The organism is Mycobacterium sp. (assembly GCF_032159565.1).
GTDB lineage: Bacteria > Actinomycetota > Actinomycetes > Mycobacteriales > Mycobacteriaceae > Mycobacterium.
Map to the genome: position 1 here is coordinate 1 of NZ_JAVHWR010000069.1, position 56,320 is coordinate 56,320.

Annotated in this window: 57 protein-coding genes and 1 pseudogene (1 of these 58 cut by a window edge); 33 read left to right on the forward strand and 25 right to left on the reverse strand. The window is 67.0% G+C overall.

Features of this window, described 5'->3' with window-relative positions:
* The first annotated feature begins 195 nt into the window (after positions 1-195).
* Positions 196-1,208 (forward strand): annotated as a pseudogene (locus tag QOC76_RS08010) (hypothetical protein).
* A gap of 49 nt (positions 1,209-1,257) precedes the next feature.
* On the opposite strand, the gene QOC76_RS08015 reads toward QOC76_RS08010, so the two are convergent.
* Positions 1,258-2,454, reverse strand: a complete 1,197-nt coding sequence (locus tag QOC76_RS08015; RefSeq protein WP_526355977.1) for a multidrug effflux MFS transporter — start codon at positions 2,452-2,454, stop codon at positions 1,258-1,260.
* 375 nt (positions 2,455-2,829) lie between these two features.
* Between QOC76_RS08015 and QOC76_RS08020 the strand changes: the two genes are divergently transcribed.
* Entirely contained in the window at positions 2,830-3,171 is a 342-nt protein-coding gene (locus QOC76_RS08020) for a hypothetical protein (protein ID WP_526355979.1), read from the forward strand.
* A gap of 59 nt (positions 3,172-3,230) precedes the next feature.
* Here the strand turns inward: QOC76_RS08020 and QOC76_RS08025 are convergent, their stop codons facing one another.
* A complete protein-coding gene (locus QOC76_RS08025) occupies positions 3,231-4,256 on the reverse strand; it encodes a fused (3R)-hydroxyacyl-ACP dehydratase subunits HadA/HadB (protein ID WP_526355981.1) in 1,026 nt (341 codons plus the stop codon).
* Positions 4,257-4,367: 111 nt separating this feature from the next.
* Positions 4,368-5,369, reverse strand: a complete 1,002-nt coding sequence (locus QOC76_RS08030) for a glycoside hydrolase family 6 protein (RefSeq protein ID WP_526355983.1) — start codon at positions 5,367-5,369, stop codon at positions 4,368-4,370.
* 110 nt (positions 5,370-5,479) lie between these two features.
* On the opposite strand from QOC76_RS08030, the gene QOC76_RS08035 reads away from it, so the two are divergent.
* Genes QOC76_RS08035 through QOC76_RS08045 form a run of 3 tightly spaced genes read left to right on the forward strand, consistent with a single transcriptional unit; the run spans position 5,480 to position 8,684 of the window.
* Positions 5,480-6,682 carry a metallophosphoesterase gene (locus QOC76_RS08035; protein ID WP_526355985.1) on the forward strand — a complete coding sequence of 401 codons (1,203 nt, stop codon included), beginning with the start codon at positions 5,480-5,482 and terminating at the stop codon, positions 6,680-6,682.
* Between the two features lie 43 nt (positions 6,683-6,725).
* Positions 6,726-7,586, forward strand: coding sequence for an alpha/beta fold hydrolase (locus QOC76_RS08040; protein WP_526355987.1), 861 nt, complete (start codon positions 6,726-6,728; stop codon positions 7,584-7,586).
* Between the two features lie 60 nt (positions 7,587-7,646).
* On the forward strand, positions 7,647-8,684 hold the full coding sequence (locus tag QOC76_RS08045; protein ID WP_526355989.1) for a S1C family serine protease: 1,038 nt from the start codon (positions 7,647-7,649) through the stop codon (positions 8,682-8,684).
* Here the strand turns inward: QOC76_RS08045 and QOC76_RS08050 are convergent.
* The gene (locus QOC76_RS08050; RefSeq protein WP_526355991.1) at positions 8,618-10,660 is read right to left on the reverse strand and encodes an MFS transporter; all 2,043 of its coding nucleotides are present in this window, start codon (positions 10,658-10,660) and stop codon (positions 8,618-8,620) included. The genes QOC76_RS08045 and QOC76_RS08050 overlap by 67 nt on opposite strands.
* Before the next feature lie 276 nt (positions 10,661-10,936).
* Between QOC76_RS08050 and QOC76_RS08055 the strand changes: the two genes are divergently transcribed.
* From QOC76_RS08055 to QOC76_RS08090, 8 genes are all read left to right on the forward strand, one after another.
* Positions 10,937-11,797: a transglutaminase-like domain-containing protein gene (locus tag QOC76_RS08055; RefSeq protein ID WP_526355993.1), complete on the forward strand. Its 861-nt coding sequence runs from the start codon at positions 10,937-10,939 to the stop codon at positions 11,795-11,797.
* A gap of 398 nt (positions 11,798-12,195) precedes the next feature.
* On the forward strand, positions 12,196-12,528 hold the full coding sequence (locus QOC76_RS08060) for a hypothetical protein (RefSeq protein WP_526356144.1): 333 nt from the start codon (positions 12,196-12,198) through the stop codon (positions 12,526-12,528).
* 191 nt (positions 12,529-12,719) lie between these two features.
* Complete coding sequence (locus QOC76_RS08065) at positions 12,720-13,460, forward strand: STAS domain-containing protein (RefSeq protein ID WP_526355995.1); 741 nt, start codon at positions 12,720-12,722, stop codon at positions 13,458-13,460.
* Between the two features lie 176 nt (positions 13,461-13,636).
* Positions 13,637-14,044, forward strand: a complete 408-nt coding sequence (locus QOC76_RS08070) for a YciI family protein (RefSeq protein WP_526355997.1) — start codon at positions 13,637-13,639, stop codon at positions 14,042-14,044.
* Positions 14,044-15,219: an RNA polymerase sigma factor gene (locus QOC76_RS08075; protein WP_526356146.1), complete on the forward strand. Its 1,176-nt coding sequence runs from the start codon at positions 14,044-14,046 to the stop codon at positions 15,217-15,219. Before QOC76_RS08070 ends, QOC76_RS08075 begins: the two co-directional genes overlap by 1 nt.
* Positions 15,220-15,286: 67 nt before the next feature.
* Entirely contained in the window at positions 15,287-15,511 is a 225-nt protein-coding gene (locus QOC76_RS08080) for a hypothetical protein (protein WP_526355999.1), read from the forward strand.
* A gap of 10 nt (positions 15,512-15,521) precedes the next feature.
* Positions 15,522-16,145: a TenA family protein gene (locus QOC76_RS08085; RefSeq protein ID WP_526356001.1), complete on the forward strand. Its 624-nt coding sequence runs from the start codon at positions 15,522-15,524 to the stop codon at positions 16,143-16,145.
* A gap of 172 nt (positions 16,146-16,317) precedes the next feature.
* The gene (locus QOC76_RS08090) at positions 16,318-16,812 is read left to right on the forward strand and encodes a hypothetical protein (RefSeq protein WP_526356003.1); all 495 of its coding nucleotides are present in this window, start codon (positions 16,318-16,320) and stop codon (positions 16,810-16,812) included.
* A 33-nt stretch (positions 16,813-16,845) separates the two neighbouring features.
* Here QOC76_RS08090 and QOC76_RS08095 read toward each other — a convergent pair whose 3' ends face one another.
* Positions 16,846-18,147, reverse strand: a complete 1,302-nt coding sequence (locus tag QOC76_RS08095; RefSeq protein WP_526356005.1) for an alpha/beta hydrolase — start codon at positions 18,145-18,147, stop codon at positions 16,846-16,848.
* 18 nt (positions 18,148-18,165) lie between these two features.
* The gene (locus QOC76_RS08100) at positions 18,166-18,723 is read right to left on the reverse strand and encodes a type 1 glutamine amidotransferase domain-containing protein (RefSeq protein ID WP_526356007.1); all 558 of its coding nucleotides are present in this window, start codon (positions 18,721-18,723) and stop codon (positions 18,166-18,168) included.
* An 82-nt stretch (positions 18,724-18,805) separates the two neighbouring features.
* On the opposite strand from QOC76_RS08100, the gene QOC76_RS08105 reads away from it, so the two are divergent.
* Positions 18,806-19,525, forward strand: a complete 720-nt coding sequence (locus QOC76_RS08105) for an NUDIX hydrolase (RefSeq protein WP_526356009.1) — start codon at positions 18,806-18,808, stop codon at positions 19,523-19,525.
* Between the two features lie 86 nt (positions 19,526-19,611).
* Entirely contained in the window at positions 19,612-19,800 is a 189-nt protein-coding gene (locus tag QOC76_RS08110; protein WP_526356011.1) for a hypothetical protein, read from the forward strand.
* A 15-nt stretch (positions 19,801-19,815) separates the two neighbouring features.
* On the opposite strand, the gene helR is transcribed toward QOC76_RS08110, so the two are convergent.
* Positions 19,816-22,008 carry an RNA polymerase recycling motor ATPase HelR gene (gene helR / locus QOC76_RS08115; protein WP_526356013.1) on the reverse strand — a complete coding sequence of 731 codons (2,193 nt, stop codon included), beginning with the start codon at positions 22,006-22,008 and terminating at the stop codon, positions 19,816-19,818.
* 228 nt (positions 22,009-22,236) lie between these two features.
* Between helR and QOC76_RS08120 the strand changes: the two genes are divergently transcribed.
* Positions 22,237-23,412, forward strand: coding sequence for an acyl-CoA dehydrogenase family protein (locus QOC76_RS08120; protein ID WP_526356015.1), 1,176 nt, complete (start codon positions 22,237-22,239; stop codon positions 23,410-23,412).
* A gap of 7 nt (positions 23,413-23,419) precedes the next feature.
* Positions 23,420-24,526: an acyl-CoA dehydrogenase family protein gene (locus QOC76_RS08125; protein ID WP_526356017.1), complete on the forward strand. Its 1,107-nt coding sequence runs from the start codon at positions 23,420-23,422 to the stop codon at positions 24,524-24,526.
* A gap of 4 nt (positions 24,527-24,530) precedes the next feature.
* Here QOC76_RS08125 and QOC76_RS08130 read toward each other — a convergent pair whose 3' ends face one another.
* The 4 genes from QOC76_RS08130 to QOC76_RS08145 are packed head-to-tail and all read right to left on the reverse strand — an operon-like array spanning position 24,531 to position 27,813.
* Complete coding sequence (locus QOC76_RS08130; RefSeq protein ID WP_526356019.1) at positions 24,531-25,448, reverse strand: ribonuclease Z; 918 nt, start codon at positions 25,446-25,448, stop codon at positions 24,531-24,533.
* A 16-nt stretch (positions 25,449-25,464) separates the two neighbouring features.
* Entirely contained in the window at positions 25,465-26,352 is an 888-nt protein-coding gene (locus QOC76_RS08135) for a ferredoxin family protein (RefSeq protein ID WP_526356021.1), read from the reverse strand.
* A complete protein-coding gene (locus QOC76_RS08140) occupies positions 26,349-27,557 on the reverse strand; it encodes a cupin domain-containing protein (protein WP_526356148.1) in 1,209 nt (402 codons plus the stop codon). The genes QOC76_RS08135 and QOC76_RS08140 overlap by 4 nt, the downstream gene beginning before the upstream one ends.
* Before the next feature lie 10 nt (positions 27,558-27,567).
* Positions 27,568-27,813: a BatC protein gene (locus QOC76_RS08145; protein WP_526356023.1), complete on the reverse strand. Its 246-nt coding sequence runs from the start codon at positions 27,811-27,813 to the stop codon at positions 27,568-27,570.
* 214 nt (positions 27,814-28,027) lie between these two features.
* On the opposite strand from QOC76_RS08145, the gene QOC76_RS08150 reads away from it, so the two are divergent.
* Both QOC76_RS08150 and QOC76_RS08155 read left to right on the forward strand, forming a co-directional pair.
* Positions 28,028-29,218: a hypothetical protein gene (locus QOC76_RS08150; RefSeq protein ID WP_526356025.1), complete on the forward strand. Its 1,191-nt coding sequence runs from the start codon at positions 28,028-28,030 to the stop codon at positions 29,216-29,218.
* A gap of 3 nt (positions 29,219-29,221) precedes the next feature.
* Entirely contained in the window at positions 29,222-30,436 is a 1,215-nt protein-coding gene (locus tag QOC76_RS08155; protein ID WP_526356027.1) for a metallophosphoesterase, read from the forward strand.
* Between the two features lie 170 nt (positions 30,437-30,606).
* Here the strand turns inward: QOC76_RS08155 and QOC76_RS08160 are convergent, their stop codons facing one another.
* Both QOC76_RS08160 and QOC76_RS08165 read right to left on the reverse strand, forming a co-directional pair.
* Positions 30,607-31,566, reverse strand: coding sequence for a DNA polymerase domain-containing protein (locus QOC76_RS08160; protein ID WP_526356029.1), 960 nt, complete (start codon positions 31,564-31,566; stop codon positions 30,607-30,609).
* Between the two features lie 17 nt (positions 31,567-31,583).
* Positions 31,584-32,036, reverse strand: a complete 453-nt coding sequence (locus QOC76_RS08165; RefSeq protein ID WP_526356031.1) for a MarR family winged helix-turn-helix transcriptional regulator — start codon at positions 32,034-32,036, stop codon at positions 31,584-31,586.
* 56 nt (positions 32,037-32,092) lie between these two features.
* Between QOC76_RS08165 and QOC76_RS08170 the strand changes: the two genes are divergently transcribed.
* From QOC76_RS08170 to QOC76_RS08180, 3 genes are read left to right on the forward strand one after another with little or no spacing between them, the layout of a single operon-like run.
* Positions 32,093-33,319, forward strand: coding sequence for a multidrug effflux MFS transporter (locus QOC76_RS08170; protein ID WP_526356033.1), 1,227 nt, complete (start codon positions 32,093-32,095; stop codon positions 33,317-33,319).
* Positions 33,320-33,334: 15 nt separating this feature from the next.
* Positions 33,335-34,225, forward strand: a complete 891-nt coding sequence (locus QOC76_RS08175) for an EamA family transporter (RefSeq protein WP_526356035.1) — start codon at positions 33,335-33,337, stop codon at positions 34,223-34,225.
* A 34-nt stretch (positions 34,226-34,259) separates the two neighbouring features.
* Positions 34,260-34,913: a hypothetical protein gene (locus QOC76_RS08180; protein WP_526356037.1), complete on the forward strand. Its 654-nt coding sequence runs from the start codon at positions 34,260-34,262 to the stop codon at positions 34,911-34,913.
* Positions 34,914-34,930: 17 nt separating this feature from the next.
* On the opposite strand, the gene QOC76_RS08185 is transcribed toward QOC76_RS08180, so the two are convergent.
* Complete coding sequence (locus QOC76_RS08185; RefSeq protein ID WP_526356039.1) at positions 34,931-35,491, reverse strand: XRE family transcriptional regulator; 561 nt, start codon at positions 35,489-35,491, stop codon at positions 34,931-34,933.
* Positions 35,492-35,673: 182 nt separating this feature from the next.
* Between QOC76_RS08185 and QOC76_RS08190 the strand changes: the two genes are divergently transcribed.
* Entirely contained in the window at positions 35,674-36,627 is a 954-nt protein-coding gene (locus QOC76_RS08190; RefSeq protein ID WP_526356041.1) for a hypothetical protein, read from the forward strand.
* On the opposite strand, the gene QOC76_RS08195 is transcribed toward QOC76_RS08190, so the two are convergent.
* On the reverse strand, positions 36,551-37,288 hold the full coding sequence (locus QOC76_RS08195; protein ID WP_526356043.1) for a TetR/AcrR family transcriptional regulator: 738 nt from the start codon (positions 37,286-37,288) through the stop codon (positions 36,551-36,553). The genes QOC76_RS08190 and QOC76_RS08195 overlap by 77 nt on opposite strands.
* Before the next feature lie 58 nt (positions 37,289-37,346).
* Here QOC76_RS08195 and QOC76_RS08200 point away from each other — a divergent pair, with 58 nt between their 5' ends.
* Complete coding sequence (locus tag QOC76_RS08200; RefSeq protein WP_526356045.1) at positions 37,347-38,792, forward strand: carotenoid oxygenase family protein; 1,446 nt, start codon at positions 37,347-37,349, stop codon at positions 38,790-38,792.
* Positions 38,793-38,932: 140 nt separating this feature from the next.
* On the opposite strand, the gene QOC76_RS08205 is transcribed toward QOC76_RS08200, so the two are convergent.
* Both QOC76_RS08205 and QOC76_RS08210 read right to left on the reverse strand, forming a co-directional pair.
* Entirely contained in the window at positions 38,933-39,172 is a 240-nt protein-coding gene (locus tag QOC76_RS08205; RefSeq protein ID WP_526356047.1) for a hypothetical protein, read from the reverse strand.
* A gap of 5 nt (positions 39,173-39,177) precedes the next feature.
* Positions 39,178-39,663, reverse strand: coding sequence for an OsmC family protein (locus QOC76_RS08210; protein WP_526356049.1), 486 nt, complete (start codon positions 39,661-39,663; stop codon positions 39,178-39,180).
* Positions 39,664-39,839: 176 nt separating this feature from the next.
* Here QOC76_RS08210 and QOC76_RS08215 point away from each other — a divergent pair, with 176 nt between their 5' ends.
* Together QOC76_RS08215 and QOC76_RS08220 are read left to right on the forward strand one after the other, a co-directional pair.
* Positions 39,840-40,973, forward strand: a complete 1,134-nt coding sequence (locus QOC76_RS08215) for an FAD-dependent oxidoreductase (protein WP_526356051.1) — start codon at positions 39,840-39,842, stop codon at positions 40,971-40,973.
* The gene (locus QOC76_RS08220; protein WP_526356053.1) at positions 40,970-41,860 is read left to right on the forward strand and encodes an SDR family NAD(P)-dependent oxidoreductase; all 891 of its coding nucleotides are present in this window, start codon (positions 40,970-40,972) and stop codon (positions 41,858-41,860) included. Before QOC76_RS08215 ends, QOC76_RS08220 begins: the two co-directional genes overlap by 4 nt.
* Before the next feature lie 4 nt (positions 41,861-41,864).
* On the opposite strand, the gene QOC76_RS08225 is transcribed toward QOC76_RS08220, so the two are convergent.
* The gene (locus QOC76_RS08225; RefSeq protein ID WP_526356056.1) at positions 41,865-43,118 is read right to left on the reverse strand and encodes an acyl-CoA dehydrogenase family protein; all 1,254 of its coding nucleotides are present in this window, start codon (positions 43,116-43,118) and stop codon (positions 41,865-41,867) included.
* Positions 43,111-44,307 carry an acyl-CoA dehydrogenase family protein gene (locus QOC76_RS08230; RefSeq protein WP_526356058.1) on the reverse strand — a complete coding sequence of 399 codons (1,197 nt, stop codon included), beginning with the start codon at positions 44,305-44,307 and terminating at the stop codon, positions 43,111-43,113. Before QOC76_RS08230 ends, QOC76_RS08225 begins: the two co-directional genes overlap by 8 nt.
* A 214-nt stretch (positions 44,308-44,521) precedes the next feature.
* Here QOC76_RS08230 and QOC76_RS08235 point away from each other — a divergent pair, with 214 nt between their 5' ends.
* The 3 genes from QOC76_RS08235 to QOC76_RS08245 are packed head-to-tail and all read left to right on the forward strand — an operon-like array spanning position 44,522 to position 47,804.
* Positions 44,522-45,742, forward strand: coding sequence for a PP2C family protein-serine/threonine phosphatase (locus QOC76_RS08235; protein ID WP_526356060.1), 1,221 nt, complete (start codon positions 44,522-44,524; stop codon positions 45,740-45,742).
* A complete protein-coding gene (locus tag QOC76_RS08240; protein ID WP_526356062.1) occupies positions 45,739-47,367 on the forward strand; it encodes a sensor histidine kinase in 1,629 nt (542 codons plus the stop codon). The genes QOC76_RS08235 and QOC76_RS08240 overlap by 4 nt, the downstream gene beginning before the upstream one ends.
* The gene (locus QOC76_RS08245) at positions 47,364-47,804 is read left to right on the forward strand and encodes a response regulator (protein WP_526356064.1); all 441 of its coding nucleotides are present in this window, start codon (positions 47,364-47,366) and stop codon (positions 47,802-47,804) included. The genes QOC76_RS08240 and QOC76_RS08245 overlap by 4 nt, the downstream gene beginning before the upstream one ends.
* A gap of 10 nt (positions 47,805-47,814) precedes the next feature.
* Here QOC76_RS08245 and QOC76_RS08250 read toward each other — a convergent pair whose 3' ends face one another.
* The 4 genes from QOC76_RS08250 to QOC76_RS08265 form a co-directional block, all read right to left on the reverse strand.
* A complete protein-coding gene (locus tag QOC76_RS08250; RefSeq protein ID WP_526356066.1) occupies positions 47,815-48,267 on the reverse strand; it encodes an ATP-binding protein in 453 nt (150 codons plus the stop codon).
* Positions 48,268-48,299: 32 nt separating this feature from the next.
* Complete coding sequence (locus tag QOC76_RS08255) at positions 48,300-48,659, reverse strand: STAS domain-containing protein (protein WP_526356068.1); 360 nt, start codon at positions 48,657-48,659, stop codon at positions 48,300-48,302.
* 98 nt (positions 48,660-48,757) lie between these two features.
* The gene (gene lipE / locus QOC76_RS08260; RefSeq protein ID WP_526356070.1) at positions 48,758-50,020 is read right to left on the reverse strand and encodes a lipase LipE; all 1,263 of its coding nucleotides are present in this window, start codon (positions 50,018-50,020) and stop codon (positions 48,758-48,760) included.
* Positions 50,017-50,502 (reverse strand): peroxynitrite isomerase, encoded by a 486-nt coding sequence (locus tag QOC76_RS08265; protein ID WP_526356072.1) that lies wholly within the window; start codon positions 50,500-50,502, stop codon positions 50,017-50,019. The genes lipE and QOC76_RS08265 overlap by 4 nt, the downstream gene beginning before the upstream one ends.
* A gap of 44 nt (positions 50,503-50,546) precedes the next feature.
* Between QOC76_RS08265 and QOC76_RS08270 the strand changes: the two genes are divergently transcribed.
* Both QOC76_RS08270 and QOC76_RS08275 read left to right on the forward strand, forming a co-directional pair.
* The gene (locus QOC76_RS08270; RefSeq protein ID WP_526356074.1) at positions 50,547-51,296 is read left to right on the forward strand and encodes a beta-phosphoglucomutase family hydrolase; all 750 of its coding nucleotides are present in this window, start codon (positions 50,547-50,549) and stop codon (positions 51,294-51,296) included.
* Positions 51,296-53,704, forward strand: a complete 2,409-nt coding sequence (locus tag QOC76_RS08275) for a glycosyl hydrolase family 65 domain-containing protein (RefSeq protein WP_526356076.1) — start codon at positions 51,296-51,298, stop codon at positions 53,702-53,704. Before QOC76_RS08270 ends, QOC76_RS08275 begins: the two co-directional genes overlap by 1 nt.
* Before the next feature lie 312 nt (positions 53,705-54,016).
* Here the strand turns inward: QOC76_RS08275 and QOC76_RS08280 are convergent, their stop codons facing one another.
* Positions 54,017-54,418, reverse strand: a complete 402-nt coding sequence (locus QOC76_RS08280; protein ID WP_526356078.1) for a hemophore-related protein — start codon at positions 54,416-54,418, stop codon at positions 54,017-54,019.
* Between the two features lie 263 nt (positions 54,419-54,681).
* Positions 54,682-55,272 (reverse strand): TetR/AcrR family transcriptional regulator, encoded by a 591-nt coding sequence (locus QOC76_RS08285; RefSeq protein WP_526356080.1) that lies wholly within the window; start codon positions 55,270-55,272, stop codon positions 54,682-54,684.
* A 96-nt stretch (positions 55,273-55,368) separates the two neighbouring features.
* Here QOC76_RS08285 and QOC76_RS08290 point away from each other — a divergent pair, with 96 nt between their 5' ends.
* Positions 55,369-56,232, forward strand: coding sequence for a mycofactocin-coupled SDR family oxidoreductase (locus QOC76_RS08290; RefSeq protein WP_526356082.1), 864 nt, complete (start codon positions 55,369-55,371; stop codon positions 56,230-56,232).
* A 7-nt stretch (positions 56,233-56,239) separates the two neighbouring features.
* Positions 56,240-56,320: the start of a cytochrome P450 gene (locus QOC76_RS08295; RefSeq protein WP_526356084.1), read on the forward strand. 1,122 nt of this gene lie beyond the right edge of the window; only the first 81 of its 1,203 coding nucleotides appear in the window; its start codon is at positions 56,240-56,242; the stop codon falls past the right edge of the window.

Below are 56,320 nucleotides of genomic sequence, written 5' to 3' on the forward strand. Positions count from 1 at the left end.
TGCGACCTCAGCGTGGTCGATACCCGGTTCAACCTGCACGCCGCGACCCGCGCCTGGCGCTTCCTCAATCCGGTTGACTAACCACACATTAACCACCCACCCCCACCCCCACCCACCCACAAAAACCGGACTGCAGGGACGTTTCGCGGTTCGGGGGACGGGTATGCGGGGACCAATGACAGGCGCCCCTGATCAATCTTGCTAGTCGCCGATCCCGGTGTTCCGGTGGCGATCGCGGAACGTCTCTCTGATTCCCTCCCGAGTGTGCTCGCGGAAGGTGCTGCCGCGAACGGCAAGTGGGACGTGACTGTGCGACGCCACTCCTATCCGTTCGATGAGCATGCCGAGGTCGTAGAGGTGGTGCGCACCGTTGACCCCGCCGCCGAGGTTGAGGACATCGTTATCTACCTAACCGATCTGCCACGGCGTCTCGGGACGACGCCGGTGATCGCTGACATCAGCTTGCATGACCGGTTCGGCCTGATCTCCGTCCCCGGAGTGGGTGGCATGTTCATCGATCGCCGGGTGAGGAACCTGGCGCGGACTGTCGTGGCCGAGGTGACACGCCCTTCCGGGAAGCCAAACCGGTCCGTGAAACGGCTGACGCGGACAGAGGAGGACGACGTTGTCCGCTACGTCGCGCCGTCGGCCCTGTCACGGCTGCAGCTTCTGACGGGCATGGTGTACGCCAACCGGCCGTGGCGATTGGTTGCCGGTATGTCGAAGGTGATGATGGCGGCGTTCGCCACTGGGGCGGTAAGCCTTGCGTATCCGACGATTTGGCAGTTGTCCGCCACTATGGGCCCCTTGCGCTTGAGCGCGGCGACGATTCTGGCGAGCGCAGCGATGATCGCGTGGCTCATCGTTGACCACAAGTTGTGGGAACGGCCTCGGTCGGCCGGCGCACGTGACCGCGCGGTGTTGTACAACGCATCCACTGTCATCACCCTGACAATCGGCGTCGCCATTTTCACACCGGGCTGTTCATTCTGCTGCTGCTGGCCGCTTGGTGGACGCTTCCGCCGCAGATGGTCGCTCAGAACATCGGTCATCCCGTCGGATCCCCTACCTTGTTGACGATGGCGTGGTTGGTGGCGGCAGTCGCGACGTTGGGCGGCGCCCTGGGGTCGGGGATGGAGGACGACGACGCGGTCAAGGCGGCCGCATACGGGGCTCGGCAACGCCAGCGATTCGACAACTCGGACTGACGCACGCCCCCGGCGGTGAGTCGCCGCCGAACCTCGAAGCGTTGCGCGGCTATGACGACGCAGCCGACGCCCGCTTCACCGTGGTCATCAGTACCGCCACCAGCCCGACGGCTGCCGCGACGTAGAACCAGCCCAGGGGTGCCTGAGACCGCTCGGGCAGCCATGCCATCAGCGCCATGGCCACCGCGATCGATCCGTAGCAGAACGTGCTGATCAATCCGGTGATCAAACCGATGTTGCGGGAGAACACGCCCATCGCAAGGCCCTTGGTCAACGGGTCGAGGACACCGATGCTGAGCAGTGCCACCGCGGCGCCGACGGTGATCGTCAGTGCGGACAGCCCGACGAACTGCGCGGAGGCAAGCATGATCACACCGGCCAGCGCCAGCACCGCGGCTCCGCCTATGGCCAACCGCCGCGTAGTGGTCCGCTGGGCCAATGCGCCACACGTCGCCGCACCGAAGAAGTTGGCGGCGCCCACGCCGAGTGCGATGAAACCGTATGTGGCAGCGGAGAATCCGAGTCCAACCTGATACAAGAAGGGGCCGACGACACCGAATACCGTCTGCGCCGCCGCGACCAAACCGAACATCAGCGCGAACGCGACGAAGGCGCGGTGCCGCAGCGCCTCACCCAGAACGCCCGCCGCTGCGCGCAGATCAACTCGTGAACGACGTTCTGGCTTGAGGGTTTCCGGCAACAGGACGGCCACCAGGATTGCGACCGTTGCAGTCAAGGCCGTCAGCACCAGGAAAACCAGTCGCCACGAACCGAACTGCGATATGAAACCGCCGATGGCCGGCGCCACCACCGGAGCCGATCCCCACGCAGCGCCGAGCAAGCCCAGAACCGAAACCAGTTTGGCGTCGCGAAAACAGTCCGCGGCCACGGTGGCGGCTATCAGCAGACATGTCCCCGCGCCGAGGCCTTGCAGGAAACGCAGCCCGATCATCATCGGTAGGTTGATGGCCAGCGCGCAGCCGATACTCGTCAGTGTCATCAACCCAAGTCCGGCCAACAGCACGCGCTTGCGCCCGATTGCATCTGCGATCAGTCCGGCGGGCAGCACCACCAGCGCCATGCCCACTACGTAGGCAGTGACGGTGTTCTGAACAAAGGTGTTTGACGCCGCGAAATGCTCGGCGATCCTGGGCAGCGCGGGCGTGTAGATGTCGAAGGCCACCTGCTCCAGGGGACTGACCAGAACCAGGACGCCGATGATGCGCCGGGCCGCGGCAGCGCCCATCTGGGGGCTGCTTCGAAATGGCCTGGAGAGCAGTGAGATTGGCATCGGGTGCTCCGTCTTCGGTTGGCACCTGCGGTGGTGCGACTTCGCAATTACGGACGTCGAGCTATCGTGTCGTGCTTGTGCGCACTAGCCGCGCAAGCAGCGATAAGCGGCCTTGTGCGCATTGTGCTTATGCCGCGCACGGCCGGCCGGCACGCCTGGCGGCGCAGCCGAATTTTGACCGATCCGTCAAACGGGAAGCTTCGGACGAAGTTGCTAGCAGAATGCTCAATCGGGTACGTGTCCGCGGCGTGCCTGCGACTATCGGTGGTGACAGTTCGACGAATGGCGGGCGGCCGAGTTGCTGGTTCGGGCCAGATCGAGGAGCGACAGATGAGTTGGCTGATTGCGTCGGGAATCCGCTGCACATTGACAACGACAGCTGTGTCCGCAGCCTTTATCGGGGTGGCCGCGATCGATGCGACCGCCCTGGCGAACGCAACGCCCGCCGGGGAAGGCCTGCGCGGCGTACCCGTGCCTCTCGCCGTCCAGGATGATCCGGCATGCGAGATGTTGGGGTGGCGGCATCCGCTTTGCGCTGGAGGCGCGTTCGACTCGCCGCCAGACGATGGGATACCGGGAGACAACGCGGCGGTAGGTGGGATACCGGCACCGGCGATGGTGCCGAACGTCGACGGCACGCTCAGCCCTCCCGGCACGCCTGGGGCCATCTAGTCGCAGAGCATCCGCAACTGCATGTCGTCATGCGTGTGCGTCACCAGGAAGCGGTCAGGTCAGCGGAAGCGGACGTCCAACGTCGCCAGGCCGAATATCTTGCGGCCATTGGACTTCGCGCCGACCAGGACGACACCCGTGCGTAAGTCCGGGTCCAGCGACTTGATCCGGCCGCTGAACTCGATGTCCGCGCCCTCGGTGGAAGAGACGATCGCGGGTGCCGACAGCCGCACCGCGTAGCGGGAAACCGCACCGGGGTCGCCCAACCATGCCGAGGCGAATCCGGCACCCAAACCCATGGTGAGCATTCCGTGGGCGATCACGTCGGGCAGCCCTGCCAGCTTGGCGATGTCCTCGTCCCAGTGAATGGGGTTGGCGTCACCGGCGACGCCGGCATAGTTCACCAGGTCGCCGCGGGACAACCGGGCGTGGTGCACGGCCAGCTGGGCGCCGACCGTCACGTCATCGAAGGACGGCGTCCCCGGCGTACGGGTCGAGCCTCCGTCGGCCAGCCGAACCTCGCCCTCGGGGCGCACCGTCTTGTGATACTCGGATTCGCCGATTCCGAAGATGTCCACGTCGTGCATCATCATCTTCTGCACGGCCGTCTTGATCGCCGGATCGACATCCTCGGCGGTGAGGCCCACGACGGTGGTGTGCAGGGTGTGCACCCGCTCGCCGGCCGTGTCGGTGAAGGTGTTGGTCACGGTGATCAGGTCTCGACCGGCGATCCTGCGCACCGACGACAGTTCGACGTCGATGTGCAGTTCGTCGCCGGCCACGATCGGGCGGTGCTGCTCGAAAACTTCCTCGGTCTGCATATAGGTGTCGTAGCCGACGACCACCTGTTCGAACATGCGGCGATTGCAGGTCATGCCAGGGGTCGACGTGAACGTCAGCGGCGCCACCAGGTCTGAATATCCCAGCTCCGCGGCGGCGGCGACGTCCCAGTGCGCGGGGTGATAGTCCTGCACCGCACGGGCGTACTCGCGTACCTTCTCGCGCCCGACAAGGTAGGTGCCGTCCATCTGGTAGTAGTGGCCGACCCGCGCCTCGAGCGCCGACGCTTCTGCTGGTGCGGTCATCAATTCACTCAACTCTTCTATCGGCTTGTTCGCTGAGGCCGACCAAAGCACACTAACGCGCGGCCGCCGCAGCCGAAGACGCCGATACGCTTCGCGGTTGGTAGGACGTCCCTAGCGACCGGCGTTGCGGGCCAGGTCGATGGCGAACTGGCTCACGAAGCGCCCCGCGCCGGGCTCGCCGCTTCCGCACGAGCCGTCGGACTCACCGGGACGCTTGACCCACAAATAGGCGTCGGCATGAGGACCCGCGGTGTCCGTCGTCGGAGGGCTACCAAGGGCCCGTCCGCTCGGATTGCACCAGTACATCTCGCCGTCCGCCGGGCCTGCGCCGTTGCGCGAGGTGTCGATCACGTAATGCGCACCGTTGGTGAGGCCCGAAATCGCTTCGCCGTAACCGATTTCCTCGTCCGTGGTGAAGAAGTTGGAGGTGTTGAGGCTGAAGCCCCGTGCCTTGCCCACACCGACATCGTTGAGCCTTGCGGCCATGTCCTCGGCGCTCACCCAGCGCGAGTGCCCACCGTCGATGTACACGGCGGTGGCCGGATTGCGGGTGAGCGTGTCGACGGCGTAGCGCATCAGATCGAAGCGTTGCTGACGTTGATCTGCCGACAGGCAGTCGGCCATTGCGAGCGCATCGGGTTCCAGGATGATCGTCGCCGGCCCAGCGCCCACGGCGGACGCGACGCCGTCGATCCACCCCTTGTAGGCGTCGCCGGACCCGAAGCCGCCCGCGGCGAAGCTGCCGCAGTCGCGATGAGGGATTCCGTAGAGCGCCAGAATCGGCATGGTGCCTGCGGCCTGCGCATCGGCGATGTACTTCGCGTCGACAGCGGGAGTGGACGCCTGGTCCATCCAGTACGCAGTCGGTGTGTCGGCGATGGCTGTCAGCTGGGGATCGGGCGGATCGACGCCGGCCGCGGCGGTCCTGGCCTTGGACGCGGGATTGACGTAGAAGGGCATTCCGGCCAACGGGTTCGCGTCATCGGCAAGGCGCACCGTCGGGGCGGCACCGACCTGCAGCGGGTCGGCGGTCAAACCCATGCTGACGACGGCGGCCACCGCCAGGCACGGAAAGATCCATCGCGCGACTGCGCCGGCTGCTGAGGAAACCACCCCGAAAACATAGTGCAGCGGCAAGCTCAACGCGCGCTCGGCCGGTGCTCCACTGCGCGGCGTCGGTAACGTCGTCTATGGCACTGAGCCCGCAAGAAGATCGAGGCGCGATGACAGAAACCCCGGCAGATGTAGTCGAATCCGTCGGCCCGCCGCGACGGCGCCGGCGGCGTTGGCGGCGCATGGCAGTCGTGCTCGCCGTCATGCTTGTGCTGTTCGGCGTGCCGTGGTGGACGCTGCTCGCATCGGGGCAGGCCTGGCCGACGGCCGTCTTCGTCACCGGCACGCTGCTCTTCACGGCGGCCTTCGTCGCGATGCCGTGGTTGATGATGCTCGGTCACGGCCGTAGGCACCTCGACTGGGCCGCAGCGACCGGAGACGTACTGCTCGGCGCGGCCTGGGTGCTGTTCGTGTGGTCGGTGCTGGGCCAGGTCCTGCGAATCGTGTTGCTCATCGCCGGTGTCGCGGATCCGGCACGCTCGCGGGTGGTCGCAGCTGCGGTCGTGGCCGTGGTGGCCGTGCTCCTGGTGTGGGGCTATGCCGAAGCGATGCGGGTGCCGCGGGTCAAGACGATCGATGTGGCCATCGCCCGACTCGGTCGCGGGCTCGACGGCCTGCGCGTCGCGGTGATCACCGACACGCACTACGGACCGATCGATCGCGCACGGTGGTCGGCAGCCGTGGTGGCGCGGGTGAACGCACTAGAAGCCGATGTCGTGTGCCACGTCGGCGACATCGCGGACGGGACGATCGACGTCCGGGAGGCGCAAGCGAGCCCGCTGGCCGCGGTGGACGCGACGAAGGCCCGCGTGTATGTGACCGGCAACCACGAGTATTTCAGCGAGGCGCAGGGCTGGCTGGATTACATGGAGGGCATCGGCTGGACCGCCCTGCACAACCGGCACCTCATCCTGGAGAGCGGCGGCGACCGGCTCGTGGTGGCCGGGGTGGACGACGCCACTGCGAAGGCGTCGGGTGTTCGCGGACACGGTGCGAATCTCGAGGCTGCCCTTGCGGGAGCCGACTCCACGCTGCCGGTTCTTCTCCTCGCGCATCAACCAAAGCAGGTCGCGCTCGCGGCGGACCAGGGCATCGACCTCCAAATCTCGGGGCACACTCACGGTGGCCAGATCTGGCCCTTCAACTTTCTCGTTCGATTGGAGCAACCGGTCGTGCACGGTCTGAGTCGACACGGCGACCGCACACAGCTGTACACCAGCCGCGGCACAGGCTTCTGGGGCCCGCCGTTTCGGGTGTTCGCGCCCAGTGAGATCACTTTGCTGACCCTTCGCCGAAGCGTAGGCGCCGGGTGAAGTTACCCGCCGGTAGAATGGCGTCGGGAGAACGGAGGCGTTCGTGATCGAACACAAGTCCATCGACATCCACGGCGAACAACTGGCCTACTACGACGAGGGTCAAGGCGAGGCCCTCCTGCTGGTCCACGGTATGGCGGGAAGCTCTCAGACCTGGCGGGAGATCCTGCCTCGGCTCGCCAAGAATTACCGGGTGATCGCGCCCGACCTGTTGGGCCACGGTCAATCCGCCAAACCGAGGACCGACTATTCGCTCGGGGCGTTCGCGGTCGGCTTACGCGACCTGCTCGACGAACTCGAGGTGGACTCGGCGACGGTCGTCGGCCACTCTCTCGGCGGCGGAATCGCGATGCAGTTCCTCTACCAACATCCCGACTACTGCCGTCGGCTCATCCTCATCAGCAGTGGCGGGTTGGGCCAGGACGTCGGCTGGATCCTGCGCTTGCTCTCCGCGCCGGGAGCCGAGCTGGTGATGCCGATGATCGCGCCGAAACTCGTTCTGCGCGCTGGCGATTCGGTGAAATCATGGTTGTCGTCGATGGGGTTGCGCTCACCGCGCGGCGCCGAAATCTGGAACGCGTATTCGTCGTTCTCCGACGCCCAGACACGCGAATCGTTCCTGCGCACACTGCGCTCGGTCGTCGATTACCGCGGGCAGTCGGTCAGCGCCTTGAACCGATTGCAGCTCCGGGCCGATCTGCCCACATTGGCGATCTGGGGCGAGGACGACAACATCATCCCGGTCGATCACGCGTACGCGGCGTTGGAGGCGCGGCCGGACTGCCGCCTCGAGGTGCTGCCGGGCGTTGGTCATTTCGCACACGTAGAAGCCCCCACGCAGGTTGTCGATCTCATCGACGAATTCATGGCCGAGACCAGCGCAACGGTTCCTCACAGCGGCTGAACCCGCGTGACGCACCGGCGGCGACGTTAGAACGCCTATTTGGGGGGTATGGAGCGCAACATGAAGAACCTCGCCGCCGCTCGTAGCCGCCACCCGTCAAGGTCGATCCTCGTCGCGCTACTGGGCGTACTCGCCGCTGCCGTGCTGAGTATCTCCACACCACACGCGTCGGCGCTACCAGTACTGACCGCTGACACCGCCGGTGTCGAGCCGGCTGTCGTGCGCATCGACACCAAACTCGACTTCCAGAGCGCAGTCGGCGCAGGCACGGGCGTGGTTTTGAGCCCCGACGGCATCGTGCTGACCAACAATCACGTCATCCGCGGCGCCAACGACATCACTGCGACGAACGTCGGCAACGGTCAGACGTATCCGGTGGACGTGCTCGGCTACGACCGCAAGAGCGACATCGCCGTCCTGCAGCTGAGGGGCGCGCAGAACCTTCCCGTCGTCCCCACTGCCGACTCGACGGGTCTACAGGTCGGTGACGCGGTGACCGCCGTCGGGTTCCCGGAGGGCGCAGGCTTGACTCGCGCGCCGGGCACCGTCAGGGCGCTGAACCAAAGCATCGTCGCCAACGACGATCTCACCGGCAGCAGCGAGGAGCTGTCCGATCTGGTCGACTTCGCCGCGGACATCCGGCCAGGAGACTCCGGCGGCCCGTTGGTCGATGCCGGCGGGCGAGTCGTCGGTATCGTCACCGCCGCTTCGCAGAACTATCGGATGGAGAGCACCGGCGGTTTCGCCATTCCGCTCAACCGCGCCTTGTCGCTCGTCGACGCCGTCCGCTCGGGCAACCCCTCCGGCTCCGTTCACATCGGCCCGACGGGGATCTTGGGCGTCGCGATCAGAAGCGGTCGCAACGGTGCGGGTGTCCCCGTTGAAGGTGTGCTGCGTGGGTCGGCCGCCGACCAGGCAGGCTTGAGGGGCGGCGACGTCATCACCGCCATCGACGACACCACGATCACCGACGGCACCGTACTCACCGACGTCCTCGACGGACACCACCCCGGTGATGTCGTGACGCTGACTTACGTTGACCGCGCGGGCAATCCGCGCAATGTGCCCGTGACGCTCTCTGCCGGCCCTCCGAACTGAGCGGACGGCGCCCGGCACGGCTGCTCGGGGATGAGCAGGACGGGAATGTCGGTGTGCGTTACGACGGCTGCCGCAACGCTGCCCTGCAGGTGGCCGAGCAGGCCGCTACGGCGGTGAGGTCCGAGCACGATCATGCTGGCGGCGTTCTCGTCGGCGGCCCTGACGATGCCCTTCCACGTCGGCGCCGCTTCGATCGCCATGCTGCGGGACCGAAAGCCGGCCCGAGCCGCGAGGTCGGCGCCGCAGGCCGCGGTCCGCTCGGCGGCGCGACGGACGTCCGTGGCCTGGTCTGCGTCGAAATGCGTTGTGTCGCTTGGCGTGAACCCGACATCGACCGTCTGCCATACGCACACGACGAGGGCATCTCGATAGGGCGCCAGCTGCGCGGCGGCCATCCGTATCGCACACGCGGCGAGTTCGGTTCCGTCGTAGGCCAACAGCACCGGCCCGCGTGCTGACGCCGGTCGGAAAGCGGCGTCTGCCGACGCGGTGACCGGCGTCGGTTTCGTCACAGGAATCGAGGTCGGCAGGTTCCGCAGCCTGGCCAGCAGCGGCGGTGAGTACCAGGCAGGCGATTCGCCGTCGAGGAACTCATCCAGATCGGGTGTCTGCGGGCGAGCACCGCTCAGCGCGTACACCGCGACACCGAAGACCGCGCCGCCGACGGCCAGACCGAAACCGATCCACAGCGTGATACCCGTGCCCGCATTGAGGTCACCCGGCAACGCGTCCGCGATATGGGCGAGGATCGGCGCGACCATGAACGCGGCCACCGCGCGGAGCAGCTCGATGATCGCGAAAACGCGCTGCAGGCTTGCGGATTGCAGCGAGAAACCTGCCACGAACAACGCAGGGGCGACCGTTGCGCCCAGCGCGAGACCGGTCAGCCCGGCGCCGAGCAGCGCCAGGGGCTGGTTGGCGGGCAGCGCCAACCGGTACACCAGGATGCCGGCCGCCAACAGGGCCATGCCGACAAGCGGGAGGTAGTGCATCGCGCGCCGTGAGATCACGAACCCGAAGACGACGGCCATCACAATGGCGCCGCCGAGTTCAGGCAAGTAGAGAAGCCCGACCCGGACGGGGTTGTAGGTCTGCAACAGCACGTTGGCCGTCAGGGCGGTGGCCGCCACCGACGCAGCCGCGGCGAACAGTGCCACTCCGACACCGGCGACCGGGATTGCGCTCGTCAGCATCGTGCGGATGGTCAGAAGCGGACGGCGGGCACGGAACTGATAGACGATCAGCACCACGATGAGGATCAGGCCGCCGAGCATCGGCAGTGTCGCCGCGGCGTCACCGAAGCTGTGGCTGGTGAGCTGCGCGGCGCCGATGAACGCGGCTGTGCAGCCGACGGTCGCCAACGCGATGGCGGGCAGGTCGCGCGGAGCGTCGAGATCGGCGGGCGGTGCGTCGTCGAAGGTCAATGCCGCCAGAATCAGAGCCACCAGCGCGATGCCCGCCACGATCCAGAACAGCGGCCGCCAGGCGTGCGCCTCCGCCTGCGCGCCGCCTATGAATGGCCCGAGTGCGACAGCTCCGAAGACGCACATGTTCATGATGACGGCGGTATTGCGGAGCTTGTCCCTCGGAAAGCCGATCGTCAGAGGCGGCGCGGCCGCGATCAGAAGCATGCTCGTGGCCAACCCCTGCAGAACGTGTCCGCCGACGAACATCGCGCCGTTGGCCGCGGCGGCGGCAAGTACCGACCCGACGACGAGCAGCACCGCGTAGAGAACCAGCATCCTTCGCTGCGGGAGGTGTTGAGCGAACTGGACCGCGAGCACGGTGCCCACCGCATAGGCCGCGTTGCCCAATCCCGAGCTCAGACTCATCGTCTGAGCGCTGATGTGCAGCTGAGACGAGATGATCGGCACCAGCGGATCCATCGCGGCCGACAACGCCAGGTAGGGAATCAGAGCGAAAGTGACCATGGCGGCCACTGCCGGATACCGTCCGGCCAGAGGGCCTTGGCGCATCAGGCGTGCTCGACGGTCTGGCTGTGGTTTGTCGCGCGGCGACGGGCAGAATCGAGGCAGACGGTTAGCGGGATCGCGGCAGGCACGTGTCCCGGGAACAGGTTCATAGATGGTCCTATTCCCATCGACGGGCCAAATCCTTGATTGTCAGCAAGCTGACAGCGACGGAGCGACTTCCGCCGGCCCCGATTAGGCTGGGCATGTCATCGCCAACGGCTCAGCAGGACTGCCGTCACGACCTGTGGTGACGTCGTCCTTCAATGAAAGTGGTTCGGCATGGCTCTGTGGCAGCGCGAGAAGGGTACCTCCGTCGAGGTCGGTACCGTGCAGACGTTCAAGCGCGATGTCGGGGCGGAGATGGAGATAGCGGTCACGGAGCCGAGCACTCTCGAGTTCCAGATCGCGCTTGCGTCGCAGCCCGGGACGCAGACGATCGAGTCGCTCGAATTCCGTTGCAACGGCGGACAAGTGGATGCGCAGGAGATCATCGGCGAGCATGGCACGCGCATCCACCGCTTCGCCGCCTCTGTCGGCACGGTCACGGCGTCCTACCAAGCCACGGTCCTGGGTCGAGCCGAACCGGCGGCCGTCCGCGATCTTGACATGTCCACCTACCTGCGGCCGAGCCGATATGCCGAGGCGGACAAGTTCTTCGGCTTTGCCTCCACCGAGTTCGGTCAGTACGCCGATTCGGTGACGATCCTGGAGATGGTGTCGTCGTGGGTCGGCACGCGCCTGCACTATGTGCCCGGGTCCAGTGACCCGATCGACGGGGCGGCCGACACATTGCTCGCCGGATCCGGGGTGTGCCGCGACTATGCGCACCTAGTCATCGCGGTGCTGCGCGCGATCAACGTCCCGGCACGGATGGTCGCGGTCTACGCACCGGGCTGCGAGCCGATGGATTTCCACGCCGTGGCGGAGGCCTTCGTCGAGGGAGCGTGGCATGTGGTGGACGCCACGTGTCTGGCACCGAGACAGTCAATGGTCCGCATCGCCACCGGACGCGATGCCGCCGACACCGCCTTCCTGGACAACCACAAAGGTTCGATCACGCTCAATCACATGGAGGTGCGCGCCGTCGTCGACGGTGATCTCCCCCGCGATTCCGTCAATGAGCTGGTGGAGCTGAACTAGCGGCTGTACCCGGCGCAGAGTGCTTCGCCACTCTCGGCGAAGACGTGCGTCGACGACGTAGTAGCAGCACGGCTCCCATCGCAACCGTCGCGACGACGCCAATCCAAATCGCCGCCTGAAGTGCGGTCAGCGTCAGCTCGGCGCGCACAATCAGCCGCCGAGCCTGCCCAGTTTTCGAGACCACCGTGCGCAACGCGCGGGTCATCGTGCCCGATCGATCCATCGTCCACCTCTCGGTTGTCTCCAGCGTGGGTGACGCATACCCCGTCCGACGCCGGGTTTAGCGAGGCACCACGACGGCTATTGCTCTCCCTTCGAACGTGTCCGATTGGAGAGAACGAGTGAGCACCGACGATGCGAGCGGCACCACGGCCAACGACCTCGGCGGCGCTGAGGACATGCTGAGCCCGATGGAGGCAACCGATTCTGACGAGGTGCACAACGACGACGGCGACGAGGTGGTCGACCCGCCCGAGGGCTGGAGCGGGGTAACCAGGATCGGCATGTCGACCGGCGAGGACCGAGTCGGCGAGACGCTCGACGGCCGACTTGCCCAAGAAGTGCCCGACGTGACCCCGGACGACGTCGATCCGCGAGACGCCGATGAGCCGGCTGACCGGGACGAAGCGGTTCTGGGCTCCGATGCCGCGGCCGACGATCCGGGCGTCCACCGCGGCCAGATCGACGGTGCGCCCGAGGACGGCGAATCGCTGTTCCCGGTGGTCGAATAGGTCGCAGCGGCGCCCTCCGCGCCGGTTGATCGTGAAGAGCCTTGCTCGATCTTGACTTTCGCGATGGGCGAAGGGCGCCGACCGGGTATCGCCGTCACACTGGAAGCCAGGGGCGGGGGCCATCGGCTTGGCGCCGTCGTGTACCCGGCGGCCGAACGCCGGTGTTTCGACGGAACAGGACGGTCATTGCCATGGGTGCGGCACAGCGGATCCTGGTGCGAGAGGCGACCCAAGACGGGGTGACCGTCTTGATCGTCGATGGCGTGCTGGACAGCAGCACCTACCTCGAGTTGCGGGATCGTATCGTGAAAGCCGCCTTGGACGAGACTCTCGCGGTCATCGTCAACATCAGCGCCTTGCGAGTGCCTGCACCGTCGGCGTACGCAGTTTTCACAAGTGCGCGTTGGCAGGTCAGCCGTTGGCCCGACGTTCCTGTGCTGCTGGTGTGCGGGCATTCCACCGGCCGGACAGCCCTGCGCCGCCAGGGAATCACCCGCTACGTCCCAGTCCACGACAGTCTCGACGCCGCCCTCGCCGCACTCGACGACGTCGGGTATTGGGCGCGTCGGCGTCGATCCGTCGAATTGGCTCCCGGGCCCGGATCGGTCGTGCTCGCTGGTGAACTCGTCACGGAATGGCTGTGGGACTGGGGACACAGCGACAAGATCGCTACCGCCAAGGTCATCGTCATCGAACTCGTGAAGAACGTCTACGCGCACACGGACAGCACGGCGGAGCTCCGGGTGGAGGCCAACGGTTCCTCGGTCACCGTCGCGGTTTCCGACGGCAGCGGCCGATTGGCGACCAGGATCGAAAGCACCTACGAGACGTTCCGGCTGTCGGGTCTGCACTTTGTGGCTGCGCTGGCGAACACATGGGGATGTACGCCGAGCACTGGCGGCAAGACGGTATGGGCGACCATCGCCCGCTAGGCCCTGCCTGACTTACCCGTCCGGGCTGTCGTCGTGCCCGGCGGCTGATGGTCGTGAGGCAGCGAGCCGATGCAAAATCCTGGGCCGCGATGTCGAGATCGTGATGACGGCTCCGTCTTATGGATGAGCGACCAACTAGGGTCGCAGGTCCTAGGGACCAGAACGGAGAAGAACCTATGGCGAAGTATCTGCTGCTCAAGCATTACCGGGGCGCCCCTGCGGCGGTCAACGATGTGCCGATGGCCCAGTGGGCACCCGAGGAAATCGAGGCGCACATCAAGTACATGAACGACTTCGCGGCTCGTCTTGAGGGCACCGGAGAGTACGTCGACAGCCAGGCGTTGGCGCCCGACGGTGCGTGGGTCCGTTACGACGGCGAAGGCAGGCCGCCCGTGACCGACGGCCCGTTCGCCGAGACCAAGGACCTGATCGCGGGCTGGATGATCCTCGACGTCGACTCCTACGAGCGTGCCGTCGAGCTGGCCGGCGAGTTGTCCGCGGCGCCCGGCGCAGGCGGGAAGCCGATCCACGAGTGGCTCGAGGTACGGCCGTTCCTCACCGCTTCGCCAACCGTCACCGAGTGATGGCGGCCGCTGCGGTGGACGAGCAGCAGCTCCGGGACCTGATCCCAGGCGTGCTGGCGGCCCTCGTCCACCGCGGGGCGGACTTCGCCACCGCCGAGGACGCGGTCCAGGAAGCTTTGGTGCGGGCCGTGGAAACGTGGCCCGCGCAGCGTCCCGAGGATCCCAGGGGCTGGCTCATCACCGCGGCGTGGCGGCGCTTCGTCGATCTCACCCGCTCCGACATCGCGAGGCACCGCCGCGAGACGCTGGTGTCCGACGAGCCGGCGCCCGGACCGACCGCTGCGGTGGACGACACGCTGTCGTTGTATTTCCTGTGCGCGCACCCGAGCCTCACTCGGGCGTCGGCCGTCGCTTTGACGCTGCGGGCCGTCGGCGGCCTCACCACCCGCCAGATCGCACAGGCCTACCTCGTACCGGAAGCCACGATGGCTCAACGGATCAGCCGGGCCAAACGCACCGTGAGCGCCGTCCGGCTGGACCGTCCCGGAAATCTGGGCACGGTGCTTCGCGTGCTGTACCTCGTTTTCAACGAGGGGTACAGCGGTGATGTCGATCTCGCCGCGGAAGCGATCCGGCTCGCCCGGCAGCTGGTGCTGATCAGCGACGATCCGGAGGTTGCCGGCGTACTCGCGCTATTTCTGCTGCACCACGCGAGGCGTTCCGCGCGAACGCGTTCAGACGGCAGCCTGGTGCCACTGGCCGAGCAGGACCGCGGCGTCTGGAGGCGTGACTTGGTCGCCGAGGGCGTGGCAGTGCTGCAGGCCGCGCTCGCACGCGACCGGCTCGGGGAGTACCAGGCGCAGGCAGCGATCGCCGCCCTGCACGCCGACGCGCAGACCGCAGCGGAAACCGACTGGGTGCAGATCGTCGAGTGGTACGACGAGCTCGTCCGGCTCACCGACAGCCCGGTCGTGCGGCTCAACCGCGCGGTCGCCGTCGGCGAAGCGGATGGCCCGCAGGCGGGTCTCGCCGCGCTCGCCGACCTGGACCCGACGCTGCCGCGGTACACCGCCTCGGCCGCGTATCTCCATGCGCGGGCCGGCGACGCCGCGGTGGCGGCAGATCTCTATGCCGCAGCGGCCGCGCAGGCGCAGAACATCGCCGAACGCAACCACCTCACGCTACGAGCCGCCACTCTTCGGCAACGGCTGTCGCCCTCCCAGGACGGTCAGTGACCTGCAGCGTTATCGCCGGTGGACGAGTATTCGATAACGTACCGGGGCAATAGAGGAGGTACGTCCCATGACGTCGAATACCGAGCGCGGGGAGGTGTCCCAGCTCGCTGCGCAGGCCGGCTGGCGGCACAGGGACGCCGAACGCAGCGATTACTACCTGCGCCGACCGGAACGCGTTCACATCGTCTGGCAGGGAAACCGCGCCATCAGCGGGGGCGCGTTGTACCGGGACAACATCCTGATGTCCATCTCCAGGGAACTGGACACGGTCAAGGGCTGGTTGAACCGCTGATCGGTCCGACATGATGCTGTCCGCCCAGCTGTGGTCGGACAACGCCGATGTGGCTTCCGAAGTACTCGGGAATCCGTTCGTCCGCGGTATCAGTGATGGTTCGCTGCCGCGCGAACTCTTCGCAGGTTATATCGCACAGGACGCCTTCTTCCTCGAATCCTTCGCCCGCGCATACGCTTTGGCGCTTGCCCGCAGCTCGGACACGGCAACGCTGCTGACCCTGGCCGATCTCCTCGGCGGTGTCCGTCAGGAGCTCGCACTGCACGCCTCGTACGCCGGCTCGTGGGGCATCGACATGGCGGGCGTCACGCCGCGGCCCGCGACCCTGGCCTACACCGAGTTTCTGCTCGCCACCGCATCGACTCAGGATCTGGGCGTGATCTACGCAGCCATGACGCCGTGTATGCGGCTGTACGCGTGGCTGGGAGCGTCGTTGGACGCCGTCAAGGCCGGGCCGTACGCGCAATGGGTGCAGACGTACGCCGATCCGGGGTTCGAGGAAACGGCGGCTTCTTTGGAACGGTTGCTCGATGACCAAGCCGACGACACCTCGGCCGTGCGGACCGCCTACCGGCGGGCCATGCGCCTCGAGCTGGAGTTCTTTGAAGCATCGTTCGCGCCCGTCGCCGAGTAGGACTCGAAGAACTGCCGTAGCTCAACGAGGCGCTTACGATGCCTGCCATGGGGCCGTGGTTGAGGCGTCGTCGCAACCGTCGTGACCCGCATCGCCTCAGGACAAGCGCATGAATGAGCTGCGGTTGCACTACTCGGATGTGGACGGCGTCCTCACTGGGATCGTCCTGCCCGTGTTCGTCGGCGCCTTCGCGGTCGCCGGAATGTGGTTCCTCTACAGCTTGGTGGTCCATCCTCCATCGACGGCGGTTGGCACAATCGTGGCCGGCGTCGTCCTGGTGCCCATCACCTGGCTGTTCAGCTGGCTCACCATCCGGGTGGCGGTCATCTCATGCCGAAGCGCCCGCGGCGTCTGGTGGCTGCGTCTGTCGATCAAAGGGTTTGAGGTCAACGACCGGATACTGGGGCGTCGCCGTCGGGCATGGCGCGACGTCGACCAATTCATGCTGGTCGCACCGTCGGACCATTTCGGTCACGTATCGACGCTTCAGGTCGGTTACAGTCTCGGGCCCGGGCATCGCCGATCGATTGCCCGCAGAATCTTTGCCAATTTTCGCGGCCGCGATGGCATGAGGGCCGACGGCATCGTGATGGGCTACTGGGATCGCCCCTTCGACGAGGCGGTGGACCTCATGAACGAATGGGCAGGGCGCTTCAAGGCATTGTGAGGTGCGGAGGCGTCCGCGAGCGCGTGTATGGCGTCAGCCGCGGGCACGCTCGCCGTCGTCCGCGTTCAGCCGGTCGGCCAGCCACGGGAGAGCCGTCGAGAACGCTGCGCCGGCGAAAGGCCAGTCGTGCCGTCCCGGCAGCGCCCTGACAGTGCAAGAGATCCCTCTCGACGCGCCGAGCCTGCATAGCCGGTGCGCCGCGGCAACGTCGCCGCCGGGCCCTGCGGCAGCTCCCTCGGGCACGATGAACAGTCCGGACATCCGCGAGTACGCACCATGACGGATGATGGCCGTTGCGGGGTCGAACGCCGAGAAGGCGTCTCGATCGCCGCCGAACAATCGCTGCACGGTCTGCGTGTCGGTACCCGCATTGGGTCGCTCGTCGCCGCCGATATCGACGAAGTTGTGGAACACATCGGGACGCATGACTGCCAAGTCGACGGCGCACGTGCCGCCGGACGAGAATCCCGCGACCGCCCACTGCGCTTCGTCGGCACTCACTCCGAGCAGCGAGATAGCATGTGGCACAACGTCTTCGGTGAGGTGATCCGCCGCATTCCCGCGGACGCCGTTGACGCATTCGGTGTCCGCCGTGAAGCTGCCGCTCGGGTCGACGAAGACGAGTACCGGTGCGCGGCCGCCGTGGGATCCGGCGAATGAATCCGCGATGCTCACCGCCTCACCGGCGCGTATCCAGTCGGCGGGCGTGTTGAATTCCCCGCCGATCATCATGACGGCAGGCATCGGCCCGGCAGAGGAGGAGAACCACGCGGGCGGGAGATAGGCCCACTCGGTGCGATGACGGAAACCCGATGCGGCGCTACCGGTTTCGATAGCGACCAGTCGACCCGTCGACGGGCGTTCGCCGCGTGCGCGCATGCCGTTGACGGTGGTGAGGCTCATCTGTCCGGGCAACGGCCGGTTCGTCAACTGGTTCCACGCGACGCCGACAGTGGGGAAGTAGCCGATCCACCCGTTGATGACCAGTCCGGTGCTCAACAAGGAGAAGGAGACGGCGAACACCGCGGCGTTGCGCCGCCCCCACCGCGACGTTCGCCAGCCGAGCACCAGAATGCCGACACCGAACCCGGTTATCGCGGTCCAAACCCACAACGGCTTCGGTGCCGGTTCGCCTGCGATGCCTGCGTTCTGGAGCATTAGATATGCGCCGATCATTGCGACGGCGCCGATCGCAATGGACGGCGGTACGGATGCGACCCGCCAACACCGCGTGCGCCACCCCGTGGCGAAGACAAGCGCGACGAGCGTCACCGACTGCACCGCGAACGGAAGCCAGCCGCCCATCAGGGACAGGTTGGTCGCCTGGGCGCTCATGCCGTGGCGAGTCTGCGATCAGGTGTGGGCAGGTGTGTTCGCGAAGTGGTCGGTGATGGCTTGACAGAAGGCGTCCAGGTCCTTCGGCGAGCGGCTGGTGATCAGGTTGCCGTCGATGCAGACCTGTTGGTCGACGACGGTCGCTCCTGCGTTGCGCAGATCCGTGCGGATGCTGGGATACGACGTCAGAGTCCGGTCCCGCACGACGTCGGCCTCGACAAGGGTCCACGGTCCGTGGCAGATCGCGGCGACCGGCTTGCCCGAGCGGACGAAATCGCGGACGAACGCGACCGCCGACTCGTCGAGTCTCAACTTGTCGGGGTTGACCGTTCCGCCGGGCAGCACCAGGGCGTCGTAGTCGTCGACCTTCGCATCGGCGACCACCCGGTCGACCGCGAAGTTGCCCGCCGGCTCGAGGTCGTGATTCCGCGCCTGGATTTCGCCGGGCTCGAGCGACAGCAATACGGCCGTCCCGCCCGCCTCCTGCACCACGGCGCGCGGCTTTTCGAGTTCGACTTTCTCGACGCCGTCCGCGGCGAGGAAAGCGATCTTGCGGCCTTGCAATTCACTGGGCATGAATGGTCCTCCTTGAACGCAGACAGGACTACCCGCGAAGGCGGGTTCGAAATCGCCTCGACCGCCTCGTTATGGTCGAGCGGTGACCATCCCGTACGACGACGCGCTGCGCGAGCGCATCCGGGCGCACCTGGCGGGTCACGAGCGACGCACCGTCGCCGATGCGACGAAGCGGCACGCGGCCGTTGCTGTGGTGCTGGTCGACTCCGATGCCGGCGACGACAGGGTCGACCCAGTGGATGTCGACGACTGGAACGTCGGACGCGAGATGGCCCTGGCCGGTCTGGACGGTCGGATGGTGAACGTCGCGGGAGGTGCGGCATTCCTATTGTGTCGCAGGGCAACTCGTTTGTCGGCGCATGCCGCGCAATGGGCACTGCCCGGCGGCCGCCTCGACAAGGGGGAAACGGTCGTCGACGCCGTGCTGCGCGAACTCGACGAAGAAGTCGGCATCAGGCTGTCGGATTCCGACGTCCTGGGTCTACTCGATGACTACCCCACCCGATCCGGATATGTCATCACCCCGGTGGTGATCTGGGGTGGCGGACGACTCGACCCGCGCCCATCGCCCGACGAGGTGGTGGCCGTCTACCGGGTCGGGCTGCATCAACTGCAACGCGACGACTCGCCGCGCTTCATCACGATTCCGGAGAGCCCGCGCCCGGTCGTGCAGATTCCGCTCGGGCACGACCTCATCCACGCGCCGACGGGTGCGGTCCTGCTGCAACTGCGATGGCTGGGGTTGGAGGGCCGTGATGACCCCGTGAACCAGCTGGAGCAGCCGGTCTTCGCCTGGAGGTAGCCGGAATAGGTTTCCCCGACCGCAGGTTTGCACATCTGGCAGCCGGGGAACTTCTACGTGAACGTTTTGTTCAGCGAGGTGGGTAGATGATGACCACACATGCCGCAGCCGCGAACGTGGTGTCGCTCGAAACGCATCGCACGTGGCGCTCATCCCGGCGACGGTCAGAGGAATTCATGGCCGCGATGCGTCGGCACCCGTCCTACCAAGGTGCGCTGCTCGAGTCCCGCGACAACCGCCGCGACGCCGTCGTGCTGAGTCTTCGCCGACACTGAAACCGTCGCGCAGCGTCAGCTTCGACCTTCGAGCCCGCTCAGCGCCGTCGGCAGAACGCCCGAATGCAGCACGCCGAGCCGTTGAGTAGCGCGGGTCAGCGCGACGTACAGCTCGGCCGCGCCGCGCGGGCCCTCGGCGAGGATCCGCTCCGGCTCGACCACAAGGACCGCGTCGAACTCCAGGCCCTTGGTTTCCGAGGGCGGCACCGCCCCGGGCACCCCCGGTGGACCGATCACGACACTGGTTCCTTCGCGACCGGACTCATACTCAACGAACTCTTCGATGGCAGAAGCTAATTCGATCTCGGTGACCCGCCGTGACCACGGGCGCACGCCCGTCGCGCGCACCGATTCCGGTGCCTGCACGGCCGGAGCGAACTCGGCGAGCAGATCGGCGGCGACCGACATGATCTCCGCGGGCGTTCGGTAGTTCACCGACAGCGACCGGTAAACCCAGCGGCCGGCTACATACGGCTCGAGCATCGCGTCCCACGACGTGGCCCCGGCGACCGAACGCCGCTGCGCGAGATCGCCGACCACCGTGAAGGACCGGCTCGGGCAGCGCCGCATCAGCACCCGCCAATCCATCGCGGACAGTTCCTGCGCCTCGTCGACCACGACGTGCCGGTAGGTCCAGTCCCGGTCGGCTGCGGCACGCTCCGCGAGTTCCCGGGTGTCGTGCTGGACGAAGCGATCCGCCAGGTCCTCGGCGTAGAGCATGTCCGTGGCCAGCAGGTGATCCTCGTCGTCCATCATGTCCTCGCGCTTGAGCATGGAGTCCAGCACATTGGCGGCGTAGCGCGCCTCGGCCTTCCGTTCCCGCTCTGCGGAGTCGTCTGCAGGCTTGTCGGGGCCCAGCAGGTCGACCAGTTCGTCGAGCAGAGCCACGTCCGACACCGTCCAGGCGTCGCCGTCGGCGCGGAACAATGCAGCGTCGGCACCCGCCGCCCGCAAGCGTTCGGGTGACGAATACAGCGATGCCAACAGTGATTCCGGCGTCAGGATCGGCCAGAGGCCGTCGATCGCAGCCGTGAAGGTGGCGTCATCGGAAAGTTCGTCGAGAAGCTTGGCTCGGAGGAGCTCCCATGCCTTGCGGTCCTCGCGGGTGAGCCAGCCGCGGCCGACGCGGGCTATCGCCCGCTCGCTGAGCACGTAGGTGATGATTTCCGTGAACACGGCGCGGGCCTCGTTGTGCGGGAGTCCGCTTGCGCGCGCCTCCTGGATCGCCCATTCGACGGTCTCGGCGTCGATGCGCAGGGTGACGTCTCCCATTTCGATCGATATCGGATGCTCAGGAAGCCGTTGCCGGTCGGCCACTGCCGCGGCGAGCACCTCGAGGATGTCCAACGAGCCCTTGGCCTGCGCGGCCGCCGGGGTGTCTTCGTCGGTCACCCGCAGACCGGGCATCAGATCCCCGGTGGTCATGAACACCACATCCGTTTCGCCGAGCGACGGCAGCACGCGCCCGATGTGGTGAAGGAACGCCGGGTTCGGCCCGACCACGAGCACGCCGTGGCCCTCGATGCGCTTGCGCTGGGTGTAGAGCAGGTAGGCGACGCGGTGCAGGGCCACCACGGTCTTCCCGGTGCCCGGGCCGCCCTCGATCACCAGGACGCCGGGATGGTCGAGCCGGATGATCTCGTCCTGCTCGGCCTGAATGGTTGCGACGATGTCGCGCATCCCCTCGCCGCGGGGCGCGTTGACCGCCGCGAGCAGGGCGGCGTCGCTGCCGCCTCCTGACCCGGTCCCGCTGGGCCTGCCGAGCTCTTCGTCGGTGAAGTCGATGACCCGCCGCCCGCGGGTGTGGAACTGGCGGCGGCGACGCATGCTCTCCGGGTTCGCGCCGGTGGCGGTGTAGAACGGCCGCGCCGCGGGCGCGCGCCAGTCGATCAGCAACGGCTCGTATTCGTTGTCCTTGTCGAAGAGGCCGATCCGGCCGATGTAGCACCGTTCACCCGAAATGGAGTCCAGCCGTCCGAAGCACAGCCCGTTGTCCGCGACGTCCAACCGACGCATCTCCGCGGCCAGGGCGCGGACTTCGGAATCCCGCTGCACGAGCGTCCCGCCGTCCTTGACGTCGATGGGTCCCCGCAACGCCGCGGCGTAGCTGTTCTTCACGCGTGCCCGCTCGCCGTCGAGTCGCGTGTAGAGCCCGTCCACGTAACTGCGCTCCGACTGAAGTTCGTCGTCGTACTGTCGATTCGTCACATGCCCCCATATGGTCCGAGTTCTTACCCTAGGCCTGGGCGCACGGCCGCAGGTCAGGGGACGATTGTCAGGCATCGCCGGGGTCTTGCCGCAAGCCCCGGGGTGCGATATAGATTGGTAGTGGAAGGGAGCGGGTTCCCCTTCCTTTTTCTTTGCCGCCACATAACCACGGTCCCAACGGGTACCTGGTGGGAGCAGCGGACGGCGCAACACAGAACGGGGTCGACAGTGAAGTTGGCGTTGAGTGACGAAGATGCCGCCTTCCGCGAGGAGTTGCGGCGGATCTACACCACCGAGGTCCCCGCCGACCTCAGGGAGCGGGCACAGGCCGGCGACCTGAAATATCCCGACGACTTGGTGGCCAGCCAGCGGATCCTCAACGAGCACGGGCTGGCCGTACCGAACTGGCCGGTCGAATGGGGCGGCAAAAGCTGGACGCCGCTGCAGCGCCAGATGTGGCTCGACGAGATGCAGTTGGCCGGCGTCCCCGAACCCCTGCCTTTCAACGCCAAGATGATAGGCCCCGTGATCGCCCAGTTCGGATCGCAGGAGCTCAAGGAGCGGTTCCTGCCGCCGACCGCGAACCTCGACATCTGGTGGTGTCAGGGCTTCTCCGAACCGGAGGCCGGTTCGGATCTGGCGTCGCTGCGCACCACCGCCGTGCGCGACGGCGACACCTACGTCGTCAACGGCCAGAAGACATGGACGACGCTCGGCCAGTACGCCGACTGGATCTTCCTGCTCGCGCGCACCGACCCGAACGCACCCAAGCGCCAGGCAGGCATCTCGTTTCTGCTGGCGAGGATGGACACCCCAGGAATCACCTTGCGACCCATCAAGCTGATCGACGGCAGCTACGAGGTCAACGAGGTCTTCTTCGAAGACGTGCGAGTGCCGGCCGATCAGCTGGTGGGCCAAGAGAACCAGGGCTGGACGTACGCGAAGTTCCTGCTCGGCAACGAGCGCACTGGCATCGCCCGCATCGGCAACACCAAGCTGTGGATGTCACAGGTCAAGGAACGAGCCGGCCAGGTGCGGGTCGACGGGGCGACGCTGCTCGACGATCCCCTGTTCGCCGCGCGGGTCGCCGAGATCGAGAACGGGCTGCTTGCCCTGGAGCTGACACAGATGCGGGTGAGCGGCTCCGAGGCCGACGGCAAGCCCAATCCGGCGTCGTCGATCCTCAAGCTGCGCGGCAGCCAGCTTCAGCAAGCGGCCACCGAGCTTCTCGTCGAGGTCGCCGGTCCGGACGCATTGCCGTTCGACACCGGAGATGGCGTCGACGCGCCCCGGTGGGCGCAGCACGCCGCCCCCCGCTACCTGAATTATCGGAAGACGTCGATCTACGGCGGCACCAACGAGATTCAGCGCAACATCATCGCGTCGACCATCCTGGGATTGTGAGCTGATCGTGGACTTCGACTTCACCGAGGAACAACAACTGCTGCGCGACGTCACCCGCGACGTGCTGACGCACAACTACGACATCACGCGATACAACGAGATCACCAGCGGTGAGCTCGGCTGGAGCCGCGAGGTGTGGAATCAGATCGCCGAGGTGGGCCTGCTCGGCCTGGGCTTCGACCCGACCGAGGCGGGCCAGATAGAGGTCATGGTCGTGATGACCGAGGTCGGCAGGCGGCTCGCGCCCGAACCGGTGGCGCAGGCTGCGCTCATCCCCGGCATTTTGATCGCCGAGGTGGGCACCGAGGAGCAGAAGAAGATTCTCGACGACGTGGCGACGGGCGCGACGCTGCTGGCCTTCGCCCACGACGAGCCGGGCGCGCGGGTGCCGAAAGGTGAACTGGACACCCGCGCGCAGCGAAGCGGTGACTCCTGGACGGTCAGCGGCCGGAAAAACCCTGTGCTGGCGGCTGATTCGGCCGACAAGGTGATCGTGACCGCCGCCCTTCCCGACGGTGGTGTCGGGCTGTTCCTGGTCGACGGCGATGCGACGACCAAGCATTCGTACCGCACCTTCGATGGCAGGCGCGGCGCGCAACTCGACTTCGACTCAACGCCTGCCGAGCCGTTGGGAACAGGCGGCGACGCCGCCGAACACGTCGCGCGCACCGTTATCCGGTACCAGTCGGCGCTGTGCGCCGAAGCCGTCGGCGCGATGGAGGAGGCCCTGCAGCTGACCACCGGATACCTCGGTGAACGCAAGCAGTTCGGTGTTCCGCTGAAGAATTTCCAGACCCTGACCCAGCGGGCGGCGGACATGTACGTGTCGTTGGAGCTCGCCCGCAGCATGAACTTCTATGCCGCCATGTCGATCGCCGACGGCAGGTTCGACCCGGTCGTCGCGGCACGCGCAAAGCTGCAGATCGGGCGGTCCGGACGGCACATCGCCCAGGAGGCCATCCAAATGCACGGCGGCATCGGAATGACGGCCGAGTATCCGGTCGGCCACTACGCCGCGCGACTCACGGCCATCGACAACACGTTTGGAACGGCCGACGACCAAGTGCGGGCACTCATCAAAGACATCGGCACGTACGGAACCGTGTCGCTCTAGCCGGCTATAACCGCTTGGGCACCGGTATGCGCATCAGGTCTTCGGCGACGACCAGATCCCCGGTGTACACCTCGCCGGCCTCGTCGCGGTAGCGCTGCCCGGCGTCGGTGTAGCGCTGCGAGAAGTGCGTGAGGACAAGTCGGCGCACCCCGCATTCCTGCGCCACCCGCGCTGCCTGGCGTGCGGTCAGATGCCCGTAGCGGGTTGCCAATTCGGCGTCAGCGTCGAGGAAGGTCGCCTCGATCACCAACAGGTCGACTCCGTCGGCCAAGGCGTAGACGGCGTCGCACAACCGGGTGTCCATGACAAAGGCGAATCGCTGGCCGCGCCGCGGCGCGCTGACGTCCGCCGACGCGATGACCCGGCCGCCGATGTCGACCGACCCCGCCCGCTGCAACTCGCCCACAGCGGGGCCGCTGACACCGAAGCGGCTCAACAACTCCGGCACGAAACGCCAGCCGTCCGGTTCGACGAGGCGATACCCGACCGCGTCGACGGGGTGATCCAGCCGCCGCGCCTCCAGGACGCCGAAGGCACCGGTCGCGACCGGTCCGTCTTCAGCTACCGGTTCCTCGTGCACATCGGCCCTGTCGTAGAAGATGCTGGCGTGCCGCAGGCGGGCGAAGAAGTCCTGTCCCGAGGCGGGGAAGTGCGCATGAACCGGATGCGCCACGCCGTCCAGTGACAAACGTTGCACCACTCCCGGCACGCCGAGGCAGTGATCACCGTGGAAGTGGGTGACGCACAACCGCGTCACCCTGCTCGCAGGCACACCGGCAAACAGCATCTGCCGCTGGGTGCCCTCGCCCGGGTCGAACAGCAGGCCCTCGCCGTCCCAGCGCAGCAGATACCCGTTGTGATTGCGGTATCTGGTCGGCACCTGACTGGAGGTGCCGAGCACGATCAGCTCACGCTCTGACACCCGTCGACACTACGACTCAGGCCGACGTGATCGAGACGAGTGTGAAGGTCCGAACCCGGCCGGGCACCCGTGCATCACACTGCGACAGCAGCGGCTCCGTCAGGAGTTCCTTGAGGACCACGGTTATCGGACCCGTTTCGCCCTCGCGCACCACGCGGATCTCGCCGTCGTGGTGCTCGACACTCTGCGGATGCAACGCGTCGATGCGGTCGTCACCGTAGGCCTCGCGGGCGAAGTACTGGGCGGCTTGAACTGCATGGGGTAGCGACGTGCGCCCGCGAAGGAACCTGTTGTCCAGCCGCCCCTCGAGATACAGGCGAATCAGATCAGGTGGATCGGCGGTGTCGACGCGCCCGTAGCACAGCCCTTCCGGCAGCACCAGCATTGTCGCCGCGAACCGGTCACCGCCCAGATGCGAGCATTCCCAGGTGAATTCGGGATACTTGGCGGCGATCGCATTGCACGCGCTGCGCCCGCGAACCGCGCAGCACTGATCATGCTTGCCGTGCGCACAGATCGCCACGACGGGATCGGCCGACTGCGTCCCGTCGGATCCGTCCAGAGCGAGATCGAGATACTCGCGGGGGTCGCTCACTTCTCCGGTGTACAGCGCTTCGGCGCCCACCCGGGAATGCGCGACGACCCAGCGCCACCGCGGTGTGGACGGCCTGCGACCGGGCTTACGTATCGCCGCGACCCTCATCTTCGCCGATTCGATCCGCCGGACGACGGCCCGTCCGAGAGCCGGCTCGATGACAGCGGGCGACTGGAGGAACGCCGAGTGTCCCCATGCGCCGGGCAACTCGAGCAACATCCAGGAGTACCCGGCGGAGGCGGTGCCGTACATGGGGTCGTTGCGGGCCAGCGACTGGTCGCTGCACGGCACTCGTTTGGCAGCGGTCATCCCTTGAACGGTACGACGACGGCCTCTCGCAGTAGCCTGCGGATCAACACCGTGCCGTCGGCACGGTCCAGACCGGGCAAGCCGCCCGCATCGGCGACGAGGCCGCGGTGCAGCGCCGCGACCGCCTCTGCACACGACACCGGGAACGTCATCACCCTGTCCGGGAGTCGCAGCACGACCCGGCCGGCCGTGTGTTCGACGGTCGCGAGCAGCCCGTGACGCCAATGAACTTCTGTCGTGCCCGCTCGATCTGCCGCCCGAAGCGACGCAAGCGGACGCACCGCGACGGGCCGTGTCCGATCCGCGTGACGCTCGATCAAGGTTGCGGCGGCGCCACCGCTGAGCACAGAGGCGTCGTCGCGCAGCGAGTCCACCATCTCGGCCATCACCTTCGTCACCGTCGCGATGCTCTCATCGTGATCGGCCGGGTCGCGGCCCATCGGCAGGGACGTCCTGAAGGAGTCGACGGTCGCCAACTGGTCGACCACCGCGCGTGCGACGTCGAGGCGTGTGACGGTCGAGACGCCGATCGTCAGGTGAATCGACGTGGTCTGCAAGGCCTGTGCCGAGTGCACCCAACCTCTGGGAAGGTACAGCGCGTCACCTTCGGACAGCACCGTGTCGATGACCGGTTCCTCGGTCACGCGCTCGGTGATCGCAGCGCGGTGCTGCGTCCACGGCTGCGACGGCAGCGGGTGTTCGTGGACGGGTTCGTGCACGATCCACCGCTTCTGTCCGGCCGCCTGCAGGATGAAGACGTCGTGAACGTCATAGTGCGGGTCGAAACCGCGATTGGACGGCGGTGTGACGTAGGCGTTCGCCTGCACCGGATGACCGAGTTCGTCGACCGCGTCCCTGACGAAGTCGATCAGCGGCGGCCACAGCCGGTGCAGCCCCTGCAGCACAATCGTTGCCCCAGAGGCGAACTGGGACAGCACCTTCGCGGAGTCCACCTGGTCCGGCATCTCCGCGCCGAAACCCGCAGGGCCGAGGTAGCAGTCCCTGGCCAACAAGTCGCCGTCCTTGGCCAGGCGAATGAAGGGCGCGCGTACCCCGCGCTCGGCGATCAACTCGTCGACCGTATCGGCCGAGAGGAGATCGCCGAAGTCGCGGGGCAGCGCGTCGGACTGGCTGAGCAGCGGCCTGCGACCCCAGTGTTCGGTGGCGAACTTCTGGGGATCTGTGGCGATGCAGCGGCTCAGCACAGACAGGCGGTCAGGCGGTTCCGTCGGCAGCGCCGTCGTGGCCTCCGGAATTGGAGCCACCGTCGGCGGGACCTTCACCGCCGGCTGAGCCGTCTGCTCCGGTGTCGTGGCCTCCGGGATTGGAGCCACCGTCGGCGGGACCTTCACCGCCGGCTGAGCCGTCTGCTCCGGTGTCGTGGCCTCCCGGGTTCGAGCCGCCGTCGGCAGGTCCTTCGCCGCCTCCAGAAGTGGTGATGTCGTCGTCGTCGAGCGCCATGTGCGATCCTCTCTCTCTCTCTTGTCGTAGCCGAGCCGAATGCGGCTGCCGCGACCGTGGCTACGTCGGCAGGGAGTTGCCCCGGATTCGTCAAACGAAACGAACTGCGGGGACTTCGTCGGGGTGATGGCCGCGCGTGGCGAGCGGTAAGTCCCAGGCAAGGCTGTGCCCCGCTCGCCCCTGAACCGCCGCGGAGGCGCGCTAGCATCCGCGTGTGGGGTCGAACGCGGTGCGCGTCGGTGTCGGCGCCGTCGGGGTCGCGATCCTAACGGTCGCCGCGGCCGCGTGCAGCAACGGACCGGCCGCAGAGCAGGCCGCGTCCAGCACGGCGACGACGGCCGTCGCCCCGCCGCCGACCATTCGGCAGTCCTGCGTGACGGCGGTACCGGCCGCCTGGCAGAAGGCCATCGACGACAGCGCCGTCGACACCGGCGGCGTCTCGAACGTGCCGTTCGCCGTCGGTCGTCGCGGCGAGGTCGCCGTGGCCCGCGACAACGGTGACACCCGCGACCTCCTGCTGATCGACGCCGACAAATCCGTCAGTGAGATCTATGCGGTGCCGGAGCCCGACCAGAATCGGATCGGCTCCGTGGCGATCGACGATCGCTGGGTGATCGTCGGCGTGGAAGGCGCCCCACGTGGGGCCAACGGGGTCATCCCCACGCTGATGCGAATCGACGTCGTCGACCGCCAGGGCGGCCCGCCCCGAAACGTCGTCGAGAGTCCATTGGAGGACCGAACGTCGGGAGGCAGCACCGTCGACTCTTTCGCCCTGTTCGGCGGCAAGGTGTACTGGATCACCCGTGATACGTACGCCGGAGACGCAGGCACGATGAGGTCCTATGACCTCACCACCGGTGCCGTGGCCGATGTGGCGTCCGGTGAGATGCGCGGCGTGCGAACCACGGCCGCCGGGCTGTCCTGGGAGGTGGCCTGGGACCGGAACGCAGGCCCCCGGGCCGAGTTGAAGATCCCCGATGCGCTGCCGCCCCCGGTCGCCGGTGAGATCGGCACCGGCCGCGATCAGTTCACGCTCGTCACCGACGGCAACGCCTATGCGTGGTCCACCGAAACCGACCGCGGCGCACCGGGTCTCGCGTACTGGTCGCCGAAGTCCGGCCTGGTGCGCATCGCCGGAAACATTCCGCCCGGGGGAAAGCATCAGGCGTTGCCGCTTCACGTGGTCGGGCCGTACGTCGTGATCGACAGAGGGCGCGACGACCAGATGCACGACACGTACGCCACCCTGGTCGACAGCCGGTCGGGAGCGCTCACCTACCTTCGCGCGCCGGTCGGAGGCGCGAACGGCGGGACGATCGCGCTGGCGATCGGGGCAACGTCGAAGGAGCTTCCCACGACCACCGGGGTGATTCGCGTCGACGCGCTACCGCCGCTGTCCTGCTGACGCATGTTCATCGCCATCCTCGGCACAGTCCTCGGGCTGATCCATCTCTACGCCTGGAAGCGGCTGATCAAGGACACGACGCGGGGCGGTGTTCGGTGGGTGCTGTCGGCCCTCTTTCTCGCGCTGCTGGTGCTGCTCGTGGCGACGCTGCTTCTGCCGAGAATTGTCGGGTGGAGGGAACCATCGTGGTTAGCGTGGCCGGGTTATGTCTGGTTCGGCGTCGTGGTCTACCTGTTTCTCGCGCTGCTGGTCCTGGAACCGGTCCGTCTTGCGTTGCGTCGCTGGGCGAAGCGGACGCCGCCGCAAGCAGCTGAACCTGAACAGAAGCAGGCGATGAACCGGCGGGTGTTCCTGGCGCGAGCCAGCGCAGTAGCGGCCGGCGGTGCGGCGGTGGGGGTGGTCGGAGCGGGCATGGCCAGCGCGCTGGGACCGCCCGACGTGCTTCGGCTTCCGGTGCGGCTGCGCCGGCTCGACCCTGCCCTCAACGGGTTCACGATCGCCGTGGTGTCCGACATCCACCTGGGACCGCTGGCCGGTCGGGCGCATACCGCGCGGATCGTGCGGATGATCAACGAAACCGAGCCGGACCTGGTCGCGATCGTCCGCGACCTGGTGGACGGCACTGTCGAGGAACTCGGGACAGCGGCGGAACCGTTGCGGGACTTGGTTTCCCGAGAAGGGGCCTTCTTCGTCACCGGTAACCACGAGTACTTCGTACCCGACACGTCGTCGTGGCTGCGCGAGTTGGAGCGGCTCGGTGTGCAGCCGCTGCGCAACGAGAACACCGCGATCCGTCGCGGCGCGGCGGCTTTCGACCTTGCCGGCGTCAACGACGTCGCAGGCGAGCAGCGATCGGACCCGCCGGATTTCGACCGCGCGCTGTCCGGGGTGGACGACTCGCGGCCGACGATTCTGCTTGCCCATCAACCCGTTCAGGTGGCCGAAGCCGCCGCGCATGGCGTGGATCTGCAGCTGTCCGGGCATACCCACGGCGGCCAGATGTGGCCGTTCCACTACGTCGTCCGGGCTGCGCAACCGTCGCTCGCCGGACTGTCGACGGTCGACGGCACGCAGCTGTACGTCACCCGGGGCGCCGGCTTTTGGGGCCCGCCCGTCCGCATCGGTGCGCCACCGGACATCACCGTGCTGTCCCTCTCGGCCGGGCAGTCACAACTCGGTAATAATTCGACGGGTTTCACCCGCAAACTCGTCGGGTAACAGGCTGGCAGCGCTGCAGAAGGTCGGCGTCAACCCCTTCGTTTTCAGCCTGGGAAGGCGGCCCGCCATGCTCGACTTCATCTGCCCGACCTGCGGCCACTTCAGCCTCGAGGAAGAGGCCTGCGTGTCCTGTACAAGTCCCGCCGCCGAGGACCTCGTCGCCTGAGCCGCTACGCCTTCTGACGACGGACGCGGGCGCGGCGCTTGCCCTCGTGCATCGCGGCCACGCGTGCGACCGGAATGGCGCGCCCCTGCTCGATCAAATCGGTTGGCAGGCGCTGTGGTTGCGGCATCAAATCCGCCCACGGGTCACGCCCACCGAGCGCATCGATCGCCGTGTGCACCGTGAAGTCGCCGGGGTCGGCGTCATCCAAATCCGACCAGTCCAACGGAAACGACACCGGCGTGCCCGGCCGAAGGCGCGGACTGTAGGCGGCCGCCACGGTAGCGCCACCGGCGCGGGTGGAGTCCACGAACACCTTTCCGCGCCGGTCCCCGACGATGAACGCGGTGGTGGCCAGATCCGGATCGAGCGCCTCCGCCCTGGCCGCCAGCGCACGGGTGGCCGCGGCCACGTCATCGACGGGGGCGGAGTCATCGATCGGCACGAACACGTGAATCCCTTTGGCGCCACTCGTCTTCACCGCACCCGCCAGTCCGCAGTCAGCCAGCGCGCGACGTACCAGATGTGCCACGGCCACCACTGCGGCGAACGCGTCATCGGCGGGCGGGTCGAGATCGAGCACCAGATGAGTGGGCCGGTAGATGTCGTCCGCCAGCCCCAGCGTCGGGTGGTATTCGACGGCTCGCTGGTTGGCGAACCAGAGCAGAGTCCGGCGGTCGTCGCACAACGCGTAGTGCACGTCGCGCTTGGACGCCTCGGCCCATATCGGGACGGTGCGGACCCAGTCCGGGGTGTACTTCGGAACGTTCTTCTGCATGAACGGTTTCTGGTCCCGCAGCACCCGCAGCACCGTGAGCGGCCTGCCTGCCAGACCGGGCAGCATCCGATCCGCGACGGCGTCGAGGTAGTCCACCAGGTCGCGTTTGGTGGCACCTGCCTCCTGGCTCAGCGGTTGGTCGAGGTTGGTGAGTTTCACCCCGGCGCGCTGCTCGTCGGTGACACCCATCCAATCAGCCTAGGCACTCAGGGCATCGACGCGAGTTTCCGGAACAGCGGCGCGGCCTTCACCAGTAGTTCCACCTCCTCGTCGGTCATCCGGTCCAGCTGATCGCGCACCCCGTCCACCCACACCGACTCGATCATCTTTTTGTGCCGGCCGGCCTTTGCGGTGGGCCGCAATCGAATCGACCGGCGGTCGTGCGCGTCGGGCAACCTCTCGATGAGGCCGCGCTCCACGAGGCGCCGCACCGTCGTGCTGACGTTGCTCGCCTGCAGGCCCAGAATCCGGGCGACGTCGGAGATCGTGATCGACGGATGGTCGGAGACGGTGCGGATCACCTCGAACTCGGAATGCGGCAGCGGATCCAGACCCACCTGGCGTTCGCCGAACCTGCGCAACGACCACACCACCGTTCGCACGGTGGTGGCGATGTCGCGTATCTCACGCTCGTCTGCGGCTATTCGGACCGAGGTCATGTCCGATACAGTAGCTGTAAAGTTAGATATAAAGCTATAACTACCGAGAGGTGTGCATGAGCGCCGCGAGCACTGTCGGCAGCGAGACGACGACCACGAAGTCGATACCGCTGAGCTGGCTGGGCGTGCTGGCATTGCTGACCGCGGTGGCGCCGCTGTCGATCGACATGTACCTGCCCGCGTTCCCGGCGATGGCGGAGGAATTCGGCACCACCGCATCGGCCATTCAGCTGACACTGACGACCTTCATGGTCGGCCTGGCGCTCGGCCAGTTGTTCATCGGTCCGATGTCCGACCGGTTCGGCCGCCGCCCGCTGATGCTTGCCGGCACGCTGGTGTGCGTCGGCGCCGGTGTCGCCTGCGCCCTGGCGCCCAGCATCGAACTGCTGACCGCGTTCCGGTTCCTGCAGGGCTTCAGCGGTGCGGCAGGCGTGGTGCTCAGCCGGGCCGTCATCTCCGACCGCGCCCGTGGCGCGACGGCGGCCCGCTACTTCAGCATCATGATGATCATCAACGGTGCGGCGCCCGTGGTGGCCCCGTTGATCGGTGGCTCACTGATGGGCTTGATCGGTTGGCGCGGTGTCTTCTGGATCCTGACCGGGTTGGCAGTGGCGATGTTCCTCGGCGTGAGCCTGGTGCTGGCCGAGACACATCCGCGCGAGGATCGGACCACCGGCGGGCTCACCGCGATGCTGCGCGACGCGGCGTCGGTGTTCCGCAACCGAAGCTACATCGGTTACACATTGACCTTCGCGTTCGGCTTCACCGTGATGTTCTCCTACATCGCCGCGTCGCCGTTCGTCCTGCAGAACGTGCTCGGCTTGTCCACGATCGCGTATTCGTTCGCCTTCGCCGCCAACGCCTTCGGCCTCGTCGCCATGAACGCGATCAACGCGAAGATCGTCGGCCGCTTCGGTCAACGACGGCTGCTGCATCTCGGCGTCAGCCTGCTCGTGCTGTTCTCGACGCTGCTCGTCATCGACGCCGTCGGGGGCCCGGTGGCCTGGGCGACGCTGCTGCTGCTCTGGTGCGCGGTCACCAGCCTCGGCCTGGTGGTCGCCAACGCCACCTCGCTGGCACTCGACGAAGTGCGACACGTGGCGGGCAGCGGTTCAGCCGTCCTCGGCGCGCTGCAGTTCGGGCTGGCCGCCGTGGTGGCCCCGCTTGTCGGCATCGCAGGCGATCACACCGCCATCCCGATGGCGATCGGGATGGTGACAAGCGCCCTCATCGCGGCGTCGGCGCTCGTTCTGCTCACGCGGCAACGGCAGGTTTCTGCCTGACGGCCTGACGTAGGGTTGCCCTCCATAGCTTCTCGATCGCTGCTGCCGGGTTGGTCCATCCCCGTCGTCTTCGTAATCGGCGCCATCTCCCAGTACGTCGGCGCCGCCATCGGTGTCTTCCTGTTCGAGACGACCGAACCGGCGACCGTGGCGTGGCTGCGAGCGGCGGCTGCCGCGGTCGCACTGGTGGTGTGGCGGCGGCCGTGGCGGCGTGAGTGGAACCGGCGGCAAGCCGGTGCGGCTCTGATGTTCGGGCTCGTGACGATCGGCATGAACATCGCCATCTACGAAGCGATGGCGCGTATCCCGCTCGGCACCGCGGTCGCCATCGAGTTTCTCGGCCCGACGGCGGTGGCCGCGGCGGGATCGCGCAGGCCGCGCGACGTCGCCGCTGTCGGTCTTGCGTTGGCGGGTGTGCTTTTGCTGGCCGGCGTGGAGTTCGACACCAACCTGACCGGCGTGCTGTTCGCGTTGGTGTCGGCCGCGACGTGGGCCGGCTACATTCTGCTCGGCAAGCGGGTCGCCGACACCGGCGACGGACTCGATTCGCTTGCGGTCGGGATGTCGTTGGCCGCGGTTCTTCTCGCCCCCGCGATACTCGTTCCGCAGGCCGCCATCAACGGCTCGGTGTTCGCCGATCCGCGTGTGTGGCTGCTCGGTCTCTGCATCGGTCTGCTCTCCACCGCGATCCCGTACGTGCTGGACCAACTCGTCTTCGTCCAGATCCGAAGCGCGAACTTCGCGCTGCTGCTGGCACTTCTGCCGGTGACCGCGACGCTGATCGGCGTCGTGGTGCTGCGCCAGATACCGGCACCCGCGGAGATCGCAGGCATCGCCCTCGTCGTGCTGGCGCTGCTGCTGTCCGCTGGGGACTCTGCGAACACGCCACCGGAGACTCCGCCGTAGGCGCTCTTGCGACCGGCGATGGCATTCTGGCGGAGTGGGCTTGCTCATCGTGCGGCTGGTTGAGCTGCTGATCGTGATCCTGCCGTTGATCGGCCTGATCTACGGCGGCTTCAAAGCGGTGTCCAAAGTCCGCGAACAATCCGACGACGCGCAGTCGGTCGAGGCGGGAGGGCCGCAACGAACCACCAAGTCGGCTCAGTGGCAGGCGATCGTGCGGACGGTGCGCGAGCACGACCGGACGGACACCCGCTGGCTCGACTACGAGATCGACATCACAAAGCTGCTCGACTATCCGCTGATGACGGACATGCGCGATCCGCTCACCGAGCGGTTCCACCGCGCCAAGCTGCGTGCGGACCTGCTACGCCCCGCCGACGCGGGCGACCTGCTGGACGACAGCGTGGCCGCCCGCGAATACCGCGACGCCGTAGAGGAGTACGTGACGGCTTTCGACGTCGCGGAGGCCGAGGCGATGCGCAGGCGGCGAAGCGGCTTCTCGCGTGAGGAGCAGCAGCGTCTCTCGCGCGCGCACAGCACGCTGCGGATCGCCACGGACACCGCCGCGACGCCGCAAGAGCGAGAACGCGCCTTCGAGGTCGCACGACGGGAACTCGACGGGCTCATCGTGCTGCCGGAGCGCACCCGCGCCGCGATCGAGCGCGGAATCGCGGGTGAGCTCGGCAGCTGATCGCGGCAGTTCCGGGCTCAGCCGACGTTCTCGTCGGCAAAGTGTTCCTCGTGGCCGTTGACCGATGAGTCGTCGTGGTCGTGGTGCTGGGGCTGGGGATGCTGCAGGTGCTCGGTCCCGGGCACCCCACCCAGGGCCGCGATCGTGTCTTTGATCTTCGCGGCCTCGTCGTCGTTGGGCGTGCCGCCTGCCTCGAGCTCATCGGGCAGCCGGATAGGCAGGCCCGCGCCGTTCGCCACCTCCTCGGCGGAGAGCTTGGCATGGATGCGCGTGACGTACAGCTGCTGGCCCAGGCTCGACCCGGGTGCGGCCGCGGCATGCTCCATGAGGGAGTCGTAGCGTCGCCGGACATTGCTGAGCTCGACGATCACCGCCGAAGTGGGCCTGTTGCTGCTGGCGGCGTCCGACAGCGCGGTCCGCAGCTTGCGCATACCCTCCAGCACGACGTCTGCCCGCTTGTGGAACTTCTTGTCCTCGGCGAACGGCAGCGCGTCGATTGCGGCGCTGTACATGTGCATCGCCGCCTCGGACAGACTGACGATGATCGACGAATCATCCTGTGGCGCGGCTTGTCCCATGGGCCCTCTAATCTCTACAGGTCAGTTCCATAAGCGGTGAGCAGCCGAGGAAGCGTGCTTATCCCGTCGCCCGCTCGACTTGAGCACGGCTTGACCCTAGCGGGCCGGCGCGTGCTGCGTCACCGCGAGCCCTAGTCTGTACCCGCAAGAGGGGGAGGCTTGGGCGGAACGGGAGATCGGTGATGACCGGATTGGTTCAATCCACCACGGCCGACGACCAGTCACCGCCCGGCGCGGTGCGGGACGTCACAGAGCCGACCCGCCGGCCTGTACCCGCCGACCAGCCCGGCGGGTGGTTCGCCGCGATCAACGGCTGGCGCGGCATCGGATGGCTGTCCTGCGGCGCCGCGGGCGGCCTGGCCATCGTGTGGTTCATTCTGCTGGGCCCGGGCGAGAAGGGTTCGAAAGCGGACTGGTTCTTCGGGGCCGCCGTCCTCTGCGTCGTGATGGTGGCCATGTGGCAGACCGTCAATGTCCAGCGACAGGCGAATTCGAGGGCGGCCGAAGCCGCCGCACGGCTGCGCTTGGCGCTGGCGGCCGGCGAGGAGCGCTTGGATCGCGAACGGGCGGCGGCCGAAGAGCGTGCGGCACGCGAGCTCGAATTGACCCAGAGATTGCACAAGGCCGAGTTGGAGAGCCAGCAGAAGTCGCACCGCGCCGAGATGGACGCCCATCGGCAGCGGGCTGACCTCGAGCGCAGACACCTGCTCAACCAATTGCAGAAACAGGCGGTGATCGAGGTGTCGCGGGCGGTGAGCCTGCAGACCCAGATGCTCGCGACGCTGTGGAACCGGGGTGCGGGCATCCTGCACAGCACGAACCGCGACGAGCGGGAGCAGGCGATGCTGCCGATCTTCGAACAGATCGGCCAGGTCGTGAACGACTTCTCCGTCGAGTTGGCCAACGCCCACCAGATCGTTGACGACACCCGCCTCGATCAGGCCCTCGAGAGCGTCAACGAGGCCGTCCTGTTGGGGATCCGCGTTGCGCAGGAGGTGTGCGACGACATCGTCGACGGGCGCGCTACCGAACCCAACCCCGTGCCTGCCGTCCAGCGGCTCATGCAGGAGCAGGCTGCTGAGGCTCGCCGCCTGGCGTGGAATCTACTTCGGACCGGTCTCGACGCTGCCAGGTAGGCCGGCCGGCCGCATCGACCGCCGTCTCGAGCGATTCAACGGTCTTCTCCCGGTCGTCGCCCATTCCGACAAGCACATCGACGGTCAGCGGCGCCAGGATCTGGGTGACGCCGTGTCCCTCCTGTCCGAAGTAGCCGGCCATCTCGAGCAGCACCTCGCCGTGGATGAAACTCCACAGGCGACCCGCGATCGCCGATTCGCCGTCGTCGCGGATGCGGCCCGCGGCGATCATCCGGCGAACCACGCTCAGCAGCGCCTCGAACGACAGCGCAAACTCGGCTCGGCCGCTGGCCGAGCCGGTGACGGTGAGGTCGGCATGGAATCGGTTCAGTGATTCCGCCGACGTGCCGAACATCAACTGGTAGCGCCGCGGATTCGCCAGTGCGAACTCGCGATAGTGGATGCCCATCAGGAAGAAGTCGGCGACGGGGTCGTCGGTCCCGGTCACCTCGGTCAACGCCCGGGTGAATCGAGCGAACGCCTCGCTGGCGATGGCGTCGATCAAACCGGTCATGCCGCCGAAGTGGGTGTAGACAGCCATCGTGGAGGTGCCGGCCTCGGCAGCCAGGTTGCGCGCGCTGAGCGCCTGCAGACCCTCGCGCTCCAGCAGGCGAATCCCGCTCTCGACGAGTTGTCCCCGCACTCCGTTCACCCTTGCCATGGTGCCATAACAGTGTTATACAAGAGGCATTCATAACGCTGTTATAGGGAGAGTCGCGATGACGAACCGCTATCTCGAGGGCGAATTCGCCCCAGTGGACACCGAGTACACGCTGACCGACCTCGAGGTGGTCGGCTCGATCCCCGACTATCTGGATGGCCGGTACCTGCGCAACGGCCCGAACCCGGTCGGCGAGATCGATCCCGAGCTTTATCACTGGTTCGTCGGCGACGGCATGGTGCACGGCGTCCGGATCCGGGGCGGCAAGGCGGAGTGGTACCGCAACCGGTGGGTGCGCGGTCCGCAGACAGCGAAAGCGCTGGGCGAAAAGCCGCCGGCCGGCGAATTCCGGCTGTCGGGAATCGGCGCGAATACCAATGTGATCGGCCACGCGGGCAAGACACTGGCGCTGATCGAATCCGGTGTCACCAACTTCGAGCTCACCGACGAGCTGGACACCGTCGGTGCCTGTGACTTCGACGGCACGCTGACGGGTGGTTACACCGCGCACCCGAAGCGCGACCCCGATACCGGTGAGCTGCATGCTGTTTCGTACAGCATGTACCGCGGCAACACGGTTCAGTACTCGGTGATCGGCACCGACGGGCGGGCGCGGCGCACCGTCGACATCGAGGTGACGGGCAGCCCGATGATGCACGACATGTCGCTGACGGAGAAACACGTGGTGTTCTACGACCTGCCGGTCACCTTCGACACACACCAAGCGGTCGCCATGACGGTGCCGCGAAGCGTCAGGCTTCCCGCGCGACTTCTGTTGTCCTCCATAATCGGCCGCGTCCGCATCCCCGATCCCGTCTCCGCCCGACAACCGGGTGGCAACGCGTCCGATCGGCGCTTCCCATACTCGTGGAACCCGAAATATCCGGCCAGGGTCGGGGTGATGCCGCGCGACGGCGACAACTCGGACGTCCGCTGGTTCGACGTCGAGCCGTGCTACGTCTTCCACCCGATGAACGCCTTCGACGACGGCGACACGATCGTGCTCGATGTCGTGCGGCACCCGAAGATGTTTGCGACCGAGCAGCTGGGACCGAACGAGGGGCCGCCGACGCTTGATCGGTGGACGGTGGATCTCGCCGACGGCAAGGTACGCGAATCGCGGGTCGACGACCGCGGCCAGGAGTTTCCGCGCGTCGACGAGCGACTGGTCGGCAAACGGCACCGCTACGGCTACGCGCCGACGGTCGGGGAGGGCGCCAGCGGCAATGACGTGCTTCTCAAGCACGACTTCGTCGGTAACGGCACCGTGTCACGCTCGTTCGGCGCCGATAAGGCACTGGGCGAGTTCGTCTTCCATCCGTCCGCGCCCGACGCGCCGGAGGACGACGGCGTGCTGATGGGCTACGTGTACGACCGTGCCGCCGACCGCAGCGAACTGGCCATCCTCGATGCGGAAACGTTGCAGGATGTCGCGAGCATCAAGGTGCCGCACCGGATTCCGTCAGGATTCCACGGCAATTGGGTGCCGACGCCTGCGGCGTAAACCACTATTACCCGGTGAGCGACGTCGCCGGTGCTGTCGAGCGCGTGGTCGTGGTCGGCGGGTACGCCCGCGGTCTGCGCGCGGCGAAATGGCTTGTGGCTCAGGCGGGCTAAGGCACAGTCCTGTGCCCTGCGCCGGGCTTAATAGTCGTTGATCGGCGGGTTGACGCCATCGGGTGCCGGGTCCGGCACCGGAACGCAGAGGCCGGTCTGCACGTCGAGCGCCTTGCCGGGCAGGCAGAACGGCGCGCAAGCGGTGGGGCCTGCCGTCTCGCCTGGCAGGCACGCCGAGCTGATCGCAGGCGTGAAGACGACGACCCCCGCCATCGGCAGGGCGGCCATCGCCGCCGCGGCCGTCAGACGTCGCACTGAGTGAGCCATGGTGGCTAGGGTAACGCCGCCTCGGCTACCCGAGGTTCTGTTGGTTCACAGTCGACGGGAAAATTCACCGACCGGGCGATGAAGCACATCCGGTGGGCGTCGGAATGCAGTCGCCGTGCCGCCGCCGTGTCAACGGGCTTGGCAACCGTGACCGTGGGCCGCAGGACGACCCGCTCGAACTGACCACTTCCGTCGCCGTTGACGACCATCGAGCCGATCGGATCGTCGGCGTAATCGGTCACCACGACACCGGCCCGCACGGCCAGGTCGAGATACCAGAGCAGGTGGCACTGTGACAGCGAGGCGAGCAGAAGTTCCTCGGGGTTCCACCGGTTCGGATCGCCACGGAACGCCGGGTCGGACGATCCGGGCAGTTCGACCTTGGTGCCCGCCGCAGTAACGGTATCCCGCCGGAAATCCCGATAGCCGGTGGTGCCCGACCCGGTATTGCCGCGCCACGTCACTTTTACCGAGTAGCGGTGTGTCGTCATGGTGCGCGCCTTCCGTGAATCGGCGCGCACCGTGTTCCAGCGGCAGGGGCAGCGCATTGACCAGGTCGCTGTGTCACCTTTCGCGCACGCCAGGCTGTCGGCGAGATGAGCGGAGAAGCACTCGTCTCGGCCCGTAATGCGTTGCAGGACCCAAGCACCGTGAATGATAAGCGGCCATGAGCCGTAAACGTGTCGTGATCGCCGGGCTGGGCGACAGCGGGGTTCTCACCGCCATCCGACTGGCCCGGCAGTTCGACGTCGTCGGCATCTCCTCCAAGCCGGCGTTGGTGAGCGGCCAGGAACTGGGGTGGCGGCTCGCCCGGCCCGAGGAATGGGCCAGGGCCAACTGGATTCCGTTCGACCGGTTCCGTGCGCTGGACCGGGTGCGCACCGTGCACGGCACCCTGACGAATGTCGACCTCGAATCCCGCACGGTGGCGGTCCGCGCTGACGACGGCACGACATCGCAGCAGCCCTACGACGCGCTGGTCATCTCCACCGGGGTCACCAATGGTTTCTGGCGCACGCCAAACCTGCAGTCGCACAACGAGATCGGCGAGGACCTTCGGGACGCGCACAAGCGCCTGATCGACGCCACATCGGTCATCGTCATCGGTGGCGGCGCGGCGGCGATCAGTAGCGCCGCACAGGTCGCCACCACCTGGCCGGACAAGCGCGTCGACCTTTATTTCCCCGGCGAACGCGCCCTCCTGTCACACCATCCGCGGATCTGGGAGACGGTGCAGCGCCGGCTCGGCGATGCCGGTGTGGGACTGCACCCCGGCCACCGAGCGGTGATCCCCGACGGCTTCACGTTCGATGCGATCACCAGCGAGCCGGTTGCGTGGAGCACCGGGCAGCCGCAGGCGTCCGCCGATGCCGTCCTGTGGGCGATCGGTCGGGTCAGGCCCAACACCGACTGGCTGCCGGCCGAACTCCTCGACGAACAGGGCTTCGTCGAAGTGACACCGCAGTTGCAGGTGCCCGGCCGGCCGAACGTGTTCGCGGTGGGCGACGTTGCGGCCACCGACCCGCTGCGCAGCTCGGCGCGCAACCGCGGGGACGGGCTGCTGGCCCGCAACATCCGTGCGCAGTTCGCAGGCAAACCGCTGCGCTCCTACCGGGCGCCGAAGCGGCGTTGGGGTTCGGTGCTCGGTGTGCAGCCCGACGGGCTCGAGGTGTTCACCCCGAAGGGTCAGGCGTTCCGTTTCCCGGCCTGGTCTTTCGACCGCGTTTTGATGCCCGTGATCGTCCGATGGGGTATCTATCGCGGTGTGCGCGACAACCGGACGATTAGCCTTGCCCCGTGACGGCGAAGTGGACACCGGCCCGGCTGGGCGACCTCTCGGGTAAGCGCATCATCGTGACCGGCGCGACGAACGGCGTCGGCCTCGGCACCGCCCGCGCGCTCGCCAACGCGGGCGCACACGTCGTCATGGCCGTGCGCAACACCGAACTGGGTGCGCAGCGCGCCAAGGAGATCGGCGGCTCGACCTCCATCGCCAAGGTCGACCTCGCCGACCTGTCGTCGGTGCGCGCGTTCGCCGACGCGCTCGACGGCGACGTCGACATCCTCATCAACAACGCGGGCATGCTGACTTCGAGCCGCGAAGAAACCGTCGACGGGTTCGAGAAGACGATCGGCACGAACCTGCTCGGCCCCTTCGCGCTTACCAACCTCATCTTCGACCGGGTGCGCACCCAGATCATCAACGTCGGATCGCACGCGCATCGAAGCGCCACGCTACGGCTCGACGACATGCATCTGCGCACCACCAAGTGGTCGTCGATGGGTGCCTACGCCCGCTCCAAGCTCGCGGTGATGTTGTGGGGCCTCGAGTTGGATCGCAGGCTGCGGGCGGCGAATTCGCCTGTCGTCACCCAACTCACGCATCCGGGATGGGTGGCCTCCGGAATCTCCAACGTCTCCGACGGGCCGGTGATGGCAGCCGCCGACAAGGTGGTCAGGCGGGTGGCGAACGTGTTCGGCAACGACATCGACGCGGGCGCCGCCACCACGTTGTACTGCATCAGCGAGCCTGTGCCGCCGGGCAGCTACATCGGCTACGACGGCGCCTTCGGCTTGAAGGGTCCGCTTGTGATGCTGGGCCGGACCGCGGTGGCAGGTGACTACGAGGTCGCTGCGCGGCTGTTCGAATTCGCCGAAAAAGAAACCGGCACAACGCTTCCCGTCTAGCGGCTCACGCGGGCGTGCCGTCGGCCACGCGGGGGACACGGCCCGCCTCGGCAGTGTCCAAGACCAGTTCTGCGACCCGCGCCCGGTGCTGCTCGGCGCTGCCCAACAAGGCGGCGTCGGTGACGGCGCGCTTGAAATACAGGTGGGCTCGATGCTCCCAGGTGAACCCGATGCCGCCGTGCACCTGAATGGTGTCCGCCGCGATCCGGGACAGCGCCGCCGAGGACGTCGCCTGCGCGATGCTCACCGCAAGCGCCGGATCATCGGATCCGTCGGCCAAGGCCCACACTGCGTGATAAGCGGTCGAGCGGGCGTGCTCGAGGTCGACGAGCAGGTCCGCCAGCTTGTGCTTGACCGCCTGGAAAGACCCAATGGGCCTGCCGAACTGGAGCCTGGACTTCGCGTAGTCGACGGAAAGATCCAGCAGATGCTGTCCCGCGCCGACCTGTTCGACGGCCAAAAGCGCCGATCCGACGTGCAACGCGTGCTCGATGACGCGGTCGGCCTCGCGGGGACCGGCCACCAACCGGCCCGGCGCGCCGGACAGCTCGATGGTGGCTTGGGGCCGGGTCAGGTCCAGCGTGACCAACGGGGTCCGCGATACCCCCGACGCCGCCGCGTCGACGGCGTACAGCGCCACCCCGTCCGCACCCCGCGCCGCCACCAGCAGGACGTCGGCCGTGCCCGCGTCGACGACCCGTTCGACCGTGCCGGTGAGCGCATCACCTTGCGTGGCGACCGTCACCGATTCGGGGTCGAAGGCGCCGGCACGGTCGGCGACGGCGAACGCCGCAGTGCGCCTGCCCTCCACCAGTTCGGTCAGTAGTTCGTCGCGCCCCTCGCTCGCCGACGCCGCCACCAGTGCGGGGATCGCGAGGAACACCGTGCCGAACAACGGCCCGCACGCCAGTGATGAACCGAGCTCCTCGACCGCGACGGCCTGATCGACGAGTGTGCCGCCGACCCCGCCGTCGGCTTCCGGCACCGACAGTCCCAGCACGCCGAGCTCGGAACCCAACCGGGTCCACACCTTGGCGTCGAATGGCGGATCGGACTCCATCAGGGTCCGCACCGTCTGCTCGTCGTAGTTCTCGGTGCAGAACTTGCGCACCGCTGCGCGCAGCTGGGCCTGCTCGTCGGTGAAGGTGAACTCAGCCTGATGGCGGGGTTGATCCGCAAGCTCCTCAACCTGATTGCGGGGTTGACCCGCAAGCTCCTCAACCTGAATGCGGGGTTGATCCGCAAGCTCCTCAACCACGGGGAATCTCCTTCCACGGCGTGCCGGCGTCGGCACGCAAATCACCGGGCAGGCCGAGGACCCGCTCGCCGAGGATGTTGCGCATCACCTCGGAGGTGCCACCCTCGATGGTGTTGGCGCGGCTGCGCAGGAACCGCTGCTGTACCGGGCCCCGCCAGTCCGCGCCGTCGCCCGCGCCGTCACTCATGCCGTAGCCGTGGTACAGGATCCCTTCCGGCCCAAGCAGATCCATGCACCACTGGTAGATGTGCTGGTTCAGCTCGGCGCCGACCAGCTTGCCGATGGAGCCTTCAGGGCCGGGACCGCCGACCGTGGCGGCGGCACGGGAGCGCTCCGACGTGAGGCGCTGCGCCTCCGAGCGCAGCCACAGTTGCGTGAGCCGGTCCCGCAGCACGGGTGTCTGCAGATCCGGTGGCGACGCCCACAGTGAGACGGCGTCGGCGATCGTGCCCGCACCGCGCCTGCTTCCGCTGGCGCCCAGTGCACTGCGCTCGTTCATCAGCGTGGTCATGGCGACCCGCCACCCGTCGCCGACGCCTCCGAGCCGGTGCGTATCGGGGATGCGGGCGTCGGTCATGTAGACCTCGTTGAACTCCGCCTGCCCGGTCAGCTGGCGCAGCGGCCTGGTCTCCACGCCCGGCCCGTGCATGTCGATCACGAAGTAGGTCAGGCCCTTGTGCTTCGGCAGGTCGGGGTTGGTGCGTGCGAGCAGCAGACCCCATCGCGCGCGATGCGCCAGGCTGGTCCACACCTTCTGGCCGTTGACGACCCATTCGTCACCGTCGGGCACCGCCGAGGTCGCCAAACCGGCCAGGTCCGAACCTGCGCCCGGCTCGGAGAACAGCTGACACCAGATGTCCTCGGTGGTCGCCAGTGGACGCAGCAGCTCGCGCTTCACGTCGTCGGTCTGGGCGTGTTCACGCACGGTCGGCGCCGCCATCCCGTAGCCCATCGGGTTGAGGCCGAGCGGCACCGGACCGCCCGCACCCTGCAAGATGCCGTCGGCAACGGCCTGCAGACCGCGCGAAACACCCAGACCGCCCAGGCCCTCGGGGAAATGCACCCAGGCCAACCCGGCGTCATAACAGGCACCGAGAAACTCCGCGATGGGAACGGACTTCGGGTCGTGGTCGGCCACGACCTTCCTGGCGAGATCGGCGACCCGATCCGGGTCGGCAACGGTGCTCATGCCCCGACCTCGCAGCCTCGGCCGCCGCATTCCGTGCGCGATATTCGCTCGCAAGCTTCGCTCATGCAGCCACGATAGGAAACGCCGATCATCGAACCGTATCGGGGGACACCGCAGCGGCTTGCAGGGCGGCTCGGTATCCTTTGTAGTCGTTGTCACTGAAGCAGAAGGTCAGCGCGACCCGGGTGGCGTTACGTAAAGGACGTGATGACCCATGCGCGCGCCGCTTGAGCCGCGAATCAAGCCTGCACAGGACCCTGCATCGGTCCGTACGGCAGGCGGACATCGTCTGTCGGTCCTGCTCGTCGAGGACGACCGGGCCGACGCTCTACTGGTAGAGGAACTGATCGCCGACGCGGGCGCGGACTTCACCTGTGCATGGGCTCAATCGATGTCCGCCGCGGAGCACGAGCTTGCGCTCACCCACCCGGACTGCGTGCTGCTTGACCTCAATCTGCCCGACGCCAACGGGATCGTCGCCGTTGAGCGCATCAAGCAGATGGACCCCAACATCCCGATCGTCGTCCTCACCGGGTTGTCCGACGAGCACTTCGGCACGTCGGCGGTGGCCTCGGGCGCGCAGGACTACCTGATCAAGGGCCGGGTCGAACCCGAGATGTTGCGCCGTGCGGTGCTGTATGCGATCGAACGCAAGCGCGCCGAGATCACCGCGGTCCAGCTGCACGCCAGTCAACTGCGAGCCATGGAGAACGCCCGGCTCGAGCGCGGCCTTTCCCCGTCGCCTCTACTGCTCGAGAACCCCGGTGTCGAAATCATCGCGAGGTACGTGCCCAGCCGGGAGAACACGCTGCTGGGCGGCGACTTCTACGACTTCGTCCAGACGCCGGACCGGACGGTGCACGTGATGATCGGCGACGTCGCAGGCCACGGTCCCGACGAGGCCGCCCTCGGCGTGGCACTGCGTATTGCCTGGCGCGCGCTGACGTTCGCCGGCCTTCGTGGCCCGGACCGGATGCGGGAGCTCGAGCGAATCCTGCGTACCGAGCGCGCGGGCAGGGGCACCTTCGCGACGGTGCTGAGCCTGGCCATTCCGCCCGAAGGGTCCCTGTTCCGCGCAGTGCGCGCGGGACATCCCGGGATGCTGGTGCACGGCGGAGGAACAGTGGACTGGCTCGAGCCGCCCGGCGGCCCGGCGCTGGGCCTGCAATCCAGCGGATGGGACTATCACCAGGTGGAGTGGCCCCAGGGCACGGGGTTGGTCCTGCTCACCGACGGCCTGTTCGAGGGCCACTCCGGGCGGGGTAATCAACGCCTCGGTGAGGACGGGCTGCTCGAGTTGGCGCGCAAGCATGCCCCGCTGCCAGGGCCGGAGTTCGTGGATGCCCTCATCGGTGAAGCCGCACAGCGCGCCCAGGCACACGGCGGGCTGACCGACGACATCGCGGTGGTCCGCGTGGAGCGCACATCTCGATGACGAAGCCGAACGCGGGCGCGCCAGCCGGCAAGCCCAAGCCTGGGCGCAGGCTGACCGTGCAGGGATGGCAGAACCTGGTGCTGTCGGCCATGGGCGTGGTGGTGTTGGTCGGCCTGTTGGCCGGCGGGCTGCTGATGCATCGGACCGACAGTCTGTCGCGTGAGCTGATAGACAACATCCAGCCGGCACGAGTGCAGGCCTATGCGATGCAGGCGGCTCTTCGCGATCAGGAAACCGCGGTGCGCGGCTACGTCATCACCGGCGACAAGCAGTTCCTCGATCCGTATTACGCCGGCCTGGACGCCGAACGGCAAGCGGCACAGAACATCCGAGAGCGAGTCGGTACACGATCCGATCTGATGGCCGACCTCGATGAGATCGAGGGTGCCGCGGCGGCCTGGCGGATGTCCTATGCAAACCCCATCATCGTCGACGTCGCCCGCGGCGCCCCTGGCGAGGCCAGTCGGGTGCTCACGGATCGGGGCAAGATCGAATTCGACCGTCTCCGAGCGAATTTCGATCGCCAGAACGAGAATCTGCGCACCGCCAGAACTAACGGGATCACCGAGCTCGACCACATGAGGCACTGGCGCGACGGCCTTGCCATCGCCATGGTCGTGGCGTTCGTCGTCTTGGCGGTGGTGTTGGCGCTGCTGGTGCGCGCCGCGGTCACCCGACCGCTGGACGCCCTTGCCGCCGCGTGCCGCCGCATCACCGAGGGAAATTTCGACGAACGCATCGTGCCCCGCGGTCCACGAGACATTCGTTCGATCGCGGCCGCGGTCGAGGACATGCGGCAACGCATCGTCGACGAACTCGACGCCTCGAGGACCGCCAAGTCGGCACTCGACGAACAGACCGAAGAGTTGCGGCGGTCCAACGCCGAACTCGAGCAATTCGCCTACGTCGCCTCCCACGATCTGCAGGAGCCGTTGCGCAAGGTCGCCTCGTTCTGTCAGCTGCTCGAGAAACGCTACGGCGACAAGCTCGACGAACGGGGAACCGAATACATCGGCTTCGCGGTCGACGGCGCCAAACGCATGCAGCTGCTGATCAACGATCTGTTGACGTTCTCCCGCGTCGGTCGTCTCAACTCCACCCACGTCGACACCGCGCTGGACACCGCGCTGGACACCGCGCTGGCCAACCTGTCGACTGCGATCGAGGAATCGAATGCCGACATCGTGCGCCCCGGGACTCGGCTTCCCACCGTCGACGGCGACCCGACCCTGCTGGCGATGCTGTGGCAGAACCTCATCGGCAACGCGATGAAATTCCACCGCGACGGACTCGATCCGCGGATCGTCATCGACGCTCGGCCCCCCGTCGGGCCCGACGACCCCGACTGGCTCTTCAGCGTCACTGACAACGGCATCGGTATCGCCGATGACTTCGTCGAGAAGGTGTTCGTCATCTTCCAGCGTCTGCACGGCCGCGACGAGTACAGCGGAACCGGCATCGGTCTTGCAATATGCAAGAAGATCGTCGAGCACCACGGCGGATCCATCTGGGTCGACACGTCCTACTCCGGCGGCACACGCTTCAAGTTCACCCTGCCCGAATTGTCGACAGCCGAGCCCGAGCCCGACATACTAAAGCCCGCTCTGGAAGGAACAAACCAGTGACCTCAGCTGTGCGCGCCATCGACGTCCTGCTCGTCGAGGACGATGCCGGTGACGAACTAATCACCCGGGAAGCATTCGAGCACAACAAGATCAGCAATAATCTGCACGTCGCCCACGACGGCGAGGAGGGCCTTGACTTCCTCTACAAGCGGGGACCCTACAAGGACGCGCCGCGGCCCGACCTGATCCTGCTCGACCTGAACCTGCCGAAGTACGACGGCAGGCAACTGCTGGAGCAGATCAAGAACGACGACGATCTGTGCCACATTCCGGTGGTCGTGCTGACGACGTCGTCGGCAGAAGAGGACATCCTCAAGAGCTACAAACTGCACGCCAACGCCTACGTCACCAAACCGGTCGATCTGGACCAGTTCATGAGCGCCGTGCGCCAGATCGACGAGTTCTTTGTTCAGGTGGTGCGGCTGCCGAAGCCGTGAGGCCGGGCCGTCAGGTGACAGCGGACTGCGCCGCGGCGACGTGGTTCCATTCCAGGCACACCCGCGTGCCCGCCGGCGTCGAGTCGATGGTGGCCCGGTCGGCGAGCGCGCGCATCAGCGGGATGCCGCGGCCGCGCGAGACGTGTTCGTTCGCGGCGTCTTTGAGCCGCCAGGCGCCCTCGTCGGTCACGGTCACCGTCAAGACGGCCGAACCGGTGTCGTAATCTGCGCGCAGATGCATCGCGCCGGAATGCTCGACGGCCGAATAGGCGAACTCGGCGGCGTTGGCCAACGCTTCGTTGACCGCCAGCACCATGTCACTGACCTGCGTCGGGTCGAGCGAGAACCATCGCCGCAGCCACACCGAGAATTCCTGCCGCATGTGCGCGGCGCATGCGGCATCGGCGAGGACACTCGTGTGTGCGAACCGTGTTCTCGAGCCGCGTTGTCCGAAATCTGCCATCTCAGCCTGCTGGCTACCCGATAGTGACTCTTTTAATTCGTCAGCGCAGCGAGCGCCTCGTCGAGGGTGGCGTACAGATCGACCACGTCGGTGACACCGACGAGCTTCAGCGGTCTGCTGGTCGCGGGGCCGTCCGCCACGACCGCCAACTTGATGGCGGGAGCGAGCTCGTCCTGGGCGGCGATCAGGACGCCCATGCCTGCGGATGCGAGGAACTCCACAGCCGTCATGTCGACGACCACAGCGGCCGGGGAACTCTTGGCGGCCTCAGATATCGCCGTTTCGAGGTCGGGGGCTGTGAGCATGTCGACCACACCGGCTACCGACACCACGCTGACGGCCTCGATGCGGCGTTCCTCTATTGCGCAGCTACTTGATGCCGCACCTTCCATGCTCACCTCCACAAATGCCCGTCCGCCCCACCGGCGGCGGCAGGGAGAGTTTACCGGGAGTACCGCAATCCGTCGCAGATGGGCGGATTGCCCCTGCCTCAGGATTCGATCCGCTGACGCGGGATCTCGGCCGTGATGCGGTCGAGCAGGGCCGGATAGCGCTTGGCTTCGCGGTGACCGCTCGGCTTGCCGCTGCTGATGAGCCCGGCGGCCAGACCGCGCTCGGGGTCTGCCCAGACCGCGATGTTCGTCAGGCCGGTGTTGCCGAATGCCGCGGGCGCATTGCGGCCGTACGGTCCGAACCGCTTGTTCCCCAGCATGTAGCCGGTGCCCCAGCGGCGGGGCGCGAATCCGTCGGCGATGTCGGGCCTCAGCCGCCTGCACTCCTTGGTCGCCGCCTGCAGAGTCTCCGGCCGCATCACCCGGACGCCGTCCAGCTCACCACCCCGCCGCAGGATCTCGGCGAACCGTGACATCTCGTCGGCCGTCGAGACGAGATTGGATGACGGCACGATCCCGGTCAGGAACAGCGGCGTGTTCGAGAACGGGATGATCTCCGCCATGGTCCCGCCGACCGCCATCTTGAATGCCTTCGCGATCGGTGCCGGCAGCGGCTTGCCGGTGACGTGGCTCGGCGCCACCAGCGGCACGTCGTGCTCGGCCACACCGAAGTTGGTCCATCGGAAGCCGAGCGGATCGAGGATCTCGGCGGCAAGGATGTCGCGAATACTCTTTCCCGTCGCCGCCGAGACGATTTCCCGCACCAGCGGGCCCCACGTCACCCCGTGGTAGATGTGGACAAGGCCGGGCCGGTGGATCGGCCGCAGTTCGCCGAGCTTTCTGCGGGCGTATTCGGTGTCGTCCATGCGGTCGAGATTCGGCCGCGGGCCGGTGGCGAACGGCACGCCGGCGCTGTGGGTCATGACGTGCCGGATCGTCGTTCGGTCCTTGCCGTGACTGGTGTAGGTGGGCAGGTACTCGCAGACGCGGTCGTCCAACGAGAAGTGCCCCCGCTCGACGAGCATGTGCACCACGGTCGTCGCCATCGCCTTGGCGGCCGAGAACGCGCAGAACGGGGTGGCCGTGGTGACCCGAACCTTCTCCGCGTCGGGTGGGTCGTCAGGGGCGTTGCCCCAGCCGTGACCGATCGCCCGGTTCAGCACCACCTTGCCGTTGTGGCGCAGGCACAGCTGGATCGCGGGGTGCATGCCCGCGGCATACCAGTGCCGTGCCGCCTGCCAGATCCGCTCGACGGCGGCCGGGTCGATGTCGGAGTGATCTTCGGCGCCGACGTCGGTGACCGCGTCGAGATCGGTCGGAACACGGATTCTGCCGTCTTCGCGCTGGTCGTCGGGTGTCATGCCGTCTTCCTGTGCAACCTCGCCGTCAAATGCTGCTGCAGTGGCTGGCCCACAGCACCCATGTGCACCGTGTAGGTCAGCTCGTCGCCGTGCACCCGGATGGAACGGCCGAGCGCCGTGACCTCCTTGGCCGAGGCAGTGCGCCCTATCGTCGTCGCCACGACTTCCATCTCGATCCTGGTACCCCGTACCGACAACGTTCCCTCGGCTATCTCGGTTACGCCGGTGGGATGCGCCAGCACCAACTCCACCCGGCCGGCGTCGGGCACCCGCAGATAGCCGGTCTCGCCGTGCAGGGGGCGGCCGTCCTCCACGGCATTCGTCCGCTGGGCATAGCTGAGGAACGGTTTGCCGACATGGCCGAACGTGATTTCCTCGAGGTAGTCGAACGGCGCGATGGTCGGGTACACGCCTGACCCCTGACCAGCCCAAACGCCCAGAAGCGGCGCAAGCGCAGCGACGGAAGGATGAAGATCGGCCACGCGGCCCAGTCTATGGATGGCCCGACTTGGGTATAACCCGGCACATGGCCGCGACGCTGGGATTGCCCGAAGGGGTCCGGGCCTGTCTGTTCGATCTCGACGGCGTACTCACCGACACGGCCAGCGTGCACCGCAGGGCGTGGAAGGAGATGTTCGACGCGTACCTGAGCGCGCGGGCGCAGCGCGCCGGAGACCGGTTCGTGCCCTTCGACGTCGACGAGGACTACGAGTCATACGTCGACGGCAAAAAGCGGGAGGACGGTGTGCGGTCCTTCTTGGAGAGCCGCGGCATCACCCTCCCCGAGGGCGGCCCCGATGACGACGCCGACGCCGAGACGGTGAACGGTCTGGGCAACAGGAAGAACGAACTGTTCCAGCAGAGGCTGCACTCCGACGGCGTCGATGTGTTCGACGGATCGCGCCGCTACCTCGAGGCGGTTTCGGCTGCGGGCCTGCGGGTGGCGGTGGTGTCGTCGAGCGCCAACACCCGCGAGGTGCTCGACATCACCGGTCTCGCCAGGTTCGTCGAGGTCCGCGTCGACGGTGTGACCATGCGTGACGAGGGCATCGCGGGGAAGCCGGCACCCGATTCGTTTCTGCACGCCGCACAGTTGCTCGAGACGCCCCCGGATCATGCGGCGGTCTTCGAGGACGCGCTGGCCGGGGTGGCCGCGGGCCATGCCGGTCATTTTGGCGTGGTGATCGGCGTGGACCGGGTAGGTCACGCAGAGGACTTGCGGCACAACGGCGCCGACGTCGTCGTCACCGATCTGGCGGAGCTTCTGGATTCCTGATGATCGCCGACGACGCCTTCCCGGTAGAGCCGTGGCATGTCCGTGAGCTCGCGCTCAACCTGGACAGGATCGCCCAGACCGAATCACTGTTCGCGTTGTCCAACGGCCACATCGGGCTGCGGGGAAATCTCGAGGAGGGTGAACCCCACGGGCTGCCCGGCACGTATCTGAACGGGTACTACGAGACCCGGCCGCTGCCGTACGCGGAGGCCGGATTCTCCTATCCCGAAGACGGTCAGTCGATCGTCAACGCCACCAACGGCAAGATCCTCCGCCTGCTGGTCGACGACGAGCCGTTCGATGTCCGCTACGGCGAATTACACGAGCACGAACGGGTTTTGGATATGCGAGCGGGCATCCTCACCCGCAACGCGCGGTGGACATCACCGGCGGGCAAGCAGGTGGCCGTGCGGACGACGCGGCTGGTCTCTCTCGATCAGCGCGGTGTGGCCGCCATGGAGTACGTCGTCGAGGCGGTCGACAACTTCGTCAATGTCATCGTGCAGTCGGAGCTCGTCGCCAACGAAGATCAGCCGGACCGGTCCAAAGATCCGCGCGCGGCCGCGCTGCTGGGCAATGCGCTCGAGGCGGTGCGCCATGAATCGACCGACCACGGTGCGGTGCTGATCCACAAAACCCGGCAGAGCGGGTTGATGATGGCCGCTGCGATGGAGCACGACATCGAGGTGCCCGGGCGCGTCGAGACCAGTTCGGAGGCTCGCGAGGACTTGGCCCGCACCACCGTCATCTGCGGCCTGCGCCCTGGTCAGCAACTGCGCATCGTCAAGTACCTGGGCTACGGGTGGTCGAGCCTGCGGTCCCGTCCCGCATTGCGTGATCAGGTCGCCGGAGCGATCGCCGGAGCACGATACGCCGGCTGGCAGGGCCTGATCGATGCGCAGCGTGAGTACCTCGACGGGTTTTGGGATTCCGCCGATGTCGAGGTGGAGGGCGACCCGGCGTGCCAGCAGGCGGTGCGGTTCGGGCTGTTTCACGTCTTGCAGGCCAGCGCACGTGCCGAACGGCGAGCGATACCGGGCAAGGGCCTGACCGGAACGGGTTACGACGGCCACGCCTTTTGGGACACCGAGGGCTATGTCCTGCCCGTGCTGACCTACACCGCGCCACAAGCCGCCGCCGATGCGCTGCGGTGGCGGGTGTCGACGATCGATCTGGCCCGCAGGCGCGCCGAGGAGCTAGACCTCGCCGGCGCCGCGTTTCCGTGGCGCACCATCCACGGCGAGGAGTGCTCGGCGTATTGGCCCGCCGGCACCGCCGCGTGGCACGTCAACGCGGACATCGCGATGGCCTTCGAGCGGTATCGCGTTGTCACCGGCGATGATTCGCTCGAGGCGGATTGCGGCGTCATCGTCCTCGTCGAGACTGCGCGGCTGTGGCTCTCGCTGGGACATCATGACCGTCATGGCGTGTGGCACCTCGACGGTGTCACCGGCCCAGACGAGTACACCGCGCTCGTGCGGGACAACGTGTTCACCAACCTGATGGCGATGCATAACCTGCAGACCGCCGCCGACGCCTGCGAGCGGAATCCCGAGATGGCCAGCACACTCGGCGTGACCACTGAGGAAGCGGCCGCATGGCGGGACGCCGCAGGCGCCGCCCACATTCCCTACGACGAAGAGCTCGGCGTGCACGAGCAGTGCGCCGGGTTCACCACGCTGCGCGAGTGGAATTTCACCGAAAACACCGCCTACCCGCTGTTGCTTCACGAGCCTTATGTCCGGTTGTACCCTTCGCAGGTCGTCAAGCAGGCCGACCTGGTGTTGGCGATGCACTGGCGTAGTCACGCCTTCGGACCCGAGCAGAGGGCGCGCAACCTCGACTACTACGAGCGCCGCACCACCCGCGACTCGTCCCTGTCGGCGTGCACGCAGGCGGTGATGTGTGCCGCCGTCGGCCACCTCCAACTGGCTCACGACTACACCTACGAGGCCGCGCTGATCGACCTGCGCGATCTGCACCACAACACCGAGGACGGCCTGCACATGGCGTCGCTGGCGGGGACGTGGACAGCGTTGGTCGCCGGATTCGGAGGGCTGCGCGACGACCAAGGCATTCTCGCGCTCGACCCGCAACTGCCCGACGGCATCGAACGGTTGCGCTTCCGGCTGCGCTGGCGAGACTTCCGGGTGACCGTCGACGCCGGCCACGGCGATGTGACCTACACACTCCGCGACGGCCCCGACTCGACGTTGACCATTCACCACGCGGGTGAAGGTCTCGACCTCAGCGCGAAGTCACCCACGACGGTGCCCGTGACGCGGCGGACCCCGCTGCTGCCAACCCCCAAGCAGCCCCCGGGACGCGAGCCGATACGCCGGTCCGGGATCGTTGAGTCCCGCGAAGGCGCAAAGCCGTCGAATACCAAATCAGATGGCCGGCGTTAGCCTCGGTGTGGGAATCGCGTTCGGCCGAGTCGGCCGGGGGCATGATCTCGCTATGACGTCTCGAACGACCGCCTTCTCCGGCCTGGCCGCCGCCGTCCTCGCGGCAGGCCCGCTCGTCGGGGTCACAACGTGGCGCTGCCATGCCCGGCCCTGAACCTCTCGGCGCAGGGGTCTGACGGCATCGCCCTGCAGTGTCTCGAGCAAGGCGTGGAGCGACTGCGCTGGTCTCACCGCAACGAGGTCCCCGGCTAGGCAATGCAAAACCCGCCGCTGCAGCGTTGGCTGCAACGGCGGGCTTTCTCGCGGAATGACCTAGCCCGCCATGAACGTGTCGTATGCCGACTGGAGGTCCGGCGACAGCACCGTCACGTTGCACTTCCGCTGCTTGTCGCCGATCGGCGACAGGATGCCCTTGAGGTCGTAGTACTCGCCCGGGTTGGCGGTGAAGTAGTCACGCACCTCGGTTTCGGCCTGCGGACGCGGCGCGGCGAACGCCGAGGTAACCACCTGATTGGCGCCCGGATGGGCGTTCAGGTACTGACGTGCCGAGCTCCACGTGCCGCTGACGGTGTCGGCCACCTCACCAGCGCTGCATCCCTGCGGCGCGGCCGCCGCGGACGGCGCACCGATGGTGGCTGCGGCGAGTCCACCGAGCAGCGAGCCGACAAGCGCGCCGGCCACTTTCCGGCGCGCAGTGATACCAGTGAAATTCATGATCAATTTTCCTTCGAATCGTATGGGTTATTCCGTTCCCCTACCCGAAATACAAGGTAGCCGATACGGAAGCGGGTCAAACGTCGTCGGCAAATACGCTGGTAGCGAACGCCAACGCGTTACAGTCGCCCGAGGTGATCTGCACCTCAGTATCGGCGAATTCGTTAAGCGAGTGACGAGATCACCCATCCGAAATTGAAGACTCTCAGAATTCGTGCGCCGTTCTTAATTGATCGTGATGTCGATAGTGACCGAATTGTTATTCATGACGGGCTGGAAGACGGCAGTTCGTACCGGTCGAGAACACGTTCGATGAACTCGGTCGCCTCGGCGTGGCCGCGGGTGATGCCCAGGCTGCGTTCCAGAACCAGGATCCGCGCGAGGCTGGTCACGATCATCGACATCACCACAGGTGGAAACTCCGCGAGGTCGACGCCGTGTGCGCGCATGGCCAGCGTCACCGCGGACTCTTCCAGCTCACCGAAGCGTGCGGCGTAGCCGATGATCTCGCTGCGGATCTCTTTGCGATGATTCGCCAGCGCCATGAACTCCATCAACAGCCGGGCGCCGTGCTCATTGTTGAGTCGCCACAGCGCGTGCAACGGCGCATCATCTGCCAACGCTTCGCGCTGGTGAAGGAGGTTCGCATCCGCGCCTTCCCGCAGCACGGCCAGGAACAGGTCGTCCATGCTCGGGAAGTAGTAGTGCACGAGCGCCGGCTTGACCCCGGCCTTGGCGGCGACCCGCCGCGATGTCGCGGCGGCGTAACCCTCCTCGAGCATGACTTGGGCAGTCGCTCGGATCAGCGCCTGACGCGTCGCCGACTCGCGGCCCGAGTATTTTGGGGCCGTCATCTGGATCTTGACCGGGCATCGCGCCGACTGCTAGACATGGCGTCAGCATAAATGTTGGGCAGTCGCCCAACAAGTGCTAGGAGGAGCTGAGGTGGCATGGCCGGACGGCTCGAACGCAAGGTCGCATTCATCACCGGCGCCGCTCGCGGACAGGGCCGCAGCCACGCCGTACGGCTGGCGCAGGAAGGCGCGGACATCATCGCGGTCGACATCTGCCGCGGGTTCGCAGACTCGACCGCGCCGGCGGCCACCCCGGAGGACCTCGCCGAGACCGCCGACCTGGTGAAGAACCTCGACCGCCGCATCGTCACCGCGGAAGTCGACGTGCGCGACTTCGATGCCCTCAAGTCCGCCGTCGACAGCGGCGTCGAGCAGCTCGCGGACGGGAGGAGCACAAACGGTTCCGGCCGGCTCGACATCGTGGTGGCCAATGCGGGCATCGGCACCACCGGCGTGAAGCTGCACAAGATGCGTGAGCACATCTTCGACGAGACCATCGACATCAACCTCGGCGGCGTGTGGAAGACGGTGAAGGCGGCTGTGCCGCATCTGCTGGCGGGCGGCCGCGGCGGATCGATCATCATCACCAGTTCAGTCGGCGGTACCAAGGCCTATCCTCAGGTCGGTCACTACATCGCGGCCAAGCACGGTGTCGTCGGCCTGATGCGCACCTTTGCCGTCGAGCTGGGCCAGCACTCGATCCGGGTCAACACCGTCCATCCCACCCACGTCTGCACTCCGCTGCTGATGAACGAGCCCACCTACCGGCTGTTCCGGCCGGATCTGGAGAATCCGGGGCCCGAGGACCTCGCGCCGATCTGCCAGTCGTTCCACTTCCTCCCGATCCCGTGGGTGGAGCCGGTCGACATCAGTAATGCGGTGCTGTTCCTCGCCTCCGACGAAGCGCGCTACATCACCGGCGTCACCCTGCCCGTGGACGCCGGCAGCCTCCTGAAGTAGAAGGACCATGACGATCACCAACGACGCCGCCGTGTACTACGACCCCTATGACGTGCGGATCGCCGCCGATCCGTGGCCGACCTATGCG

Coding starts and splice junctions, on each gene's coding strand:
- QOC76_RS08015 (WP_526355977.1), bottom strand. CDS start 2,454: ATGGGCGCTGCCGCGGCCCGGCGCATCATCGGCGTCCTGGTTCTGGTC.
- QOC76_RS08020 (WP_526355979.1), top strand. CDS start 2,830: ATGAGTTGGCTGATTGCGTCGGGAATCCGCTGCACATTGACAACGACA.
- QOC76_RS08025 (WP_526355981.1), bottom strand. CDS start 4,256: ATGACCGCACCAGCAGAAGCGTCGGCGCTCGAGGCGCGGGTCGGCCAC.
- QOC76_RS08035 (WP_526355985.1), top strand. CDS start 5,480: ATGACAGAAACCCCGGCAGATGTAGTCGAATCCGTCGGCCCGCCGCGA.
- QOC76_RS08045 (WP_526355989.1), top strand. CDS start 7,647: ATGAAGAACCTCGCCGCCGCTCGTAGCCGCCACCCGTCAAGGTCGATC.
- QOC76_RS08050 (WP_526355991.1), bottom strand. CDS start 10,660: ATGCGCCAAGGCCCTCTGGCCGGACGGTATCCGGCAGTGGCCGCCATG.
- QOC76_RS08055 (WP_526355993.1), top strand. CDS start 10,937: ATGGCTCTGTGGCAGCGCGAGAAGGGTACCTCCGTCGAGGTCGGTACC.
- QOC76_RS08060 (WP_526356144.1), top strand. CDS start 12,196: ATGCTGAGCCCGATGGAGGCAACCGATTCTGACGAGGTGCACAACGAC.
- QOC76_RS08065 (WP_526355995.1), top strand. CDS start 12,720: ATGGGTGCGGCACAGCGGATCCTGGTGCGAGAGGCGACCCAAGACGGG.
- QOC76_RS08070 (WP_526355997.1), top strand. CDS start 13,637: ATGGCGAAGTATCTGCTGCTCAAGCATTACCGGGGCGCCCCTGCGGCG.
- QOC76_RS08075 (WP_526356146.1), top strand. CDS start 14,044: ATGGCGGCCGCTGCGGTGGACGAGCAGCAGCTCCGGGACCTGATCCCA.
- QOC76_RS08080 (WP_526355999.1), top strand. CDS start 15,287: ATGACGTCGAATACCGAGCGCGGGGAGGTGTCCCAGCTCGCTGCGCAG.
- QOC76_RS08085 (WP_526356001.1), top strand. CDS start 15,522: ATGATGCTGTCCGCCCAGCTGTGGTCGGACAACGCCGATGTGGCTTCC.
- QOC76_RS08095 (WP_526356005.1), bottom strand. CDS start 18,147: ATGAGCGCCCAGGCGACCAACCTGTCCCTGATGGGCGGCTGGCTTCCG.
- QOC76_RS08100 (WP_526356007.1), bottom strand. CDS start 18,723: ATGCCCAGTGAATTGCAAGGCCGCAAGATCGCTTTCCTCGCCGCGGAC.
- QOC76_RS08110 (WP_526356011.1), top strand. CDS start 19,612: ATGATGACCACACATGCCGCAGCCGCGAACGTGGTGTCGCTCGAAACG.
- QOC76_RS08135 (WP_526356021.1), bottom strand. CDS start 26,352: ATGACCGCTGCCAAACGAGTGCCGTGCAGCGACCAGTCGCTGGCCCGC.
- QOC76_RS08145 (WP_526356023.1), bottom strand. CDS start 27,813: ATGGCGCTCGACGACGACGACATCACCACTTCTGGAGGCGGCGAAGGA.
- QOC76_RS08155 (WP_526356027.1), top strand. CDS start 29,222: ATGTTCATCGCCATCCTCGGCACAGTCCTCGGGCTGATCCATCTCTAC.
- QOC76_RS08160 (WP_526356029.1), bottom strand. CDS start 31,566: ATGGGTGTCACCGACGAGCAGCGCGCCGGGGTGAAACTCACCAACCTC.
- QOC76_RS08165 (WP_526356031.1), bottom strand. CDS start 32,036: ATGACCTCGGTCCGAATAGCCGCAGACGAGCGTGAGATACGCGACATC.
- QOC76_RS08170 (WP_526356033.1), top strand. CDS start 32,093: ATGAGCGCCGCGAGCACTGTCGGCAGCGAGACGACGACCACGAAGTCG.
- QOC76_RS08185 (WP_526356039.1), bottom strand. CDS start 35,491: ATGGGACAAGCCGCGCCACAGGATGATTCGTCGATCATCGTCAGTCTG.
- QOC76_RS08190 (WP_526356041.1), top strand. CDS start 35,674: ATGACCGGATTGGTTCAATCCACCACGGCCGACGACCAGTCACCGCCC.
- QOC76_RS08195 (WP_526356043.1), bottom strand. CDS start 37,288: ATGGCAAGGGTGAACGGAGTGCGGGGACAACTCGTCGAGAGCGGGATT.
- QOC76_RS08200 (WP_526356045.1), top strand. CDS start 37,347: ATGACGAACCGCTATCTCGAGGGCGAATTCGCCCCAGTGGACACCGAG.
- QOC76_RS08205 (WP_526356047.1), bottom strand. CDS start 39,172: ATGGCTCACTCAGTGCGACGTCTGACGGCCGCGGCGGCGATGGCCGCC.
- QOC76_RS08210 (WP_526356049.1), bottom strand. CDS start 39,663: ATGACGACACACCGCTACTCGGTAAAAGTGACGTGGCGCGGCAATACC.
- QOC76_RS08215 (WP_526356051.1), top strand. CDS start 39,840: ATGAGCCGTAAACGTGTCGTGATCGCCGGGCTGGGCGACAGCGGGGTT.
- QOC76_RS08230 (WP_526356058.1), bottom strand. CDS start 44,307: ATGAGCACCGTTGCCGACCCGGATCGGGTCGCCGATCTCGCCAGGAAG.
- QOC76_RS08235 (WP_526356060.1), top strand. CDS start 44,522: ATGCGCGCGCCGCTTGAGCCGCGAATCAAGCCTGCACAGGACCCTGCA.
- QOC76_RS08240 (WP_526356062.1), top strand. CDS start 45,739: ATGACGAAGCCGAACGCGGGCGCGCCAGCCGGCAAGCCCAAGCCTGGG.
- QOC76_RS08250 (WP_526356066.1), bottom strand. CDS start 48,267: ATGGCAGATTTCGGACAACGCGGCTCGAGAACACGGTTCGCACACACG.
- QOC76_RS08255 (WP_526356068.1), bottom strand. CDS start 48,659: ATGGAAGGTGCGGCATCAAGTAGCTGCGCAATAGAGGAACGCCGCATC.
- lipE (WP_526356070.1), bottom strand. CDS start 50,020: ATGACACCCGACGACCAGCGCGAAGACGGCAGAATCCGTGTTCCGACC.
- QOC76_RS08270 (WP_526356074.1), top strand. CDS start 50,547: ATGGCCGCGACGCTGGGATTGCCCGAAGGGGTCCGGGCCTGTCTGTTC.
- QOC76_RS08275 (WP_526356076.1), top strand. CDS start 51,296: ATGATCGCCGACGACGCCTTCCCGGTAGAGCCGTGGCATGTCCGTGAG.
- QOC76_RS08280 (WP_526356078.1), bottom strand. CDS start 54,418: ATGAATTTCACTGGTATCACTGCGCGCCGGAAAGTGGCCGGCGCGCTT.
- QOC76_RS08285 (WP_526356080.1), bottom strand. CDS start 55,272: ATGACGGCCCCAAAATACTCGGGCCGCGAGTCGGCGACGCGTCAGGCG.
- QOC76_RS08290 (WP_526356082.1), top strand. CDS start 55,369: ATGGCCGGACGGCTCGAACGCAAGGTCGCATTCATCACCGGCGCCGCT.